Origin of the sequence: Thioalkalivibrio sp. ALMg3 (assembly GCF_000381225.1) — a bacterium.
GTDB classification, from domain to species: domain Bacteria; phylum Pseudomonadota; class Gammaproteobacteria; order Ectothiorhodospirales; family Ectothiorhodospiraceae; genus Thioalkalivibrio; species Thioalkalivibrio versutus.
Genome location: NZ_KB906221.1, coordinates 1 through 57,671 on the forward strand (window position 1 = coordinate 1; position 57,671 = coordinate 57,671).

The following is a 57,671-nucleotide window of genomic DNA, read 5'->3' on the forward strand; positions in this document are numbered from 1 at the left end:
CCTTCCTGGGGTTGGATGTCCGCATACGCGACTCCGGCACGAAACGGGGGCAGCGCAAACTCACCAAACAGGGCGATCCAGAGTTGCGACGGCTGCTCTATCTGGCCGCGATGCAGGCCAAGTCGAAAGCCGCCTGGAGCGACTACTACCAGCGCTGCCTGGACCGTGGCCTGGCGACGACCCAGGCACTGAACGCCTTGGCTCGAAAGCTGGCCCGCGTCGCCTTCGCCCTGATGAAAAATCAGACCGATTACCAACCTAAGATCCCTTGTGGAGAGACATAGAATCTCCTACGGGCCACCCCTGTGCACGAACACCCCCGGTAGGAGCCTGCTTGCAGGCGAACGCCCCTGCCCGGGGCCGGCTCTGGCGGGGGCTTCGCCGCCGAGGCGGCTCCTAACGGGGCGGGGTTCATCAGGTTAGGAGCTGGGCGAGGTCGTCGGGGCCGAGGATGGGGATGTCGAGGGATTCGGCCTTGGTGACCTTGGAGCCGGGGTCGGCGCCAGCGATGACGGCGGTGGTCTTTTTGGAGACGGAGCCGGTGATCTTGGCGCCGCGGGCCTCGAGGGCGGCCTTGGCCTCGTCGCGGGTCATGGCGTCGAAGCTGCCGGTGAGGACGTAGGTGCAGCCGGCCAGCGGGGCGTCGTCGCCGGTTTCCGCGGCCTCGCGCCGGGGCGGGTCGGGCCAGTGCACACCGGCCTCGCGCAGGGCGCGGATCACCTGCAGGTTGTGCGGCTCGGCGAAGAAGTTGGCGATGTGCTCGGCAACGATGGGGCCGACATCCGGTACCTCCTGCAGCGCCTCGGCATCGGCCTGCATCAGCGTGTCGAGGTTGCCGTAGTATTCGGCCAGGTTGCGGGCGGTGACCTCCCCCACCTCGCGGATACCGAGCGCGAAGATGAAGCGCGCCAGCGTGGTCTCGCGCGCCTGTTTCAGGGCGTTGACCAGGTTCTCGGCAAGCTTCGGGCCGACCCGTTCCAGCGCCTCCAGGCGCTCGGCATCCAGTCCGAAGAGATCCGCCGGGCTTTGCACGATGCCGCCGTCGGCCAGCTGCTCGATGATCTTCTCGCCGAAACCCTCGATGTCCATCGCGCGGCGCGAGACGAAGTGCTTGAGGGCCTCGCGGCGCTGCGCGGGGCATACCAGCCCGCCGGTGCAGCGGGCCACGGCCTCGCCTTCCGGGCGCTCGATGTGCGAGTCGCACTCCGGGCACGTCGCGGGCATCTCGATGGCGCGGGTGTCCGCGGGACGCTCGCCGCCGGCGCGGCCGACCACCTCGGGGATCACGTCGCCGGCGCGGCGCACGATGACGCGGTCGCCGATGCGCACGTCCTTGCGTGCGATCTCGTCCATGTTATGCAGCGTGGCGTTGCTGACCATCACCCCACCGACCAGCACCGGCTCCAGGCGCGCCACCGGGGTGAGCGCGCCGGTGCGGCCGACACGGAACTCGACATTGCGCAGCGTAGTGGTGCGCTCCTCCGCCGGGAACTTGTGGGCGATGGCCCAGCGCGGCGCGCGCGAGACGAAGCCCAGCTGCTGTTGATCCGCCAGGGCATCCACCTTGTACACGATGCCGTCGATCTCGTAGTCCAGCCCCGCGCGGCGAGCGGCCAGGCGCTCGTAGTAGTCGAGGCACGCCTCGACGCCCTCCAGCACCTCGCGCTCCGGGCAGGCCGGGAAGCCCAGGCGCTGCAGCCAGTCCAGGGTGCCGGACTGGGTGTCCGGCAGGGTCCCGCCCTCGACGAAGCCGACCGAGTAGGCAAAGAAGCTGAGCGGGCGGCGCGCGGTCACCTTCGAGTCCAGCTGGCGCAGGCTGCCGGCGGCGGCATTGCGCGGGTTCATGAACCCGCGCAGGCCGTCGGCCTCCAGCCCGGCGTTCAGGCGCTCGAAGTCGGCACGGCGCATGAAGACCTCGCCGCGCACCTCCAGCACCCGCGGGGCATCGTCGGTGAAGCGGTCGCCCAGATGCAGCGGGATCGGGCGCACGGTGCGCACGTTGGCGGTTACGTCCTCGCCGGTCTCGCCGTCGCCGCGGGTGGCGGCCTGCACCAGGCGGCCATCCTCGTAAATCAGGCTGATGGCGAGGCCGTCCAGCTTGGGCTCGGCCATGTAGGTGACGGCGCCCTCGCCGCGCGCAGGGTCGCCAGTCTGTTTCGCCAGACGCTCGCGCACGCGGCGGTCGAAGTCGCGGATCGCGTCCGCCTCGAAGCCGTTGGCGAGCGACAGCATCGGCAGGCGATGTCGGACGGTGGCAAAGCCCTCGGCCGGGGTGGCGCCCACGCGCTGGGTGGGCGAATCGGGGGTGACAAGCTCCGGGTGGTCCGCCTCCAGTTGCTCCAGCTCGCGCATCAGGGCGTCGAACTCGGCGTCCGAGATCTCGGGGTCGTCGAGCACGTAGTAGCGGTAGTTGTGATGCTCGATCTGGCGCCGCAGCGCGTCGATGCGCGTCTTCGGAGAATCCGTCGAGCAAGCCTGCGAGGCAGGCGAACCCGACCGGCTCACCGCGTACTCCGCCGGCGCAGCACATCCGGGCGGTGGCGGCGCAGCCAGTCGCTCAGGTCCTCGCGCATGTAGGCCAGCGTCTGGTTGGTCGCGGTGGACTGCTGGGCATCCAGGATGCTGCCGCCGAGATCGCGCGCCAGCACGTGGGCATGCTCCAGCAACGCCTCGAAGGCGCGCTGTGGCTCGGCGCTGCGATGCACCTGGGTAAACAGCGTGACCCCTGGCGTCATCATGTCCGCCAGGTCTTCCTCGCGCAGGGTGCCGGGCGGGACCATGTTGGCGGCGGAAAACAGCGGCACGCCGGCATCCGTCTCCGGTTCAAAGAAATGGTAGATATCCATCTCGCCGGGGGTCATGCCGGCGCGCTGCATCGCCGCACCCAGGGCGACGCCGGTGAACGGCTTGTTGCGCGGCGCAACCACATGCAGCAGCAGGATCTTCTCCTCCGACGGGCGGCGTTCGGCCCTCGGATTGCGCCCCACCACGCGCGGCTCGGACACGTATTCGCCCAGCGTCTCCATATCCGGCGCCGGTTGCTCGATCAGGTCCGGGTTCATCTCGTGGTCCGGATCCAGATGCTCGCCCAGGGTGTCATGGGCGCGCGTTGGCTTGAGCTTGCCCGGACGCAGGCGATCCATGCCGGAGCGCAGACGTGCACCCAGCCCCCCGAACGCCTCGCGGGCCCGCTCGACCGGGGCGCTGGCCGAACCCTTGCGCCGGGCCCGGGCCGGGCGATCCTCGGGCGACGGTTCGAACGCCCCGTGCGGCGGGGGCGGCGTGGGCTCGTCGTCGCTGTCCAGCACGCCGTAGATGTCCTGGGCGCGTTCACCCCGCCGGCCGTAGTCCGGTTCCAGATCTGGCTCGTCGTCGTTGGCGGTCACGCCGAGGTGCGGCTCGTGGCGCTCCTCGTGCGCCGCGCCGGGGATGCGCGGCTCGTCGAACGCGGGTTCGCGCGCGCCGCCGGTGCGAACGCTGCGGCCGGTATCCAGCGGATCGCCCCAACCGGCCTCCGGTTCAGCGGAGTCCCCGGGCTCGGCCGGCGCGTACCAGCGCTTGTCGCCCGGCTCGTCACTGGCACGGATATGTACGGCCTCGTCGCCCCAGTCCGCGGCATCGTCCTCCATATCGCGCTGCTGCGCCCGCGCGCGCAGACGATGGGCGGCCCAGATCCCCGCGATCAGGACAATCCCCAAAATGACCAGGCTGATACGCATCCAATCCACAAAAAACCTCGTTGATCCCGGTACCGACGGTCAGGCCTCGGCCAGTTCCACAGCCTCGTCGATATCCACGCTAACCAGGCGCGACACGCCCGGCTCGTGCATGGTAACGCCGATCAGCTGTTCCGCCATGGCCATCGTTGCCTTGTTGTGAGTAATGAAGATGAACTGGATCTGCTCCGACATCTCGCGCAGCAGGTCACAGAAGCGTCCGACGTTGGCCTCGTCCAGTGGGGCGTCCACCTCGTCCAGCATGCAGAAGGGCGCCGGATTCAGTTCGAAGATCGCGAACACCAGGGCCGAGGCGGTGAGCGCCTTCTCGCCGCCGGACATCAGGTGGATGGTCGACAGGCGCTTGCCCGGCGGGCGCGCCATGATGGTGACGCCGGTATCCAGCAGGTCGTCACCCGTCATCTCCAGGCGCGCCTCGCCGCCGCCGAACAGGCGCTGGAACTTGTGCCCGAGCCCGGCATTCACCTGGTCGAAGGTCTGCTTGAACAGCGCCCGGGTCTCGCGATCAATGCGGTGCATCGCCTGCTCCAGGGTCTCCAGCGCCTCGATCAGGTCGGCGTGCTGCTCCTCCAGGTAGCGCGAACGCTCCTCCAGGCTGCGCGCCTCGTCGATCGCCGCCAGGTTGATCGGCCCGAGCTTCTCGATCTTGCGATCCAGTTCACCGATCGCCTGTTCCCAGGCCGGGACGGTCGCGTCCTCCGGTAGTTCGGGCGCGAGGGCCTCGGCGGCGAAGCCGGATTCCTGGAACTGGGTCTTGAGCTGTTCGATCTGCACCGAGCGTTCGCGCAGGTCCAGGCGCAGCTCCTCGCAGGTGGAACGCTGTGCCTCGACCCGGTTGCCCAGCTCGGTGCTGGTGCTCGCCAGCTCGCGCAGCCGCGCGTCGCAGGCCTCCAGGTCCGCCCGCGCCTGGGTCAGGCGGGCCTCGGCGGCCTGGCGCTGTTCCGCCGCGGTCTGCAAGTCTGCACGCCACTGCTCCAGCGGCCCCTGGCGGTCCCCCAGCCCCTGCGCCAGGCGTTCGCGGCGCTGGGCGTCGTCCTCGCGCTGGCGTTCCAGGCGTTCGCGCTCGTTCTGTTCGCGCTCCAGGCGATGGCGCGCCTCCTGCTCGGCCATGCGCGCCTGATTGGCCGCGTCGCGCGCCGCGCGCACCGCGTCGCGGGCTCCGGTCTGGGCCGTGCGCGCGGCCTCGACCCGCGCCTCCAGAGCGGCGCGGTCGGCCTCCAGGGTCTCGATGCGGGTCAGGGCCTGGTTGCGTTCGGCCTCCGCCGTGGCGAACTGCTCGCGGGCGCGCGCGGCCTCCTCGTCCAGCTCGCCCGCCTCGCGGTCGATGCGTTCCTGCTGCTGCTCCAGCTGCCGCGCCTGGTCGCGCAGGCGTTGCACGCGGCGCTCACGGTCCTCGATCTGCGCCTTTTGTTCGCGGATCTGCCCGTCCAGCGCCTCGCGCCGGGCGCGGGTGGCCGCGATGGTCTCGTTGCGTTCTTCCAGCGCAGCCTGCAGCCGGCTCACCTGGGTGTTCAGGTCTTCCTGGCGTTCCTGCAGCTCGCGCGCCAGGCGGACGCGGGCCACCGCACCGCTGGCCCCACCCTCCAGCGTGCGATGAGCGACCCAGCCCGGGCCCAGCCAGGTGCCGTCCGGCGTAATCACGCTCTCGCCCGGTCCCAGGGTGGCCAGGCGCGTCCGCGCCGCGTCGGCGTCCTCCGCGCAATGCACCAAGGCGAGCCAGGCGGTGACGACCGGGGAGCCCTGTACCTGCCCGGCCAGGCTCCCCGCCGGCACCTCCGGCGTGTGCGACAGGCCCGTGCCGACCAGGCGCAGCATCGCCTCGGGGAGATCCGGCGCGGTCTCCGGCTGATCGGTGACGGCGGCCTCCAGCCAGCTGCCCAGCACCATCTCCACCGCGGTATCCCAGCCCTCGGCGACCTCCAGCTGCTGCACCAGCGGGCGCGACAGGTCCAGCCCGTGCTCGCGCGCCCAGGCCTCGCGGCGGGCGCGGGTCTCCTGCGGGTCGTCCTCGCCGGCGAAGTGCTCCAGTCCCGCGAGGCGCCCGGCGACCTCGCGCGCCTCGCGTTCGGTGGCGTGCAGGGTGTCCTGCTCCTCGCGCTGGGCCTGTTCGAGATCGGCCAGCGCGGCCTGCTGCTGGTCGCGTTCGCCCTGCAGCCCCTGCAAGCGCTCGCGCAGCCCGGTGAGTTCCGCGTCCAGGCGGTCGGCCTCGGTGCCCGGGTGGGTCTGCGGCAGGGCCGCGCGCTCGGCCTCCACGCGTTCCCGGCGCTGGGCGACGCGCTTGAGCAGCTGCTCGGCATTGTCCATGCGCGAGCGCGCGAGCTGGGCGTTCTGGCGCGGCTCGGCGAGCGAGCGCTCCCACTCGGTGAGCGCCTCGCGTGCGCTCTGGTATTCGGTTTCGGCACCTTCGGCGGCAGCCTCCAGGCGTTCGCGCTCGGCCTCGGCGGTCGTGGCGGCCTCCTGACGCTGCGTACTCTCCTGTTCCGCCTGGGTAATGCGCGCCTCCACCGCCTGGTGTTCGCTGGCGGCGGCCTCGATGCGGCTTTCGAGCTGGCGCAGTTCGGCCTGTTCGCGCGCCAGTTCGTCCTCCGCATGGCGGATGGACTGCTCCAGGCGCGAGACCTCGGCGGCGCGGTCGTAATAGGCGCTTTGTGCCTCGGTGGTGGCCGCCTCCAGCTCGACCCGCTCCTGGCGTGCCTGCTCGGTGCCGGTCTGCGCCTTTTGGGCCTCGGCCTGGCTCGCAGCCAACGCGGTCTCGGCGTCGTTCAGGCGGGCGCGGCTGGCCTCCGTCTCCTGCTCCTGGGCCTGCAGGCGCAGCAGGATGGCCTCGGCGCGCTTGCGGCGGCGCTCGGCGGCCAGCGCCTGGTAGCGTTCCGCGGTGGCGGCCTGGCGATTCAGGCGCTCGGCCTGCTTGGACACCTCGTCGCGCACGTCGTCCAGGCGTTCCAGGTTCTCGCGGGTATGGCGTACCCGGTTCTCGGTCTCGCGGCGGCGCTCCTTGTACTTGGAGATACCGGCCGCCTCTTCCAGGTAGACGCGCAGCTCTTCGGGGCGCGCCTCGATCAGCCGCGCGATCATGCCCTGCTCGATGATGGCGTAGCTGCGCGGGCCCAGGCCGGTGCCGAGGAACAGGTCGACCACGTCGCGCTTGCGCGCGCGCTGGCCGTTGAGGAAGTACTTGGACTGGCCGTCACGCGTCAGCGCACGCTTGACGGCGATCTCGCCGTAGCCGCTGTACTCGCCGCCCAGGCGACCGTCGGAGTTGTCGAACACCAGTTCGATGGAGGCCTGCCCCACCGGCTTGCGGCTGGAGGAGCCGTTGAAGATGACGTCCTCGCTGGAGTCCCCGCGCAGGTGCTTGGCCGAGGACTCGCCCATGACCCAGCGCACGGCGTCGATGGTATTGGACTTGCCACAGCCGTTCGGCCCGACCACGCCCACCCGGTTGCCGGGGAGGACGAGTGTGGTCGGGTCCACGAACGACTTGAAGCCGGCCAGCTTGATTCGGGCGAGTCGCACGTTCGGCGCTATCCGCGGTCAGGAAAGTCGGGGTTAGAATGGTACACGCTTAGACGTTTACCGTGACCCACTGCCAGTTCGACAATCCAACCGTTTCACGAAACCACACAAAACCCTGCCGGGCCCGTTTGCAGACAACGCCTTTCCCGCATCCATCTTTGCCGGGGGATTCGCCTGCGAGCCGGCTCCTACAGGAATTCACCAAGGACGCGACCCACCCATGCCCAGCCAGCCGAGCAAGACCCTGGAAACCTTCGACAACCCGGCGCCGGAGAACGATTTCGCGATCTATATCCGCGTCCCGGAGTTCACCTGCCTGTGCCCCGCCACCGGGCAGCCGGACTTCGCCGAGATTCATATCCAGTACGTTGCCGACGGCAAGTGCGTGGAGCTGAAGTCGCTGAAGAACTACATGTGGTCCTACCGCGATGAGGGCGCATTCCACGAGGCGGTCACCAACCGCATCCTGGCGGATCTGGTGGCGGCGACCGACCCGCGCTACATGCGCCTGACCTCTTACTTCAACGTGCGTGGCGGCGTCTATACCACCGTGGTTGCGGAACACCGCAAGCCCGGCTGGACGCCCCCGGAGCCGGTGCACCTGCCGGCGCCGACGCGCAGCCCGCTGGACATGAACGGCTGACCGAGCCTGCCATGCACGCCATCGGCATTGATCTCGGCACCTCCGGGATCCGGCTGGCGCTGCTGGACCCGGAGGGGGCGCGCATCCACGGCGCGCACCGGGCACTGCCGGCGTCGGTCGGGGGCGACGAGCAGCGGGCGGAACAGAACCCGGCCCTGTGGTGGGCCATTGTGCGCGAGCTGCTGCGTGAAGCGGCCGCGCATCTGCACGGCGAGCCCGCCGCCATCGCGGTGGACGGCACCTCCGCCACCCTGCTGCGTCTGGATGCCGACGGACGCCCGACCCATCCGGCCCTGATGTACAACGATGCCCGGGCCACCGACATGCTGTCGGTACTGGCCGGGGTCGCGCCCGCGGACTCCGCCGTGCACAGCCCCAGCTCATCGGCGGCCAAGCTGTTGTGGCTGCGGCGCCACGAAGGGCTCTCCGGCGTGCGCCGCGTCCTGCACCAGGCCGACTGGGTTACCGGACGCCTGCGCGGGCGCTTCGACCGCATGGACGAGAACAACGCCCTGAAGCTCGGCTACGACGCGCTGTGGGGCGGCTGGCCGAACTGGCTGCAGGAGACCCTGGGCAGTGACGCCTCGCTACTGCCGGAGGTGGTCCCGGCCGGGACGGTGCTGGGCCCGCTGGACCCGGAAATGGCGGAATCGCTGCACCTGAACCCGGCCTGCCGGATGGTCGCCGGCACCACCGACAGCATCGCCGGGTTCCTTGCCTCCGGTGTGGGCGACGACACCACGGGCGTGACCAGCCTGGGCTCCACGCTGGTGATCAAGCAGCTGGCCCCGGAACCGATCTACGCCCCGGAACTCGGGATCTACAGCCACCGGCTGCTGGGGCGCTGGCTGGTGGGCGGGGCCTCCAACAGCGGCGGCGCAGTACTGCGCCAGCACTTCGATGATGCGGCCCTGGAGCGGCTGAGCGCCGCGATCGACCCCGAGACCGACAGCGGGCTCGACTATCTCCCCCTGCCCCGCCGCGGCGAACGCTTCCCGGTCAACGACCCCGAGCTGAAGCCCCGCCTCACCCCCCGCCCCGAGGACGACGCGCGTTTCCTGCAGGGGCTGTTCGAGGGGGTTGCCCGGGTGGAGCACGACGGCTATGAGCGCCTGTCCGAGCTGGGCGCCCCGCGCGTGGAGCGTGTCGTGTCCCTGGGTGGCGGCGCCCAGAACCCCGTGTGGACACGCATCCGCAGCCGGATCCTGGGATTGCCGGTGACCACGGCCGAGGACGACGATGCCGCCAGCGGCGCCGCCCGGCTCGCGCGCATCGGCGTGGGGCTGGAGCCGGGTTTCACGGGTTAACCGGCCAGGCCGAGAGGCTCGGCAATCTCCCGCTTTGGCCGGGGCTTCGCCTGCAAGCCGACCGCGATGCCGGCTGGGGGCCACCAATTCCATGAGGGGAATCTTGTGGGAGCGGCCTTGGCCGCGAAGCCCCCGGCAAAGCCGGACTCGGACAACAAACGTAGGATGCGATGAGCGCAGCGAATCGCATCATTGCTCAGCCCCCCGGTGATTGATGCGATTCGCTGCGCTCGTCGCATCCTACGGCGCTGTTTGCCAGAACAAGGCACGGGCAGGCCGCTCCTGCAAAACCCGTCCCACGATGTGCTCTGCCATGACGCCGAGGGCGCGGATCGGTGCTACATTCGGGGGAGGCACCCAACAACAAGGGGATACGACATGCACTGGACGCGAATTCTCGGCATTGCACTGCTGGTGGGCGGCATCATCCTGCTGGTAATGGGCTACACCGCCACCGATAGCCTGGGCGAGGAACTGCACCAGGAGTTCATGGGGCGCTATACGGACGACACGCGCATGTACCTGATCGCCGGCGGGATCATGTCCGTCGTGGGCCTCGTACTCGCGATCTTTGGGGTGCGCCGCTAAGGGCACATCCGTGCCAGCCGGCACCCTCCGCCTGACACCGCTGGTCGCCTTTCTCGCGCCGTTTCGCGGGCTCGCGCGCGTATTCGACCCGGGCCTGCGCGGTCTGGTGATCGGCCCGTTGATCATCAACATTCTGGTCGTAATCGGGCTTGCGACGGCCGCCGGGCTCGGCTTCGAGGCCCTTCTGGCGGCCTGGCTGCCCGGCGGCTGGGACTGGCTCGCCTGGCTACTGTGGCCCCTGTTCGCACTGGCGTTGCTGGTGGCCTTTGGGGTCTCCGCCGTCGCACTGGCGGCGATCATCGCCAGCCCATTCTCCGGGCCGCTGGCCTACCGCACCGCGCGCGGACTGGGCCACGAGCCCCGCCAGCCGGCGCGCTCGTTCCTTGGCGAGATGGGCCACGCGACCGTAACCGCGCTGCGCAAGACCGGCTACTACGCCCTGCTGTTCATCCCCGTGCTGCTGATCACGGTGATCCCCGGACTGAACCTGCTGGCCCCGATCGCCTGGTTCACGTTCGGGAGCTGGGTGCTGGCCGTGGAATTCCTGGAGGCGCCGCTGGCCAACGACGGCCTGGCATTCGCCGAGGTCCGCAAGACCGTGCGCGCCCACCGGCTGGAGACCCTGAGCTTCGGCGCCGGGACCACGCTGCTGGCAATGGTCCCGCTAGTGAACCTGCTGCTGGTACCGGCCGCGGTCATCGGCGCGACCCACCTGCGAGTGCGACTGCCCCGGGCCTGACGTCGGGACACTCCAGATGGACGCGAAAGTCCCCGAACGGTGCGTTGGGCAGGGCTCAACGCACCCTACCTCCACCATAATCCGGGGTACCTCAAGCCCGATACCAGGCGCGTCGTCGTGAAAAGCCCGTACGGCACTCGGCACCAACGCTCTCACCCCGATTCCCTCGCCGTCTCCGGCCCCTCTCGGGTGCCCCCCACCCTTGATCCCTCTTCGTGCCTTCGTGGTGCCAGAGAGGCCTTTGACCTTTGGCGCAAAGGCGCAGGTCAGGCGAGCAGGGCATCCAGCGGGTTGTCGTCGGGGAGCGGACGCATGCGGCCCTCGCGCAGCTCCTGGGCCACACCCTGCAGGGAGTGGCGCCGGCTGGCGCCCAGATCCAGCGACAGGAACAGGTAGCCGCGGGTCGCCTCACCGCGCCAGACCAGGCCCATGCGGTGAAACTGCCCGGTCGCCTTGTCGACCATCTCGAACCACTCGCCGGTGCGGATCCGGCTGGCATCGAAGACCCAGGGATCGTCGAGATCGGTCAACAGGTCGGGGTCGTCATCCTCGAGGCGCACGGCACGCCGCGCCTGGATTCGCGCCTGGGGATCGAAGCGCGGCTCGTCAGCGGAGGCCCGGATGCGCTGCAGATGGGCCTGGCCCAGGTGCTGCACGACCGCCTTGACGCGCGCCTCGTCAGCGCCAAACTCGCGTGCGGTCACCACGATCCGCTGCACCAGCGGATTCGCTTCCTGCGGGGTCGCCTGGTTGCAGATGGCCCGCACCACGTCCTGCACCTCGGCGTCCAGCACCTGCACGGCCGCCTCGTCCACCGCCAGCAGGTCTTCCCAGGCCTCGGCGATCTGCTCGGCGGAGCGCTCCGGAAGCTCGGCCCCGGTCTCCAGCACGCAGACCGTCAGGGTGCGCCGGGCACGGGCCGCGCGTTCTTTCTGACACATCGGCGCCGCGCGCGCGGCGGCCTGTGCCCGCCAGTATTCGTCCTCCGCGGCCACGGCCGCGTCCCAGTTCTCCCGCAACGCCTGCGCCGCCGGGCGATCCAGATCATCGATCGCGCTCCCCAAGTGTTCGATACTCTGGCGCATCGCATCAAGGTAGCGGCTGACCACCTCCGAGTCTTCCGCGCTGACCTCGGGGCTGATCCGCACGCCCGTATTGATCAGACTGCCGACCCATTCGCGCAACGGGTGCCTGGGGTCGTGGAAGAAGTCGAGGTCACGGCTGACCGCGCGCACCAGTAGCGGTTGCAAATCCAGCATCATCGCGCGAAACGCCGCATGGCAATCGAGGTGGCGCGACACCTCGGCGAACACGCCGGCCAGGACACCCTCGATGACGCTCTCGATCGGCGGTTCCGCCATCGCTTCGGCCACCACGGCGGCGCCGGTCGCCGGGCCGCCGCCCCCGCTCACCACAGCTCCATGGCCAGACGGCACCCAGCCGGCCGCCGCCGCCCACTGCAACCAGTCCGCCGGGCCGGCATCCGCGGCCGGCATCACAGCGCCTGCGACCGCAACGCCCCCTGCTCCCCTGACCCCAGGTGTGGCGCCCTCCGCCGCAGCCGGTTCCGACGCCGAGGCGGGGCCCCCTTCCCGGGTGGCCTGGGCCCAGCTCGCACGCCGCGACGTTCCGGGCAAGTCGCCCTCCGGGGCCTCGGACACCGGCTCTCTGACCAGCCCGCAGGCCTCGACTGTCTCGACCACGAAGGCCAGGGTCGGTGCGGCCGTCTGGCCCAGACAACGCACGTAGGCTCGCATCAGGCCCAGCGTCATATCCGTCCGGCCGAACTGTTCCTCGGCCGACTCGATCAGACGCTCGTACCAGTTCAGCGGCGACCACGGCGCCCAGCCGGGGTGCTCGAAGCGATGATCCTCGCGCGCGGCCTGGAGGAATACGAACCAGGAGTAGCGGTTCTGCTCGCGGACCAGCCCTTCGAGCTTGTGACGCAGGGAGCGTCGGGTGGACTGGTAATCGTCCAGGATTTGCAGGCCGGAGTTGTCATCGGCGTAGCTGGAACCGGAGAATTCGTACTCGGGTGGGTAGGTTGTGGAGACAAAGTCACGCTCCAGGGCCTCCTCGAACTGGCGACGCAGCACATACTGATAGCCTTGGAGCTGATTCGCCCACTCCGCGTCGGCAGCCTCATTACCGCCAGCGGACCACTCCTGCGCGACGGATTCCAGGCAGCGGTCAAGGTGATCGGTCACCCGCGGGACGATCCCGCGCACCAGTTGCTGGCGCTGGGCATCCGACAAACCGGACAGACCCGACCAGACCGCGGCCCGTGCTTCTCTGTCTGTATGCTCCCTGCCTGCCATGGTGAGGTGTCCTCGTATTGCCGCGTGGTGGCTCGCGTGAGTTCAACGTGAGCCCGCCCTATAGTGTACAGGCGCGACCAAAGCGGGGCATCCGTCACAGTTTCCGCGCCGGACAGGGAGCTCGTTAAGGAGATGCTGATTTAATCGCGCGTTCGCGTTGGTGCCCCCTGTTTTCCGAGACAAGGCGCGTCGTGCAGCGGGTAATGGTTCTACCCGCAAGCGGCGCAACACAGGATCGGGGAACAGGGGGCACCAACCCCACAAGCCATTGAATGCAGGGGCTCGGCCGCCCGTTGTTGACGAAAACGGGCGCGCGCACGGCGTTGCGGATCCCTTGTGCAGAATGACTGCACGGCAGTCACCGCGCCTTGTCTCGGAAACCAGGGGGCACCACCGGCACCACCGCGAACGCGCGATCCGCGTCTCCTTAAGCGTCCAGCGGCAGCGTTCCCACCTGAACCATTTCGCCCTCGACACGCACGGGGAACCGGGTCAGGGGTTCCTCGGCAGGCGCGGCCATCACCTCGCCGGTTCGCAGGCAGAACTGGGCTTCGTGCATCGGGCACGTGATGCAGTCATCGGCGCCGATCTCACCATCCGCGATGGGCACATCCTCGTGAGTACAGAGGTTCTCCACGGCAAAATATTCACCACCCAGGTTAAAGATCGCCACCTCGGTATCCGCTGTCTCCACCAGGCGATGATCGCCATCCTGGATGGTCCCCACCGGGGCTACGTCAATCCATTCCGTCATCACGACTCCTTATGCTTCTGAAAATTCCCGATATCGCCCCCCTGCGCTGGCAGTTCAGGGAGACGCCCGCAGGGCTGCGGTCGCGGCCGCATCGATCTCGATCCGCCGGCCCTCTTCCGGGTGGTAGGAGAAGCGCCCCACCACCCGCAAGTTCTCGCCCAGGTGATCGCGCACCGCCGAACTGGGCTTGACCGCCACGCGGTTGATGGCGTCGTCTTCCAGCCAGTAGTGCTCCGGATCATCAAAACGATTCACGACACCCTCGGTTTCCACCAGTTCGCCATTGAAGGCCGGCGCGGATGCAGCCAGCTGTTCCAGGGTCACCGGCGATACGCGCTCGCCCCCGCAAGCCACCAGCACGGCGGTCATGGCCAGCCCCAGCCACACGGCATTGATCCCTTTCAGCACGATCTTCTCTCCCAGTTGCACTCGCGGCGACTGCCGACGCTTATCCGGCTCCAGCCTACCGAAGCTGCGCCATGTCACGCCCATTCACCCCTGAATGACGGGCCTAAGGAAACCCGGATGCATTCGCGCGACGTCGGCCCCGTCGAACTTCACGAGCGTTATCGTTCGGAGGTGCGCGCTCAAGCTGATGGCATCGCCGCCGTTACCCTGGGCAGGTAAATCGCACACCCACCCGCGATCAAGGACGGCCCCACCAGTGAACGCTTCACGCCACCATCGCCAGGCCCCGCGGACCTGGAACAGCGCCCCATCCTCGCCGAAGGAATGCCGACAAGGGACTGTCAGCCCCGGCCGGGACCATCCAATCACCGTTGCGCAGGAATCCCGGAGGACCGCGCAGGATGATGACTGGGTACAGCTCGCCAACGAAACCCTGAAACTGATCCGCCAGCTACGCATCTAGGGAGACCGAGGACGCTATTTCAGGTTCTGAGCAAGCCAGCGATCCAGGGCATTGCCGAAGGCCTGGCGGTCGCGCGGGCCCAGCGCCGCCGGGCCGCCGGTCTCGACCCCACTGGAGCGCAGCGTGTCCATGAAGTCGCGCATGCTGAGGCGCTCGCGGATGTTGTCGGGAGTATAGAGCTCGCCCCGGGGATTCAGCGCCTGCCCGCCGTTCTCGATCACATCCGCGGCCAGCGGGATGTCCGCGGTGATGACCAGGTCCCCGGCGCCAAGGCGCCGGACAATCTCATTGTCGGCCACGTCGAACCCGGCGCCGACCTGGATCGAGTCGATCAGCTTCGACGGCGGCGTGCGCATCGGCTGATTGGCCACCAGCGTGACCGGAACCCCCGTCCGCTTCGCCGCACGAAACAGAATCTCCTTGATGACCGCGGGGCAGGCATCCGCGTCGACCCAGATCTTCATGGTGCTCCTTCCCGAAAGCTCGCTGATGATCGCGGTGCAGGGTAGTCGTTTGCGGCGCCCGGCACATTTCGCCACCGTTCGGATTGGCGCCGGGGCGGCACACGTGCTATCAGCTTGGGAGACGTCAACCGACACGCTTGGACTTTCTAGGCCAAGCCTCGCAAGGAGCATTACATGGGCATTGAAGTCACCGGCATTCTGGGCCTGATCTGGCTGCTGATCGTGATCTGGGCGATCGTGCGGACCGCACAAAGCCCCGCGACCCCCATAGTGAAAGTACTGTGGATCCTGATCCTGCTGTTTCTTCCCCTGGTAGGCCTGATCGCCTGGTTGCTGCTCGGACCCAAGTAGGCCGCACCCAGGCACCGGGCGCTCACATCCGGCGCAGGAACTCCGCGAGGGTCGGCGCGTCATCGTCCCCCTGACGCAGTCGCTCGAGTAGCGCCTCCTGGGGACCAAAACGGGCTGCGTCGTAGGCGGTTGCCTGCACACGAGATGCGGAGCCCGCCCGAGCGGGCCTGGCGGCCGACTCGTCCCGACCCTTCCAGCCGAAATCGGGCGGAGGACGGTCAGCCCCGGGTCGTCGACCGTCCTCGGCTTGCACGGTCGCCGGAGCCGCTACGTCCCTGGGTTCGTCCATCGCGGGCGCAAGCCGCGCACGCAAACGGCCCAGCAACTCGGCATGGCCCTCCGGATCCGCCTGTAGCGCGTCCACCAGTGCCATCAGATCGATCGCAGCGCAGCCCGTTCGCGCCCGGTACTGTTCGTGCATGGCGTCCAATTCAACCGCCAGGGCCTCGGGCTCGGAGGCCTCCAGGGCCGCGTCGAACGCCGCGCGCAAGCGCCCGAGCACACCCTCTTCGCTGCCCAAGCCGTCCGAGCCGTCCGAGCCGTCCGAGGCTTCCGAGGCTTCCGAGGCTTCCGAGGCATGGTCGACCGGGGGCGGCTCCGTAGCGAGCGCCGGGGCTTGTGGACGGGCATCCTCCAACGGCGTATGCGCAGCCGGACTCTCCAGCTGCAGACGACGCCACCAGAAAAGGCTGAATGCTGGCGCGTCTTCATGCGGAAGGCTGTCTTCCAGGGCATTCGCCAGGCGCTGGAACGGACGCGCCGAGGGGTCATTCTCGGCGAACAGGGCGACCGGGTGCTGCAATGTGACGGCCGAGCGGAGGCTTTCGTCGCGCTGGACGAAGCCGAGAAATTCGACCCGGGTATGCAGGTATTTCTCGACGGCATTGGCAAACCGCTGGAAGACGCTGCGGGCCTCGGCGACATCCGCCACCATGTTCACGATCACGCGGACGTCCAGGGCCTGACGCCGCAACGCCAGCTTGAGCAGGGAGAACGCATCGGTCAGCGAGGTCGGTTCCGGCGTCAGCACCAGCAGGACCTGGTGCCCCGCCGCGAGGAAATCGAGCGTGGTATCACCGATGCCCGCGGCGGTATCCAGCAGCAGGTCGTCGAAATCCGCCTCGATGTTCGCCAGTTCCTCCACCAGCCGCTGCTGATGCGCCCCGGAGAGCTCCGCATATTCGCGAATACCACTGGCACCGGGGATGATCTTCAGGCCATGCGCCCCTTCCAGCAGGATATCGCGGATTCCACATTCGCCCGCCAGGACCTCCGCCAAGCCCTGTTCCGGGCGCAACCCCAGCAGTATGTTCACATTGGCGAGGCCGGTATCCCCATCCAGGATGCCGACCCGCCGCCCGCGCCGCGCCAGCGTGATCCCCAGGTTCACCGCGATGCTGGACTTGCCCACCCCGCCCTTGCCGCTGGCCACGACAAGGACCCGCGGGCGCGCGGCGACCCCGGAACGGGTATCCGTCAAAGCGCTGTGACCGGACATCGCGGCTTCCTGCATGGCACTCATCGGCATGGGGAAAGAATGACGGCGAACTCACGGTCGGTCTACCCCATTCGGTGGCGCGGGGCAATACCACTCAGTATAGTCAGGAACCAGTGGTGATCCGGCAGACTGCATCAGACTTTCGGTTCCGGACACGCACACAGGGCAAAAGGCGCGGCAGGCCGACTGCACGCGACCGGGGAGCAGCATGACGAGCGTCAATACGGCAACGGACGGTCTACCGAGCCTGCCCCAGGCGCTCATCCCGGTGCTCGACGCCACCCAGGCCAACGAGGCCGATTTCCAGTCCCTGGCTCGGGCGATCATGCAGGACGCGGGCATGTCCAGCCGCCTGCTGCAGGCGGCCAACTCGCCCTTCTACTATCGCGGCTCCACCTGCCGCACCATCGACCGCGCCCTGTTCAGCCTGGGCCTGGATACCGTGCGCAGCCTGGCCCTGACCGCGTCGATCCAGCAGTTGTTCGGCGAGTTCGGCCCACGCCATCGCGGCTACCTGCGCACCATCTGGCAACGGGCGCTGACCACCGCCAACCTGGCACAGGTCCTCGCAACCCTCACCCGCTATCCGCGGCCCGAGGAGGCCTATCTCGCCGGGCTGCTGATCGACATCGGGCGCCTGGTCCGGCTGGTCAATGACGAGGGGCATTACTGGCCCATCCTGCAGACCGCCGAAGACGACCCCCACCTGATCGAGACCGAGCGCACAACCTACAGTCAACACTACGGGGAACTGGGCGGCGAATGCCTCGAGGCCTGGGGGCTGGGCCCGTTCATGGCCGATGCCGTGCGCTACCACCTGGAACCGGCCGAGCGAGTGCGCGACGCCCATCACCTGGTCAAGCTGGTCAACCTGTCGCATGCAATGGGCTGTCTGCCGGGCTCCGGCGCACAGGATTCCGCCGCCGGGTGCAACGAGATCGCCCTGGCCGCGGCGGATACCCTTTTCGGCCTCAACGAGGGATTGACCCGCGAATTGCGCGGGCGCGTGGCCGAGGATGTGCGGCGAATTGCCGGATCACTGGAAATCGATCTGGGCCCGACCCGGACCACGGCGGATCAAAACCCGGAGGAGATCGATCACGCGGCGGAGCGCGCACTGGCCGCCCGCGTCCGTGATCTGACCGAGCTGGAACGAATGAATGGCGAGCTGGCCAGGGCGACCGACCTGCAGGAGCGTTGCACCGCCGCGCGCCGCACCCTGTACCTGACGCTGGGCATAGACCACAGCCTGCTGTTTCTGATCGACCCGGATCACCAGTCCGTCGCCGCCTGGGTGGAGGACGACGAGACCCCCGATTTCACCCTGCCGCTGCTACCCGGGCGCAGCCTGGTGACCGATACGCTGCTGGATCGCGAGATTCAGCTCCACGAGGAAGAGAACGCCGCCGGCTTGCCCGTGATCGACCAGCAACTGTTCCGGCTCTGCGAAGCCGAAATCCTGTGGAGCTTTCCGCTGCTCGCCGACGGCCAGGAACCCGCGGGGGTGCTGATCCTGGGCCTTGCGCGCAGTCAGGCGCAGGCCCTGGAGGCCCGCTCGGACTTTATCGGCTCCCTCGCACGCGAGATCGCCCGGGCGCTGGTCGCCACACCCGAGCCGGCGGATGCCCTCGACGGCGCCACCGAGCAGCGCATCCGCGACACGGTGCACGAGGCCGGAAACCCGCTCAGCATCATCCAGAACTACCTGGGCGTGTTGAACCACAAGCTCGGCGAAGAACACGAAGCGCGCCACGAGCTGGGCCTCATCAAGGAGGAAATCGACCGGGTCGGGCGCATCCTGCTGCGCCTGCGCGATCCGCAGGCTGACGGGAACGAGGAGACCGGACCGGCCTCGCTGAATGCACTGGTCCGCCAGGTCGCCGATATCGTGGACGGCTCACTCTGTCGGACACGGGGGGTCCGCCTGCACCTGGATCTGACTCCCTCCGATCCGCCGCTGTCGGCCCCCGCGGATCACCTGCGGCAAATCCTCATCAATCTTCTGAAGAACGCGGCCGAGGCCCAGGCATCCGGCGGGGAGATCACCATCGCCACCCGTGCCCCAACCACCGTGAACGGCCGCAGGGTCGTGCCTCTGTCGGTAGATGACAAAGGACCCGGGCTCCCTGCCGAGGTCCAGGCAGCGGCATTCGCGCCTGTGACATCGACCAAGGGCACAGGCCATGCCGGGCTCGGGCTCAGCATCGTCAAACGCCTGACCGAGGAGATCGGTGCGGGACTCTCATTCACCAGCGGGAGCGCAGGGACGCGCTTCGAAATCGCACTGCCCCACGCATCACGGGGGTTGGCGAGCGCATCAGGGACGACGCGACAATGATTCGCTACTGACCACGAGACCCCGATGCCCGAACGCGACGCGCCGATCGACCCGCAATCCGTCAAAATCCTCATTGCCGATGACGATCCCGGCCTACTCGAGAGCCTGCGCGGACTCCTGACCATTCAGGGCTACCCCGTGCGGACAGCCGCGGGGGGTGGCGCGGCCATCGAGGCCCTGCGCGAAAAGCACTACGACCTGCTGCTGCTCGACCTCACCATGCCGGAACTCAACGGACTGGACGTGCTGCGCTTCATGCAGGCCGCCGGGCTCGAGACCCTCACCGTGGTCGTCAGTGGCAACAGCACGGTGGAGGATGTCGCCGGAGCGCTGCGCGAGGGCGCCCACGACTATCTGAAAAAGCCCTACGAACCCGCCGAGTTACTGGCCACCGTCCGCAATGCCCTGCACCACAAGGCGCTGGAGGACGCCAATCGCACCATGCGGGCCCGTCTGGAGAAGTCCGAGCGCCTGCACCGGGTGATCGTCAATAACTCCCCGGATATTGTCTTCGTTCTCGGCGCCGACCATCGCTTCCGTTTCGTCAATTCACGTGTACACGAGTTACTGGGCTATGCCCGCCGCGACTTGATCGACCGCTCGGTGTTCGACCTCGTCGAACCCGAGGATCGCGACAAGGCGGAATACTTCTTCGAACAGGCCGCCAGCCCGCACGCCCACATCCGCTCGGTGGAACTGGCCCTGCAGCCCGGCACGCCTTCGCGCAGCCGCCGCTTCTTCGAGGTCGCGGTATGGCCGTCCAGCAACAGCGACGACGCGGACAACGGCGAAACGCTGATCTACGGCACGGCACGGGATATCACCGACCGCAAGGAATCCGAGGCCTTCATCAACTTCCAGGCCTATCACGACCTCCTGACCCGACTGCCCAACCGGGCCCTGTTCCGCGACCGGGTGGATGTGGCCATCTCGCATGCGCAGCGCTCGGGCACCCAGCTGGCGGTGCTGTTCATCGACCTGAACCGCTTCAAGGTGATCAACGATTCCCTCGGTCACACCATGGGCGACCGCCTGCTGCAGGAGGTCGCCCAGCGGCTGCAAGCCTGCATCCGCAAGGGCGACACGCTGTCACGCTTCGGCGGCGACGAATTCACCCTGCTGATCCCGGGACTGGCCAGCAACGAGGCGGCCATCCAGGTAGCCGACAAGATCCTGGAAAGCCTGCAGGCCCCTTTCAAGATCGGCGACCAGGAGCTGTTCGTCGGGGCCAGCATCGGCATCGCGATCTACCCGGATGCCGGCGACAACCTCGAGGCCCTGATCAAGAATGCGGATATCGCAATGTACCGCGAGAAGAGCAGCGGCAAGACGGGGGTGCGCGTGTACAGCCCGGACATGGGCGGCCATCCGCCGCGACGACTGCAACTGGAACAAGACATGCGCCGCGCACTCGAGCGCGACGAGTTTCATATCCTCTACCAGCCGCAGGTGGATACGGAAACCGGGCATATGGTGGGCGTCGAGGCCCTGATCCGCTGGGATCACCCCACGCTCGGGCTGCTGGGCCCGGCCGAGTTCATCCCGGTCGCCGAGGAGACCCGCCTGATTGTGGACCTCGACCGTCTGACCCTGCGCACCGCCATCCGCGAAATGCAGCGCCACAGCCGCGACGGCTACCCGGAACTGCGCCTGGCGGTGAACCTGTCGCCCGTGCTGGTCGAGCGTGACGACTTCGTCGAGGACTTCCTCGGCATTCTGGGCGAGACGGGCTTCCCCCCCGACCTGCTGGAGGTCGAGATCACCGAGAACCTGCTGATGAGCGACACCCCGGACACGGTGCACAAGCTGAACCGTCTAGGGGCCGCCGGCGTGCAGATCGCGGTGGATGACTTCGGCACCGGCTATTCGTCGCTAAGCTACCTGCAGAAGCTGCCGATTCACACGCTCAAGATCGACCGCAGCTTTACCCATACGATCTGCCGCGAGGACGAGGCCTGCATCGTCAACGCGATCATCTCCATGGCCCGCGGGCTGCACATGAACATCGTGGCCGAGGGGGTCGAGACCGAGGCTCACCGCGACTATCTGCGCGACCTGGAGTGCCCGATGATTCAGGGCTTCCTGTTCGGCCAGCCGGCGCCACTGCATACCCTGCTGGAGAACGAGGCCCTCTTCGCCGCACCCACTACCTGCCAGTAGCCTCTCCGGCAACCCGGGAGACGCTGCGACTCCATTGCGTGTCCCTACGAATCGGCCGCGACCACCTCAGGCGCCGCATCGGCCAGGAAGCGGTGTCCCTGGCGCAGGCAGTAGCGCAGCCACTTGTACAGGAACCGGTTATGCCTCCAGCGGCAGACCAGGCCCGGGTGACCGGTCAGCATCTCCGGCGCGCGACCGTCGCCCATCGTGCGGCAGTGCAGTTCCAGCACCTCCGCCTGCCGCGCATCATGGAACATGCGTACGCGCATGTCCGGCTGTTGCCGACGCTCGCCCTGGTGGTCGAACCGGTAGGTCAGGTGCAGCGTGGTCGTGTAGCGGGTGCGCTCCAGCACCTCCAGGTACAGATCCAGCGCACCCTCCACCCGCGAGACCGACCGCAACGGCTGCCGCTCGAGCTCGGGGCACAAACGCCGCAGTGCGAGATAGTTCTCCTCGTACATCTCCATCAGCGCCGCAAAGCTCTCGGGCCTGGGCTCCAGATGGGACGGGGTCTTACGCTCCAGCAACATGTCGCGCAGTCTAACAGCACCGTTTCGCGGGACACCGATTGTCCGCATCCAGAGCAGGACACCCCCAGGGCTTTTTGGTAACGTCGACAGGGGAGGTGCCGAGCAATGTTGTACTCGCACGCGTTGGTGTCCATGTTCTCCGAGACCCGGCCCGGCACGCAGTCCGGTGGTGGTGCTACCGGCCCGTTCCTGTCCTCATCAAGGCGCAACACAGGATTGCGGAACACGGGGCACCATCCTCACCAGCCATCGAAAAACGGGACTCGGCCGCCCGTGCTGGATGAAAACGGGCCCGTTGCCCGCAGAACGGCTCCCTTGTGCCGAGCGACTACACGCCAGTCACCACGCCATGTCAGTACACAGAATCGACTCGAGCGCGAGCGTCCGCATTGCTCAGCGTCTCCCTGGACAACAAGGATGAGCGACCCATGGACATAAGTGTCGTCACGACCCAACCCTTTCCCGACCAGAAACCCGGCACCTCCGGTCTGCGCAAGCGCGTCCGGCAGTTCCGCCAGCCGCACTATCTGGAGAATTACATCCAGAGCGTCTTCGATGCCTGCCCGGACCTGAAGAACGGCGAACTGCTGGTCGGCGGCGACGGGCGCTTCCACAATCGCGAGGCGATCCAGGTCATCCTGCGCATGGCCGCAGCCAACGGGGTGCAGAAGGTCGCCATCGGGTATGGCGGACTGCTGTCCACGCCGGCCGCCTCGTACCTGATCCGGTCTCGGGGGGCCACGGGCGCCCTGATCCTGTCCGCCTCCCACAACCCGGGCGGGCCGGAGGGGGATTTCGGCGTCAAGCTCAACACCGCCAACGGTGGCCCGGCCCCGCACTCGGTGACCGACGCAATCTTCGAGCAGAGCACCCGCATCAGCCATTACCGCATCGCCAACGGCACAGAGCATGTCGACATCGATCATCTACACGCAGTACAGATGGGCGACATGGACATCGAGGTCGTCGACCCCGTGGGCACCTACGCCGACTACATGGCCACGCTGTTCGACTTTGACCGCATCGGCGAACTGCTGCGATCCGACCATTTCCGCATGCGCTTCGATTCCATGCACGCGGTCACCGGCCCGTACGCCGAAGAGATCCTGATCAACCGCCTCGGCGCCCCGGCCGACACCATCCTGCGCGCGGAACCGCTGGCCGACTTTGGCGGCCGTCACCCGGACCCGAATCTGTCCCACACGCGTGAACTGAGCGAGGCCCTGTTCGGTCGGGATGCCCCGGATTTCGGGGCCGCGTCGGACGGCGACGGCGACCGCAACATGATCCTCGGGCGCCGGTTCTTCGTCACGCCGTCGGACAGCCTCGCCATCATGGCCGCCAACGCCCATCACATCCCGGCGTTCGCCGACGGCCTGAAGGGCGTGGCCCGCAGCATGCCCACCAGCCAGGCCGTGGACGTGGTCGCCGAGAAGCTGGCCCTCCCCTGCTTCGAGACCCCCACCGGCTGGAAATTCTTCGGCAACCTGCTAGACGACGGGCGCATCCGCCTGTGCGGCGAAGAGAGCTTTGGCACCAGTTCCGATCACGTACGCGAGAAAGACGGCCTGTGGGCCGTGCTGTTCTGGCTGAACCTGCTGGCCGTGCGCCGCCAGTCGGTCGAGGAGATCGTGCGTGATCACTGGCGCCAGTACGGCCGCCACTACTACACGCGCCACGACTACGAAGCGGTGGAGAGCGAACGGGCCGAACAGGTGATGGCGCGCATCCGCGAGCAGCTCTCGGTGCTGCCGGGCCAGTCCCTGGCCGGCATGCGCGTCGCCCAAGCGGACGACTTCGCCTATCGCGATCCTGTGGACAACAGCCTGACCGAGCACCAGGGCCTGCGGGTACTGTTCGAGAGCGGTGCCCGCATCGTCTTCCGCCTGTCCGGCACCGGCACCGAGGGCGCCACCCTGCGCCTGTATATCGAGCAGCACGAGACCCATCCCGAACACCTCGATGCCGACCCCCAGGAACTGCTGGGACCGCTTATCGACGCCGCGTCGCGCCTGGGCGACATCCCCGGCCTGACCCGCCGCGAGAAGCCCGACGTCATCACCTGACGGATGACGATCACTGCCACTGCGCAGCGCTGGAGCCACGGCTATGCCTTCTTCCTCGCAGCCACGGCGTCGGCGGTGGGGCTGGGGAACGTGTGGAAGTTTCCCTACATCCTTGGGCAGAACGGGGGTGGCGCCTTTCTCGCGGTCTACCTTGGCTGCATCGTCCTGATCGGCATACCGATCATGATGGCGGAGGTCATGATCGGTCGCCGGGGCCGCCGCTCGCCTGGATACGCGGCCCGCGAAGTGGCTCGCGAGAGCGGCGCCCACGACCTGTGGCAGCTGGTCGGCTGGCTGGGCCTGTTCTCCGCCTTCCTGATCATGAGCTTCTACGTGGTGATCACCGGCTGGGCCTTCTCCTACGTCCACAAGGCCGCCACCGGCGCCTTTGTCGGCGCCGACGGCGGCCAGGTGGCGGGAGTGTTCGCCGCCATGACGGCCTCCCCCGCCGAGATGCTCGCCTGGAGCACCCTCGCCGTCACCCTGGCCTTCGGCATCGTCGCCCTGGGCCTGCGCCAGGGGCTGGAACGCTGGCTGCATGTGCTGATGCCGGTGCTGCTGGTCCTGCTGCTGACCGCACTGGCCAGCGCCTGGTGGATTGGGGATGTCCGCCAGGCGCTGGACTTCCTGCTGCGGCCGGACTTCTCCGCGCTGACCTCGCACGGTGTATTGATCGCGGTGGGCCATGCGTTCTTCACCATGACGCTGGCCTCCGGGGTGCTGATGATGTTCGGCGCCTACCTGCCGCAGCACACGTCTATCGGCCGCACCGCCATTGGCGTGGCACTGGCGGATACTGCGGTCGCCCTGATCGCGGGGCTGGCGATCTTCCCCATCGTGTTCGGTTTCGGGCTCGACCCGGCCGAAGGCCCCGGGCTGATGTTTCAGACCCTTCCGCTGGCACTGGCGGCCGTGCCCGTCAGCGGCCTGCTGACGACCCTGTTCTTCGCCACCCTGAGCCTGGCCGCTTTCAGCACCATGATCACCAACGTTCAGGCCTTCGTGCACCTATTCCACGAGCGCCTGCATGCGTCACGCGTGCTCGCGGTCCTGGTGTGTGGCGGCGCGGTCTGGCTGCTGAGCCTGGCCAGTGTGTTCTCGTTCAGCGGCGCGGCCTGGACACGCCTGGACATCACCCTGCTGGGCCGCGAGATCCCGACCCTCTACCACGCCATCGAACACGTGGCCATCAACCTGCTGCTCCCGTTGGGGGGCCTGCTGATCGCGGTATTTGCCGGCTGGGTTGTGCATACCCGCGTGGCCCGCGCCGAACTCGCCCTGGCCCCCTTCGCGTTCACTATCTGGCGTTTCGTGCTCCGCTATGTCGCGCCGATCGGACTGGGTGCACTCCTGTTGAATCTGGCCGGTTGGATATAGCCCGACCCGGCCAGGGGATCACAGCAAGCCCCGCAGGCGCTCGACGGCCTCGCGCAGGCGGGCCTCGGACTGGGTATAGGCGATACGCAGGTAGTCCCGCCCCCGGCTGGGGCTGAAATCCGTCCCCGGCGTCAGGGCGACACCGACCGTGTCCAAGATGCGCGCACAAAGGACCTCGGAGTCCGGGGCGTGGGCCGTACAGTCGGCATAGATGTAGAACGCGCCCTCCGGCCGCGCCTGGACCTCCAACCCGAGTCCCGGCAGCGCCTCCAGCAGCACGTCCCGACGGCGTTTCAGCTCCCGCACCCGAGATTGCAGCAACGCCTCGGTCTCGGGCGCGAAGGCCGCCAGCGCCGCGGTCTGGGCCATGCTGGCCGGGGCCACAAACAGGTTCTGTGCCAGGCGCCGCACCGGGTTCACCCAGGTCTCCGGCACCACCATCCAGCCCAGGCGCCATCCGGTCATGGCGAAGTACTTGGAGAACGAGTTGATCACCACCACATCAGGGAAGCCGGCCGCGGCACTGGGCTCCGGGGTATCGAAGACGATCTGGGCGTAAATCTCGTCCATGATCACCAGGCCTCCCCGCTCGCGCACGACCTCGACGATCGCAGCCAGCCGATCACGCGACAGGCAGGTCCCGGTCGGGTTCGCCGGCGACCCCAGCAGCACCGCCCGGGTATGGGCGCTCCACGCGGCGGCAATCGACTCGGCGGTCGGCTGGAAGGCATGTTCTGCCTGGACGGGCAAGCCCACGGGGGTCGCCCCACGCGCGGCGACAAACTGGCGGTTGCAGGCATAGCCGGGGTCCGGCAGCAGGACTTCCTCGCCCGGATTCACCCCCGCCGCCAGCGCCAGCAGGATGGCTGCGGAGGCGCCCGCGGTGATCACGATGCGTTCCGGGTCGACCTCGGCCCCATGGCGTCGCCGGTAGTCGGCGGACAGCGCCTCGCGCAGGGCCTGGGTCCCGTGCGCGGGGGTGTAGCGGGTATCCCCCTCCGCCAGCGCGGCGCGACCGGCCGCGATTACCAGGGGCGGCGTCGGGAAGTCCGGCTCCCCTACCTCCAGGTGGATGATGTCGCGCCCGGTGCGCTCGGCCGCCTGGGCTCGTGCCAGGATGTCCATCACCCGAAACGGCTCCACCACCTCGGCGAAGCCGGACAGCGCCGGGTCACGCATCGGATTGGCGGGATGCCCCGGGACCACCGTCGCGATCAGCGGCGCACGTGCCGCATCAGACGCTTACGCTTGTACTGCTGTCTCGGCGTGAGCTTGTTGCGCCGGCCCGCGTAGGGGTTGCGCCCGGAGCGGAATTCGAGCCGCAACGGTGTCCCGACCAGCTTGAGCTGCTTGCGGAAGAAGTTTTCCAGGTAACGCTTGTAGCTCCCGGCAAGCGCGTCGGTCTGATTGCCGTGGATCACGATCACCGGCGGGTTCTGGCCCCCCTGGTGCGCGTAGCGCAGTTTGATGCGCCGGCCGCTGATCATCGGCGGCGCATGCTCCGCCACCGCGGCCTCCAGCAGACGCGTGAGCTCCGGCGTGGACATTTTGCGGAAGGCACTGGCGTGGGCCTCGCACACGTCGTCCAGAAGATGCCCGACATTGGTGCCGTGCAAGGCCGAGATCAGGCGCATGCGGGCAAAATCGACAAACCCCAGGCGCCGATCCAGCTCGTCGCGGATGCGCTCGCGCGCGTGGTCGTCCAGCCCGTCCCACTTGTTCACGGCCAGCACCAGCGAGCGCCCGGCCTCGATGACCATCCCCAGCAGGTGGGAATCCTGATCCGACAGGCCGGCATGGGCGTCCACCACCAGGACCACCACGTGGGCGGACTCGATCGCCTGCAGCGTCTTGATGACGCTGAATTTCTCGATCACCTCGTGGACCCGGCCACGGCGGCGTACCCCGGCGGTATCGATCAGGGTGTACTCCTGACCGTCGCGCTCGAACGGGACAAAGATGCTGTCGCGGGTCGTACCGGCCACTTCCGTGGCCACCACGCGCTCGTCGCCCAGGATACGATTCACCAGGGTCGACTTGCCGACGTTGGGGCGTCCGACGATCGCGACGCGAATGCCCGGCCAGTCATCCAGCGCCGCCTGCTGCGAGGCTTCGTCGAGGCCGTCACTGGCGGCCTCGTCGTCTCCGGCATCTTCACTGGCCGCCCGGCGCGCGGCCGCCACGTCCTTGCGCACCGCCTGCATCAGGCCCTGTACGCCGCGCCCGTGTGCTGCGGCAATGGAGGTCACCTGCCCCAGCCCGAGGGCGTAGAACTCGGCACTGACGGAATCGGCATCCAGGCCATCGGTCTTGTTCACCACGACCCGCGCCTTTACCCCGGCGCCGCGCAGCTGATCGGCAATCGCCTGGTCCTGCGGCGTCAGGCCGTCACGAGCATCCACCAGGAACAGCACATGATCCGCTTCGGCCACCGCGCGCTGGGTCTGTTCGGCCATCGCGCGGTCCATCTCCGCGCCCTCGCCCGAGAGCCCGCCGGTGTCCACGACCAGATAGGGAAAGTCGCCGACCTTGCCAATGCCGTACTGGCGATCACGCGTCAGTCCGGCGACGTCCGCCACCAGGGCATCGCGCGAGCGCGTGAGCTGATTGAACAACGTGGACTTGCCGACATTCGGCCGACCGATCAGGGCGATAACCGGAATCATCTGCGGCTGCGCCCTGCGCGGAGAACCCGGCGCCCTGAAACCTTGTGGCTCACTCGTCACCCCGGATTGAGGGATTCACGGCCGTCAGCTGCCCGTTGTCGGTGACGACATACAGCGTGCCGTTCACCAGGGTGGGACGCGTAACCACGGAACCGGAACCGGCGCGCAGCCGGGCGACAATGCGCCCGTCCTCGACGTCGATCCAGTGCAGGTAGCCCTCGTAATCACCGACGATGGCGTGCTGGCCGACCACCACCGGCGCAGTCACACCGCGCAGGCGCAGGCCATCCATCTGCCACAGGTCACCACCACTGCGGGGTTCCAGGCCCCACAGGTGGCTCTCGGCATCGGTCACAACCAGGACATCGGAACGCGTATCCACATCCCCGCCTTGATAGGAAGAAAAATCACGGACCCAGAAGATCTCGCCGGAGTTGAGATCCAGCGCCGCGAGCCTTCCCTGGTAGGTGGCCGCAATGGCAGCGCCGCGATACATCGGGATATGCCCGTCCAGGTCCACCATGCGCTCGACCTCCGTGCGCCCGGTGGGAACCCCCAGGGTGGTCTCCCACAGCACGTTGCCGCGGTTCAGCCCCAGCATCAGCAGGCGGCCGTTGTCGAACCCGGCCAGCACACGGCCGGAGGTGATCTGCGGGCGCTGGGCCCCGCGCAGGCTCAGCGAGGGTGTGGTGCGCAGCGCGGTCCACTGGGTGGCGCCGGAGTCGGCGTCCAGGGCATGGATGCGGCCGTCGTTGGTACGCACGATGACCAGGCCGCCGGACACATCCGAGACTGCCAGCACCTCGCTGGAGAGCGCAGCACGCCAGCGTTCGCCATCGCCATCCAGATCCACGCCGATGGCGTAGCCGTCCAGCGTGCCGACCACGGCGAGGCCGCCACCGACGCCGACCCCCGCGGAGACCCGGGCATCATCCAGGCGCACCTGCCAGCGCTGGCTGCCACTGTCGGGATTCAGACCGGAAACCCGCCCGGCGGCGTCGCTCATCACGACCAGGTCGTCGGTGATTCCGGGATAGATCTGCCACAGAAAGCGCTCGCCACCGCTGCCCACCGAGCGCGACCACAGCCGCTCCGGCTGACCTTCGGCCTCGAACTCCGGCAGGTCCGCCGGTGGCTCGGTGGTATCGCGCGACCACAGACCGCAGGCGCTCAGGGACAGGATCAGCGCGCTGGCAATCAGCAGGCGCACGACCGGACTCGCAAGGGAAGGCACAGACATCAGGCGACGGGTCCTCTAGACGGAAAGTTCTTCATATTTCAGACGCAGGTACTCGGGGCTGTGCCCCGCGTCCAGTGCAGCCTCGTAATGCTCGCGGGCCCGCTCGCGATCGCCACGGGCGCGGGCCAGATCCCCTTCGAGCTCGCGCTTCAGCCCCGTGAAGGCATCGCTGCGAACGTCGGCCAGGGTCGCCTCGGCATCATCCAGGCGCTCGGCCAGGATCATCTGGCGCGCAAGACGCAGCGTTAGCACCTCGCGATACCCACGATCGGGGGCCGCGTCGCGCGCAGCCTGCAGCGCGTCGATCGCGGTGTCGGTGTCATCCTGCGCGATCGCCACATCGGCCCGGTAGACCCAGGCAAGCGCGCGGTAGGGCGTACCCCGTCCCTGTTCGATCACCGCATCGGCCAGTTCCAGCGCGCGATCGGTCTGGCCGGTCTGACCGGCGACCTGCAGGGCCTGATACATCTCGGAGGACACCTGGGCGCGCGATTCCTCGCGATCGCTCCACCAGTTCCAGCCGAACAGGCCGCCGACCCCGAGAACCAGGCCGGCCACAATCGCCATGCCGTTGTTCGCCCACCACTGCTTGATGCGTTCCGCTTTTTCTTCGTCGGTGAGATAACTCATCGTGTTCTCTATCCTTGCGTTGACTACGAGCGCTTTTGCAGAGCCGTGCGCAGATGGTCGGTGAGGGCGGCACGGTCGACGGCCACCTGCTCGCCGCCCTGCGATCTTAACGGCTTCACCGTGACGGTGCCCGCGGCATGCTCGTCACTACCAAGCACCAGGGCATAGTGCGCCCCCAGACGATCGGCACGTTTCATCTGCGACTTGAAGCTGCCGCCACCACAGTGCTGGACCAGTCGCAGCCCCGGCAATTCGCCACGCAGCTGGTCCGCCAGTTGCAGTGCCGGGCCGACCAGTTCGTCGCCGCCGACGATCAGGTAGGCATCCGGACCCGGCGCTGCCGGGGCGTCTTCGCGCGCCTCCAGCAGCGCAACCAGCCGCTCCAGGCCCATTGCCATCCCGATCGCCGGGGTGCCACGGCCACCGAGCTGTTCGACCAGGCCGTCGTAGCGCCCGCCGGCGCAGACCGTACCCTGGGCACCGAGATCCTCGGTGATCCACTCGAATACCGTATGCGTATAGTAATCGAGCCCGCGCACCAGGCGCGGGTTGTGCTCGTACGCGATACCCAGCGCATCCAGATGCGCGCACAAGCCGTCGAAATGGGCGCGCGACTCAGCGTCCAGATCATCCATCAGGCTGGGGGCCTGCGCGACCACCTCGCGGGTATCGGGATGCTTGCTGTCGAGGATGCGCATCGGGTTGTCGTACAGCCGGCGCTGCGCCTCCTCGTCGAGGGCGTCACGATGCTGCTCGAAATAGGCGATCAGGTGGTCGCGATAACGCTGCCGGCTTTCCGGGGTTCCCAGCGTGTTCAGCTCCAGGCGCACGTTCGAGAGCCCGAGCATGCGCCACAGCCGTGCGGTCATCGCGAGCATCTCGGCGTCGACATCCGGCCCCGGCAGGCCGAACACCTCGACCCCAACCTGGTGGAACTGGCGATAGCGCCCCTTCTGCGGGCGCTCATGGCGGAACATCGGCCCCAGGTACCATAGTCGCTGCACCTGGTTGTGCAGCAGCCCGTGCTGGATCCCCGCGCGCACGCAACTCGCGGTGCCTTCCGGGCGCAGGCTCAGGCTGTCGCCATTGCGGTCGTCGAAGGTGTACATCTCCTTCTCGACGATATCCGTGACATCACCGATGGAGCGCTTGAACAGCTCGGTCGACTCCACGATCGGCATGCGGACCTCGTGGTAGCCGTAGGCCTCCACAACCTCGCGCAGGGTGGCTTCCAGATGCTGCCAGACATGAATGGACTCGGGCAGGATGTCATGCATCCCGCGGATCGACTTGATCGCTTTCATGGTGTCTTTTTGTTTGTACGTGATGGCCTGCCGGGAAGACCCGGGCTCAGCCTTCCAGATCGAAGCGCGCGGTGCGGTCGCTCCGGATATGCGTCTCGACGTCCACCGGCTCGCCATCCAGCGTCAGCGAGACCCCGGACGCGTTGCCCAGGATCACCCGGCCAGGCAGATCCAGGCGAATCTCCTCGCGGTCACCCGAGCTGAGCACGCCGGTCAAAACCACCTCGTCGGCGGCATCGCGGATCTCCACCCAGGAGGTCTCGCCAAATTCCAGCACCAGTTGCGCGCCCTCACCCGCCGCCGGAGCTTCACCGGAAGTCTCGATCACCGGGGAAGCATCCCGTGGGGCTTCGCTTTCGGCCCGCACGGGGGCCTCTGGCGTGACCGGCTCTTCCGGCACGGCCAGGCGTTCGGTCAGGGCCTCCCCCGGTGCGGTGGATTCCGAGGATGCTTCCGGGGCGCCGACCGATCCCTCGGCACCCGCCGGCTCCGGCTGGGCGCCCTCCGGGAGGGCCTCCGGCGCGGGCGTAGCGGGCTCCGGATCGGTACTTTCGGCGATCGACGGGCTGAGCCCTTCGGCGTCCGGGGTCTGGGTATCGGCGAGGCTCGGGACGGCATCCCGCGCCTCGCCCAGGTTCAGTGACGGCCACCCGGGCGTGTCCGTGCGCTCGCTCCAGGCATAGACCCCAAGCCCAAGCAGGATCACGGCCAGCAGCAAGGCGAGCCAGTAAATACCGCGGCCGCGCCGACGCTGACGGTCGCGCGCGGAGGGCGTTGCGACGGCCCGGAGTTCGGGGTCGACCATCCCGTGGCTCTCGAAGGACTGAATCCACGGGTCCGCGGCCACGCCCAGTTCGCGTGCGCAGGAGCGCAGATAGCCGCGCACGTACGCCGGCGGCATGTGATGAAAGCGATTGGCCTCCAGGTCTTCCAGGGTGCCGCGCCCGAGGTGGATGCGGCTGGCCAGGGTCGCGGTGTCCAGACCGGCCGCCTCACGCGCCCGCCGCAGACTGGCGCCGGGCTCGTCCTCACCGCGGGGCGCCTCCGGTCCGGATGCCTCCGGGTGGTCCCGGGTGGTCAGGCCATGCGCGGCGGAGAAGGACGGCTCCGGATCGGGGTCCGAACCCTCGGTGCGCAGGGAGGCGACGTTGTTCGTTGAATCATCGACATCTTCGACTCGCCCGAGGCCCGGTTCCTTGTCGCGTGGATCGCTCACCCTTCACGCTCCAGCCAGCGCAGCTCGGCCATCTCGTCGCTGTCCGGGTGATGGCGGCTCAGGCGCTCGGCACACGCGTTGGCCGCGCGGCTGTTGCCCAGCGCGCTTTCGGCCTGATAGCACAGCAGCAGCGTCTCGGCATTCTCGACCCCCTGGCTGTCCAATCGCTGCAGGAAGGCCCGCGTCTGCATCGGCCGGTCGTCCTGATAAGTCAGCCGCGCCATTTCCAGAAGCGCGCGGGGATACTGCGGATTGAGTTCCAGCGCCCGGCGCAACTGCCGCTCGGCCTCCTCGGCATCGCCCGCGTCCGCGTGACAGACGCCGGAGTTCATGTGGGCGATGTCGCGGCGATCGTAATCCGGATTCCTAATCGCCTTGGCGAACAGCTCCTGAGCCTCGTCGAAGTCCTCGCGGGCGCAAAGCAATGCGCCCAGATTGGTCTGCGCAAAGGGGTTGTCCTCGTCGCGGCGCAGGGCGCGGCGATAGTGTTCCTCGGCACGGTCCAGCTGGTCCTTGCGCTCGTAGATCGCTGCCATACCGATATTGGCGAGGACATAGCCGGGGTCATAGTCCAGCGCCCGCCGCAGGTTGCGCTCGGCCTGCTCGAACTCGCCCTCGCGCAGATAGCCGATGCCCAGTTCGGCATGCACCTCGGCGGCATCCTCGCGTTCGCCGGAGACCGGTCGGTCGGCCGTGGCGGCACAGCCACCCAGCAGCAGCGCCAGGGTCAGAACCCCGGCGATGCGCAAACCCGCGCGTCCAGTCATGAAGCCCTCCGATCCGTCTGTGGCAACTCGGCATGCAGGCGGAACATGCGCATGCCACGATTGGTTCGATCCTCGACCTGCCCCACCAACTGCCCGCAGGCGGCATCGATGTCGTCGCCCCGGGTGCGCCGGACGGTGGTCACGTAGCCGGCCTTCTGCAGGCGCCGCTCAAAGGCCAGGACGGTGGCCTCCGACGGGCGTTCGAACGGAGCCCCCGGGAACGGGTTGAACGGGATCAGGTTGATCTTGCCGGGAATACCCCGCAACAGCCCGGCGAGCTCGTTGGCGTGCTCGGGCTGGTCGTTGACGCCGGCCAGCAGGACGTATTCGAACGTCACGCCACTGTGGGCATCGGTTGCCTCCACGTAGCGGCGGCAACTGTCCAGTAGCTCGGCGAGCGGGTACTTGCGGTTGATCGGCACCAGACGGTCGCGCAACGCGTCATTGGGCGCATGCAGGCTGACGGCCAAGGCGACATCGGTATGTGCGCTCAGACGATCGAGGGCTGGAACCAGGCCGGAGGTCGAAAGGGTCACACGGCGCCGGCTGAGACCGTAGGCATTGTCGTCGGTCATCAACTGACAGGACGGGACCACCGCATCGAAATTGGCCAGCGGCTCGCCCATACCCATCAGGACCACGTTGCTGACTGCCCGCTTGCGACCATCCGGCGCCGGGAGCCGCTGCATGGCCAGCCACACCTGACCGATGATCTCGGCACTGGTGAGATTGCGGTTGAAGCCCTGCTGGGCCGTGGAGCAGAAGGTGCAGTCGAGCGCACAGCCGACCTGGGAGGAGATGCACAGCGTCCCGCGCCCGCCCTCGGGGATGAAGACGGTCTCGATGGCATTGCCGTCGGGGAGCCGCAGCACCCACTTGACGGTACCGTCGGAGGAGGCCTTTTCCAGACCGATCTCGGGCACGCGGATCTCGGTCTCGCGCTCCAGACGATCGCGCAGCTTGCGCGACACGTCGGTCATCTGTTCGAAGTCGGTGACCCCGCGCTGATGGATCCACTTGATCAGCTGGGTGGCACGAAAACGCGGTTCACCCCACTGCGCCAGCAGCTCGACGAGCTGTTGGTGGCTGTAGCCCAGGAGATTCAGGGGGGTGGAGGATGTGTGTGCCATAACAGGGACCGGTTCGCTCAAGTCCCCTAGTGTACTGTGCCGAAGGGATGCCTGCCTACGGGGCCCGGTGTGCGGTGCAACCGGGCCCCGTAGCGCATGCGGGCCCGCTTTATCGGGTACGCGGGCAGACGCCGTCGTCGCCAAAGAAGAAAGCGATCTCGCGCTCCGCGGTCTCCGGGGCGTCAGAGCCGTGTACGGCGTTCTCGTCGATGGACACGGCGAAGTCGGCACGGATGGTGCCCGGAGCGGCTTCCTTCGGGTTGGTCGCACCCATGATGTCGCGGTTCTTGGCAATGGCGTCCTCGCCTTCCAGGACCTGCACCAGCGCCGGGCCGGAGATCATGAACTCGACCAGATCGTTGAAGAACGGGCGTTCCTTGTGCACGTCGTAGAAGCCTTCGGCCTGCTCGCGGCTCAGGTGCATCATGCGCGCGCCAACGACCTTCAGGCCGGCCTTTTCGAAACGGCTGATGATGTCGCCGATGGCATTCTTGGCAACGGCGTCAGGCTTGATGATGGAAAGGGTGCGTTCAACGGCCATGGGGCGGCTCTCCTGGTACTTGGATTGAAATTCGGTCGCTGGGCCCGGCTGCAAACGCGAGAACCCGCCGTTCGGCGGGTTCCCAACGCAAAAAAGACGCGGACGCAACGTGCGGCGCGTAGTCTAGCGACCTGACGCCCCTGCAGCAACGTCACCGGCCTTGATTCATAACTCAGCACACTACTGCGCACGCAGACACGCAGAAGGTCGAGGGACGGCACAGAAATACAGGCCGGGATACCGCTTCGCATCGGTGAGCTAGCCTGGCAGCGGGTAGGCGTTTCACCCTCCTGCCCGTCCCGGTGTCCTCTGTGCCCTCTGTGGAGAAAAAGGGTCTGGCCCTTCTTCGTGTGCTTCGTGGTCGATCCAAAAACCCGTCAGTCGTCGACGTCGGCCTCGTCCATCCAGGCAAGCTGGATCGCCTCAAGGACGCGCTCGCCCGAGCGTTCGGGGTCGTCATCGAATTCCGGCAGGTTCATCACCCACTGACGCAGATCCACGAAGTTGATGTTGCGCGGGTCCACATCCGGGTGTTCGTCGGCTAACTGGATCGCAATTTCCTGGGTTTCGGTCCACTTCATCGCTTGGTCCTTGATCAGTGGTTCTCGGAGACCTGGTTAATGGTGTACTTCGGCAGTTCCACCACGAGATCGTTGTCGGTCACGATCGCCTGACAGGACAGGCGCGAGTCCGGCTCCAGGCCCCAGGCCTTGTCGAGCATGTCTTCCTCGTCCTCGGTCGGCTCGTCCAGGCTGTCGAATCCCTCGCGCACGTAGACATGGCAGGTCGTACAGGCGCAGGACTTTTCGCAGGCGTGCTCGATCTCGATGCCGTTTTGCAGTGCAAGATCACAGATGCTAATGCCCGACGGGGCCTCGAGGGAGGCGCCTTCGGGGCAGATTTCCTCGTGGGGTAGAAAGATTACCTGGGGCATGTTCTCAGTTCCCTGCGTCGTATTCGCTAACGTTGTGACCGGCGAGTGCCCGCCGGATGCTGTCATTCATGCGCCGCGCGACGAAGGCCTCGGAGGCCTGCTCGACGCGCTTGCGCGCGGCCTCGATCGCGTCCGGGTCGTCGCCCTTCTCGCGTTCGGCGCGCAGGGCATCGCGCGCCTGTTCGATCGTCTGGCGCTCCTCCGGCTCCAGGTAGCGATCACCATCGGTCTGCAGCGCGGCGTCGATCGCCTCCAGCACGCGGTCGGCCTCCACCTGTTCTTCGCGCAGGCGGCGGGCCTCCATATCCTCGCGCGCGGACGAGGCCGAGTCGCGCAGCATCTGCTCGATCTCGGAATCGGTCAGCCCATAGCTCGGCTTGACCTCGATATGCGCCTCCACGCCCTGGGTCTGTTCGCGCGCGGTCACGTTGAGCAGCCCGTCGGCGTCCACCTGGAAGGTCACGCGGATGCGCGCGGCCCCGGCCACCATCGGCGGGATGCCGGACAGGGTGAACTGGGCCAGCGAGCGGTTGGCATCCACCACGTCGCGCTCGCCCTGCACCACATGCAGGGACATCGCCGTCTGACCATCCTTGAAGGTGGTGAACTCCTGGGCCCGCGAGACCGGGATGGTGGTGTTGCGCGGGACGATGAACTCGACCAACCCGCCCATCGTTTCCAGGCCCAATGACAGTGGGATCACGTCCAGCAGCAGCAGTTCGGTATCGGGCTTGTTGCCGGCCAGGATGTCGGCCTGCTGCGCGGCGCCAATCGCCACCACGCGGTCCGGATCGATCCCGGCATGCGGGACCCGACCGAAGAACCCCTCCACCGCCTCGCGGACCGCAGGCATGCGGGTGGAGCCGCCCACCAGCACGACCTCGTCAATCGCATCCGTCTCCAGGCCGGCATCCGCGAGGACCTGCTGGCAGGCCTTCATGGTGCGATCCAGCAATGGACGAGCCAGCCCCACGAGGGTTTCGCGATCCAACGCGCCGGACCAAGTGGAGCCGTCCGCGCGCACGACCTCGACCGGGGTGCTCGCAGCGTCAGTCAGGGCTTCCTTCGCCTGACGCGCGGCCAGCAACACACGACGCAGGCGCTGCGGGTCGTTCTCGCCGCCCATCCCGGCCTGGTTCAACAGCCAGTCGGCGATGGTGCGGTCGATGTCATCGCCGCCCAGGGCCGAGTCGCCACCGGTCGCCAGCACCTCGAACACGCCGCGGCGCAACTGCAATATGGAGATGTCGAAGGTCCCACCGCCCAGGTCGTAAACCGCGATGGTGCTCTCCTCGCCCTGATCCAGCCCGTAAGCCACCGCTGCGGCAGTCGGTTCGCTGATCAGGCGAAAAACGTTCAGCCCCGCCAATTGCGCGGCATCGCGCGTGGCCTGGCGCTGGGCATCATCAAAGTACGCGGGCACGGTGATCACCACGCCCTCGAGTTCGTCGCCCAGGGTCGCTTCGGCCCGCTGGCGCAGGGTGTGAAGGATATCGGCGGACACCTCGACGGCGGTCTTGTCACCCGCGGCCGTCTCGATCCGCGGCACGCTGGACTCGCCGGTCTTGAGGCGGAACGGCAGCTCGCCGGACAGGCGCGCGACATCCGCCGCGCCGCGCCCGATCAGGCGTTTAACCGAGGCGATGGTGTTGTGCGGATCATCCGCCGCGTGCTCCGCGGCCGCATACCCCACGCTCACCCCATCCGCGGCGTAGTGGACCACCGACGGCAGGATATGCCGGCCCTGCTCGTCTGGCAGGGTATCCGCCTCGCCACTACGCACCGTGGCGACCAGCGAATGGGTCGTGCCGAGGTCGATCCCGGCCGCGAGGTGGCGCTGATGCGGCGCGGACTCGGCTCCGGGTTCGGTGATCTGCAATAACGCCATCGGGTGTTCGGCTCCTTCACATGGCCGCGGATCAACCGCGCGCCAGGTTCTGTCGGGTTCGTTTCAATTCGTCCAGCAAGCGGTCGAAAAAGCGCAATTCCAGCACTCGGTCCTTGGCCTCCGGTGCCGGGGCCACTGGATCCTTCAGGGCATCCGCGACCTTTGCCCGCGCCTCGGCCCGGGCCTGCTCCAGCTCCTCGCCGGCGGCCTCCAGCGCGGCACCATCCCTGGCCGCCGCGGCCTCTTCCATGCGTTCGCGCCACTCGATCTGCGCCTCGATGAACTCGATGTTCTGGCTGGTATCGCGTTCCGGGTCGAACGCCACGCCCGTGCGCTCCAGCAGGTGCAGCGCACGGCGGTAGTCATCCCCGAGGATCGCGTAGGCCTCGTTCACGTCGGCCGCCACCGCCGCCGCCATGCGCCGGGCCTGGTCGCCCTGGCGCACGAAGCGGTCCGGATGCAACTCTGCCTGCAGGCGGCGAAAGCGCTCGTCCAGCTGTTGCCGGTCCACCTCGAAGGCGACCGGCAGATCGAACTGCTCGAATGGGTCGTTCATCAACTCTCGGCCTCAAGAAGCACTGGCGACGCACTGACAAAAGAAAAGGGGTGGGACGACGACCAGCAATCGGCCGCCATGCACCACCCCGGATGCGATCATCAGTCAGATACTGAAGCTTTCACCACAGCCACATCGGGCCTTCTCGTTCGGATTATTGAACTTGAACCCTTCGTTCAGACCTTCCTTGCCGAAATCCAGCTCGGTGCCATCGAGGTACACGAGGGACTTCGGATTCACCACCAGCTTCACGCCGCGATCCTCGAACACCGTATCGGTGTCCTCGATATCGTCGGCAAACTCCACCACGTAGGCCATGCCGGAGCAGCCGGTCGTCCTGACAGCCAGCCGCACGCCCACGCCCTTGCCTCTCTTGTCGAGGAAGTTGTGGATCCTTTCGGCTGCGGGTTCGGTCACTGTAATCGACATAGCACCCTCAGGCAGACTTCTTCTCGGCTTCCGCGGCCTCGCCGTGGCGCTCCTGGTAGTTGGACACGGCCGCCTTGATTGCGTCCTCGGCCAGCACCGAGCAGTGGATCTTCACCGGCGGCAGCGCCAGTTCCTCGGCGATCTGGGTGTTCTTGATCTGGCTGGCTTCTTCCAGGGTCTTGCCACGCACCCATTCGGTGAGCAGCGAGCTGGAAGCGATCGCCGAACCGCAACCGTAGGTCTTGAACTTGGCGTCCTCGATGATGCCGTCGTCGTTGACCTTGATCTGCAGCTTCATCACGTCGCCGCAGGCCGGGGCACCGACCATGCCGGTGCCGACCGTGTCGTCGTTCTTGTCGAAGCTGCCGACGTTGCGCGGATTTTCGTAGTGGTCCAGAACCTTGTCACTGTAAGCCATGACCGTTCTCCTGTTGCGTGTGTACGCGTTGCGTTAGTGGTGTCGAGCGGACCCCTAGTGGGCCGCCCACTCGACGGTGCTCAGATCGACGCCGTCCTGGTACATCTCCCACAGTGGCGAGAGTTCGCGCAGCTTGGCGACCGCGGCGCGCACAATCTTGACCGTGTGGTCGACCTCTTCCACCGTCGTATAGCGACCGATGGAAAAGCGGATGGAGCTGTGGGCCAGCTCGTCGTTGCGGCCCAGGGCACGCAGGACGTAGGACGGTTCCAGACTCGCCGAGGTACAGGCCGAGCCGGAGGACACGGCGATGTCGCGCAGCGCCATGATCAGGCTCTCGCCCTCGACGAAGTTGAAGGAGACGTTCAGGTTGTGCGCCACGCGCTGTTCCTGATCGCCGTTCAGATAGACCTCTTCCATGCCGTCGAGACCCGTCCACAGACGGTCGCGCAGCATGCGGATGCGCTCCAGCTCGGGGCCCATCTCGGCACCGGCAAGCGCAAAGGCCTCACCCATGCCGACAATCTGGTGCGGTGCCAGCGTGCCGGAGCGCATGCCACGCTCGTGGCCGCCGCCGTGCATCTGCGCCTCGATCCGCACGCGCGGCTTGCGGCGCACGAACAGCGCACCGATGCCCTTCGGACCGTAGGTCTTGTGCGCAGAGAAGCTCATCAGGTCCACCGGCAGGCTGGACAGGTCGACTGCGACCTTCCCGGTCGACTGGGCCGCGTCCACATGGAACACGATCCCGCGCTCACGGCAAAGGTTGCCGATCGCCTCGATGTCCTGGATGACGCCGATCTCGTTGTTCACGTGCATCACCGAGACCACGATGGTGTCGTCACGCATCGCGTCTTGCAGCTCCTGCAGGTCGATCAGGCCGTTTTCCTTCACACCCAGGTACGTGACCTCGAAGCCCTCGCGCTCCAGCTGACGCGTGGTGTCGAGCACGGCCTTGTGCTCGGTCTTCACGGTGATGATGTGCTTGCCCTTGCGCTGGTAGAAGTGCGCGGCACCCTTGATCGCCAGGTTATCGGCCTCGGTCGCACCGGAGGTCCAGATGATTTCCTTGGGATCGGCGCCCACCAGCTCGGCGACCTGGCCGCGAGCGTTCTCCACCGCCTTCTCCGCGCTCCAGCCAAAGCTGTGGCTGCGCGAGGCGGGATTGCCGAACAGGCCGTCCTTGGTCAGGCAGCCGGCCATCTTTTCGGCCACGCGCTCGTCAACCGGCGTGGTCGAGGAATAATCGAGGTAGATCGGCAGTTTCAGGTCACTCATTGCGCGTTAGCTCCTTTCCGCGGCCGCTTTGGCGGTCGCATGGCTTTTTCCGGTCGAGGCTTGCAGAGGGGCGCCGTGCATCACGACCTCCTGCACGCCGTCTTTTTCCATTTGTTCCCGATGGCGCTGCAGTACATCCGCCAGCGAGCGGGTGCTGAGGAAGTCATAGACCTGCTGACTCAGATCGGTCCACAGGTCGTGCGTCAGGCAGCGCGAATCCGAATTGCAGTTGGCCTTGCCGCCGCAGCGGGTGACGTCCACCGGCTCGTCCACCGCCACCACGATATCGGCCACGCTGATCCCCTCCGGTTCACGGCTGAGGGCATAGCCCCCGCCCGGCCCGCGACTGCTGTTCACCAGCCCCTTGCGGCGCAGCCTGGAAAAAAGCTGCTCCAGATAGGACAGCGAAAGCTTCTGCCGCCGCGCCACTTCGGCCAGGGATACCGGCCCGTTGCGGGTGTGCATCGCCACATCGAGCATGGCGGTGACGGCGTACCGGCCTTTGGTCGTCAGTTTCATGGTTGAGTGCACTTGTCAGTCATTTGCCGGCAAGCTTAGCAATACCCGAGCAAAACGATCAAGTATTCCCTTGCTGTTTACGTTCTTGTTGGGTCGCCACGTTCGGCGGAACCTCGCACTCGTCCGGCTCCAGACCTTCCAGATCGCAGGCCTCCAGCGGGCCCGAATCGTCCTCGCCCAGGGCCTCGCCCGGATCGATACCGGCGCGCTTGAGCGCCTGGCAGGCCCGTTCCATGCGCTCGTCCAGGTCGTGTACGCGCTGCACGATGCGGTGGATCGCGTTGGCCACCGGATCTGGCATGTCCCGCGAGAGGCCGTAGGCATCGAAGCCCATGCGGTCCGCCATCTGCTGGAAGCGCGGATCGGGCTCGGGCCGCGGGCCGAGCACCCGGGCGGGAATGCCGACCGCGGTCGCCTCCGCCGGAACATCCTTCAGCACCACTGCGTTGGAGCCAATGCGCGCGTGGTCGCCCACGTGGATCGGGCCCAGCAATTTGGCACCCGCACCGATCACCACCTCGTTGCCGAGCGTCGGGTGGCGCTTGCCGCCTTCCCAGGTGGTGCCGCCCAGGGTCACCTGGTGGTAGATCGTGCAGTCGTCGCCGACCTCGGCGGTCTCGCCGATCACCACCCCCATGCCATGATCGATAAAGAACCGTCGGCCGAGGGTCGCCCCCGGATGGATCTCGATGCCGGTCACCCAGCGGCTGAAGTTCGCGATCACGCGCCCCAGCCAGCGCATCCGGTGGTTCCACAACCAGTGCGCGAGGCGGTGATACCACAGCGCATGCAGGCCGGGGTATGCGGTCAGCACCTCGAAGGCGTTGCGTGCCGCCGGGTCACGGTCAAACACGCAGCGAATGTCCTCGCGCATCCTGTCAAACATGGGCCGGCCTCAATTCCCGAGTCATCCGCTAGGTTATCACGCCGGTTTCCGGCGCCCTCAGCGGCCCTTTTCCGTGTGCGTCAATATACCGCGCAGCATGCGCACCTCGCTGCCGGTCAGTCCGGCGCGCATATAGAGGTGCCGCAAGCGCCGCATCAGATTGCGCGGATTGTCCGGGTCGAGCACCTCGATGGTCGTCAGGGCCTGCTCGAAATGACGGAACAGACCCTCCATCTCGTCTTGGGTCGCGAGCGGGTCGCGTGCCTCCCCTGCCGCACTCGCCTGCCCGGGATCCATTCCGGTCAGGGCCGCCATGCGGAGCGCGTAGGTCATTACCTGCACGCTGCCGGCCAGGTTCAGGGAGCTGAAATCCGGCACCGTCGGGATCTGCACAAACGCGTTGCAGTAATCCAGCTCGGTGTTGGTCAGACCACTGTGTTCACGTCCGAAAACCAGGGCCACCGGTCCCAGGGCCGCGTTCTCCAGCGCCTGCCCGGCCGCCACGTCCGGGCCCAGCACCGGTACCGAGTGGGTGCGCAGCCGGGCACTGGTACCCACCACCCACACGCAGTCGGAGACCGCGGCCGCCACGTCATCCACCACGCGCGCCCGCGCCAGCACGTCATCCGCCCCGGACGCCAGCGCAGTCGCATCGGCATGCGGAAACCGCTCCGGCGCCACCAGCACCAGATCCGTCACTCCCATGGCCTTCATCGCACGTGCGGCGGACCCAATGTTGCCCGGATGCGTCGTACCCACCAGCACGACGCGCACCCGGTTCAGGCGTTCTTCCATTCGTGGAGTCTCCGTTGCCATGCCCGCATCAAAGCTCGCGGATTGTACACAGGGGGGCTCTCGACTTCCCAAAAAAGAGCGGCTTGTGTATTGTTCGCGGCCTTCCCGCGGCGCGTGCGCGCGCCCGCCGGACACCCCGAAGAACACCAGGAGACACCCCATGCACCCCATGCTGAACACGGCGGTATCGGCGGCCCGCGAGGCCGGACGCATCACCACCCGCGCCTGGGGCCGGCCGGATCGCATGAACACCCGCGAAAAGGCCCGTAACGACTGGGTGTCGGATGTCGACCTGTCCGCCGAACAGGCCATCGTGCACACCCTGCGCCGCGCCTATCCCGACCACTCGATCATGGCCGAGGAAGGCGGTGAACAAAGCGGCAGCGGCAGCGATGCCGACTTCGTCTGGATCATCGATCCGCTGGACGGCACCACCAACTACCTGCGCGAGATCCCGCAGTACGGCATCTCCATCGCCCTGAAGCACAAGGGCCGACTGGAGCAGGCGGTGGTCTACGACCCGCTGAAGGAAGAGCTGTTTACCGCCACGCGCGGCGCCGGCGCCTTCCTCAACAGTCGCCGTATCCGCGTCTCCGAACGCAAGGACCTGAACGGCGCGCTGCTGGGCACCGGCATCCCGTTCCGCGAGGGCCAGGACCTGGAGCGCTACCTGAGCAGCCTGCGCCACCTGATCCCGGGCACCGCCGGCATCCGCCGGCCCGGGTCCGCCGCACTGGACCTGGCCTGGGTCGCCTGCGGGCGCTTTGACGGCTTCTGGGAAATGGGCCTGCAGCCCTGGGACATGGCCGCGGGCCTGCTCCTCGTACAGGAAGCCGGCGGCGTGGTCAGCGACTGGCAGGGCAACCCGGACGTGATGCGCCGCGGCGACGTCGTCGCCGGCAACCCGAAGGTCCTCAAGGCCATGCTCCAGCGCCTGCACAAGGCCGAAAAGGACACCACCGCCCGCTCTGACGCCTGAAGGGCCCGCGCCCCACCGGGTGCCGGGGGTCAGGCCCCGCGCCCGGCCTTCCGCTCGATTCGCGCGCGCATCCGCCTCAGGGAAAACCACACCCCGGCGACCACCACCGGCACCGTCATCCCGATGGCAATGTTCACCGGCAGCGGCAACGCGACCGCCTCGTCCACCCCGCGTAACAGGTAGGCCACCAGGCTGGTCAGGTAGTAGCTGATCACCACCACCGAAAGCCCCTCCACTGTCCGCTGCAGACGCAACTGCAGGTCGGCGCGCCGGTTCATCGAGCTCAGCAGGTCACGGTTCTGCCGTTCCAGCGCCACGTCCACCCGGGTGCGCAACAGCGATCCGGTGCGGTGGATGCGCGTGGACAGCACCTCCAGCCGCTCCGCCTGCGACGCGCAGGTACCCATGGCCGGATCCATGCGCCAGCCCAGGTATTCGCACAGGGTCTGCAGCCCCGGCATGCGCTTGGTTCTCAGTTCCTCAGCGCCCCTGCTCACCAGCGAGGCATAAGCGCGGGATGCGTGGAAACGGCTGCCGGCATAGCTGCTCAGGCGCTCGACGTCGGATGCAAGGTCGGAGAGCACCGCCAGCAACTGCTGCTCGCGGTCCGATGCGGCGAACTGCTCGGTGATCCCCGCCATCTCGTCGTTAATGTCGTTCAGCCGGCCCTCGAGTTCGTCGAGTTCCGGCATCAGCTCGCGGACCAGCGGCAGCGCCAGCAGGGCCAGCAACCGGTAGGTCTCCAGTTCGAACAGGCGCTGGGCGATACGCCCGGCCTCACGCCGGGTGAGATCGACATCGCGCACCAGGAAGCGGGAGAAACCGTCGTCGTGGACCCGAAAATCGGTCCACACCAGGCCATCCCCGCCAGCAACGCCGTTGCCGACGATGGGGTGCGGAGCAAATACGGCTTCCAGCTGCTCGAAGGACCGCTCCGGCATGTCACGCGACTCCAGCGCCAGATGGATCGCAGCGATGGTGCTCCCTGGCAGCTTGCTCAGCCAGTCGGCCGGCACGCGGTTGATCGCCGGGTTGGCGAACGGGTCGCTGAAGGCGTCTCCGGTCACGAAGAATGACCAGGTGGAGAACTCGTTGTGGCGTTCCCAGCGCAAGCGAAACGGCCCCAGATCGCAGGCGACGAAGTTCTTCTGCGGGACCGGCTCGTTCACGCCGAAACGACGGCAGAGCTCCGCTACCAGTTCGCGTTCGCGCTCGGTGGAGTCGCGCGGCGACAAAAGCGCCAGCCACGAGGCAGTCGCAGGGGCGTCCAGCGGTTCGTAGAAACGCGCATGGACTTCATCGTGAATCGACTCCCGCAGGGGGTGACTCGGGGGCAGGGACGGACTCTCTTTCATCGCGGATTCAACCTGAAGACGGCTTCCAGAAGCCCGGGCAGGCCACGCTGACGGAAGTGGATATGGACGGCAAGGACAGCGTGCTGGCCCAGACGCCGCACCGATCAACTTCACTTTAGAGCGCCCGAACCTCGATTGCAGTTACCACGAAGGGCGGACCACGCCTCTCGCCGGGCGAGCCGCCCGCAGCCTGTCGGCCTGCACGACCAGGATGGCCCTGGGGAGCCCAGCGTAGTTCGCGCCCACCTGCGGCGGCAACGCGAACAACCCCGATTCAGACGGCACCCGTTAGTCGCGCTCCTGCAGCCAAAGGATCAGGCGGGCATGCTGCTCCGGGTCGGCATCGATGGCGCGGCCCGGACGCAGGTCGTAGTCCGCGAAGGCGGCATCCACCGTCTCGCTGTCCTCGGCCCATTCCTCGCTGAGACGGAAGATCAGGGTCGTCGGGGACGGCCGGTGCACCGCCGGGTGGAAACGCTGGGAGATCATCCCCGGCAGCGGCGGCTCCGGCTCCGAACGGAAGCCGTCACCATCGCGGAAGCGCCCCCAGGCCGCCTCCAGCAGTGCCAGGGCCGGGCCATGCTCACCCTCGCCGGTTGCCGCTTCCCAGTCGCGCAGGCCGCGCGCGACGTAGGCGTAATCGTTGAGCGTAGCGGTTCCCGCCTGCTCGGCGGGCAGCCCCATCAGCGCCGGCAGCTCCGCCGGGTCGACGGCGACCTCCAGCAACCAGGCTTGAACCGCCGCGCCCGCGTCAAGGAAGCGCGCATCGTGCGCCGACGCCTCCGCCAGGGCGGACAGCAACAGCCCGTGCGCCCCGGTCAGCACCTTCTCGTCGCGCGGCAGGCCGCGCGCCTCGCGCGCCTGGATCAGGGCCTCGCGGCCGGACTCCACCTGCTCGCGAACCTCGTCCCCTGCCAGGTCGAAACGCTCCGCAAGCTGCTCGATCCCCGCGCCACTGCGCGGCAGGTAGCCAAGATCAAAGACCGAGCTGCCCTCCATGCCGAACCAGGCACGCACCAACTCCGGGTACTCGTGGTCCGCGAGTGCGGCTTCCAGATCTTCTTCCGGCCACAGGTAGGCCCCGCCCTCGCGGCCCTGATCGTCCACGGCCGACAGGCTGGAGGCGAACCCGCGGAAACCGCCCTCCGCAGCCGCCGCCTGGTCACCCGTCTCGTCCTCGCGCAGGGCCATGTCCCGCTTGACGAAATCGAGGTTCTCGAGCCCCAGATCCACCCAGTCCTCGCGGCCGAAATATTCACCGGCACGCAGATAAACCAGTGCGAGCTGTGCCTGATCCTCCAGCATTACCTCGAAGTGAGGCTCGTTCCAGTCCGGTGATTCGGAGTAGCGGAAGAAGCCGCCCCCCAGCACGTCACGCAGACCGGAGTGGGCCATCTCGTCCAGGGTGATCTCGAGAAACTCGGCAACCCAGCCTGGGGCCGTGCCGGCCTGCTCGGCCTCCAGCATCGCGTGCAGGTAGGGCGAATGGGGGAACTTTGTGGAACTACCGAAACCACCCTGAAGGTCGTCGGCCTCGCGCTCCAGGCGGCTCCACAGGACCTGCGGCAGTCGGCCCGCGCGGCCCTCGGAAAGCGGTTCCTCTCCCTTGCGCAGTTGCTGGGTGAGTTCCTCGCTCCCACGCCGGGCCAGATCCACCAGCCGGTCGTAATCTGACTCCAGGCGCTGGGTGATGCCATCGAGGAACTCGGCGAACTGGTCACGCGGGGCATACACCACGCCCGTCAGGGCATGACCGTCGGGAGTCACCACCACATTCAGCGGCCAACCCGCGCTCCCGGCGGTGGCACGCTGGAACTCCAGCAGGTAGCTGTCCAGTGCCCCATTGACCTCGCGATCCACCTTCACCGGAATGAAGTTCGCGTTCATCCGTTCGGCAATACCGTCGTCCTTGAAGCTCTCCTCCTGCATCACGTGACAGTAGAAGCAGGAGTAGTAGCCACTGGAGATCAGCAGCGGGCGCTGTTCTTCCCTGGCCTTTTCCAGCAACGCCGGATCCCAGGCGCGCCACTGAACCGGGTCGTCCACATGCAGACGCAGGTACGGTGACACACTGTCGGCCATCTCCGGGTTGGCTTGAACCGCACCGGGTGCAGCCAGTGCCACAAGCAGCAACGGGATATACATCCCGATCCAGCGGTTTCCGTTGGTTGCAAACATGCGAGTCTCCAGCAGCATCAAGAAAAGGTTGCTACCCTTTTGGGACGCGCAGGCAGGGAAGGTTCATTCCGTTCCCCGGAATCACGCGGATCGCATCGTGCATCACGCCCCTTGTACATGCGATGTACAAATGTCGTACAATTATTTCATGGCGAGCGCGACGCACATCGAACTTCAAGACGAAGAAGGGTTGTACCCGATCCGCCACGTGTGCGCGGAGACAGGTATCAACGACGTCACCCTGCGAGCCTGGGAGCGCCGCTACGGGCTGATCCGGCCGATGCGCACACCCAAGGGACACAGGCTCTACAGCCTGAGTGACATCGCCCGCATCAAACGGATCATGGAACTGCTCGAACAGGGCATCCCGGTCTCGCAAGTCCATCGCGTGCTGAATGACGAGTCCGCACACAGCACCGCCAGGGCCGAATCACCCGAAGCCGAAGGCACCCGGACCCAGGCCACCGGCGAGCGCGAACGCCGCGCCAGCCCCGGCCCCGGGATCGCCCCCCACACCACGGATCCGATCGCCGAGGCTCTGTATGCCTCGGTGGCCAACCTGGATGCCGACCAGCTGGATCGAATCTACACCCGGCTGGTCATGCGGCACGGCTGGGACGGCGTACATGAGAGCGCCTTTCCCGAGGTCTATCGCCGCCTGCGCGAGGAATCCCGCCACAGTGCCGAGGGCGAGGTTCGCCTGGCCATCTTCGCCGCCTGGGCCACCGCGGCCTTCGCCGATCAGTTGCGCTCGGCCACACGGGCCTGCGACGAGCCGTCCTACCCCTGCCTGGTGCTGGGCGGCGGCCACCAGCAGGTTGGCGGCATGCTGCTGCAGCTCGCCTGCGCACGCCGCGGCATGAAGACCCTGCCCCTGTTCGATGCCACCAGTCCCGAGGGCCTTGATACGCTGATCCGTCGCCTGCGCGCGCCGGCAATGATCATCCATGGCTCCTCGCAGCTGATGCGCAGCCCCGAGCTTCCGCGGGTGGAGGCGATCCTCAAGCAGGCTGGCCCGCCCTGCTATCTCGCCGGCTCGGCCGCCCTCGAGCTGTCGCAGATGGAACACGGTCGCGAGATCGAGGTCCTGCCCGGGCCTCCGCTGGAGGCCGCCGCGCGCCTCTCGCGCCACCTGCCCGAATAACCTCGCTCCACCCGCGCCGGCCCCGTGCCCGATTCCGCCTTGCCCGTGGCCGTGCGCACCCTTCTGGTCGTGCTCGGCGACCAGCTGGCCCCGGACCACCCGGGTCTGCAGGGACTGGACCCGACGCGGGATCGCCTGTGGATGGCCGAAGTGGCCGAAGAATCCCGACATGCCCCGTCGCATATCGCGCGGACCGCGCTGTTCCTGTCGGCGATGCGTCACTTCGCCAAGGAGCGCCGGGATGACGGCTTTTCCGTCCACTATCGCCACCTCGGCGAACGCCCCGAGCAGACCCTGAACGACGCCCTGCGCGCCGACCTCGAACACCTCCAACCGCAAAACGTGCGCGTATTGCAGCCGGGCGAACACCGCGTGCTGCGCCAGCTGCAGGCCGCCTGCGCCGACCAGGCGATCCCGCTCGAGGTCCTGGACGATCTGCATTTCCTGGTCCCGCTGGACGCTTTTCACCAATGGGCCAAGGGCCGCAAGCAATTGCGCATGGAGTACTTCTACCGCGCGCAGCGCACAGCCCTGGGCGTGCTGATGAACGGCGACGAGCCCGCCGGTGGACAGTGGAATTTCGACGCCGACAACCGCGGGCATTTCGGGCGTGACGGCCCCGGCCTGCTGCCGCCACCCCTGTCCTTTCCGCCGGACGCGCTCACCCGTGAGTGCCTGGGCGACATCGCCCGGCATCTCCCGGACCTGCCAGGACAGGCCGACGACTTCGACTGGCCAGTCACCGCGCAGCAGGCACAACAGGCGCTGGACGACTTCATCCAGCACCGCCTGCCCGCCTTCGGCACCTATCAGGACGCGATGTGGACTGACCAGCCCTGGCTCTACCACGCCCGCCTGTCCACCGCCCTCAACCTGCACCTGATCCATCCGCGCACGGTGATCGACGCCGCGGAACGGGCCTGGCGCGATGGCCATGCCCCGCTGGCCGCGGTCGAGGGCTTCATCCGCCAGATTCTCGGCTGGCGCGAATACGTGCGCGGGCTGTACTTCCATTTTGGCGAGGCCTGGCATGAGTGGAATGCCCTGGAGGCCGACCAGCCGCTCCCCGCCCTCTACTGGGACGCCAAGACCTCCATGCAGTGCCTGCACCAGGCCGTCGGCCAGACCCTGCAACTGGGCTACGCCCACCACATCCAGCGGCTGATGGTCACCGGCTTGTTCGCCCAGCTGCTTGGCGTGCGCCCTGCCGCGATCCATGCCTGGTACCTGGGCATCTACGTCGATGCCGTGGAATGGGTGGAGCTCCCCAACGTGGTCGGCATGTCGCAGTACGCCGACGATGGGCGCATGGCCTCCAAGCCCTACGTGGCCACCGGGCGCTACATCCAGCGCATGAGCAACTACTGCGCGCACTGCCCGTTCGACCCGGCCGAGGCCCTGGGCGACAAGGCCTGTCCGTTTACCACGCTGTACTGGGACTTCCTCGACCGCCACCGCGACCGCTTCGCCCGGCATCCGCGCACCGCGCTGCAGTGGAAGCACGTCGAAAAGATGGACCCCGAACGCCTGCAAGCCATCCGCGACCGGGCCGGAGAACTCCGCAAGACTCTCGCCCAGGGAGACCGCATCTGATGCAAAGCCCCGGCCCCACCCTCGTCTGGCTGCGCCGCGACCTGCGCCTGACCGATCAGCCCGCGCTGCATGCCGCCTGCGAACGCGGCGGCCCGGTGATTCCCGTGTTCATCCACGCCCCGGAGGAAGAGGCCCCATGGCAGCCAGGGGCCGCATCCAACTGGTGGCTGCACCACAGCATCAACGCGCTGGACCACGACCTGCGTGCGCAGGGCTCGCGCCTGACCCTGCGAGCTGGTCCCAGCCTCGACACCCTGCGGGCCCTAGTGCGCGAGACCGGCGCCACCGCGGTCTACTGGAACCGGCTGTACGATCCCGCCATCGTTCTGCGCGATCCGGACATCAAGGCCGGGCTGCGCGCCGACGGCATCGAAGTACACAGCTTCAATGCCCACCTGCTGATCGAGCCCTGGGAGGTCGCGACCGGCCAGGGCCGCCCCTACAAGGTCTTCAGCCCGTTCTGGAAGGCCTGCCTGCAACGCGGTATCGACCGCGACCCGCTGCCCGCACCCGCCGAGCTCCCGCGACCCGAGGCCTGGCCCGACTCGCTCAATCCCGAACAGCTGGGGCTCCTGCCCGCGATCGACTGGGCCGGCGGCCTGCGCGCCACCTGGACCCCGGGCGAGGCCACGGCCCGTGAGCGCCTGGAAGAATTCCTCGACAACGCCGTGCGCGCCTACGCCGAGGGCCGCGACCGCCCGGATCAGGACGGCACCTCGCGCCTGTCGCCGCATCTGCACTTCGGCGAGATCTCGCCGCGCCAGATCCTGCGCGCCCTGCGCGCGGCCGGCCTGCACCCGGACAGCGGCGGACCCGAGGCCTTCGTGCGCGAACTCGGCTGGCGCGACTTCGCCCATCACGTGCTCTACCACTTCCCGCACACCCCGGAGCAACCGCTCAACCCACGCTTCGAGGCCTTCCCCTGGCGCCAAGCCGATCGCGACCTGCGGGCCTGGCAGCGCGGCGAGACCGGGCTTCCGATCATCGACGCCGCGATGCAGCAGTTGTGGGAGACCGGCTGGATGCACAACCGCCTGCGCATGGTGGTCGCGTCCTTCCTGACCAAGAACCTGCGCCTGCACTGGCAGCATGGGGCCCACTGGTTCTGGGACACCCTGGTGGACGCCGATCTCGCCGCCAACACCCTGGGCTGGCAATGGGCCGGCGGCTGCGGTGCCGATGCCGCGCCCTACTTCCGCGTCTTCAACCCGCAAACCCAGGGCGAACGCCACGACCCCGACGGCACCTTCGTGCGCTGCTTCGTCCCCGTGCTCCAGGATGTCGAAACGCGGTATATTCACGCGCCAGGCGCCGGCGGTGCGCGCGGCTATCCGGCCCCGATCGTGGACCTGAAAGCCAGCCGCCAGGCCGCACTCGAGGCCTTCGAGGCCGTAAAAAACCACTGACCCAGAAAGGCCCAACCATGACCTTTTCCGAACAGAATCTGTACTACCCGAAGAATGTCAGCTACAACTTCAGCCGCTACGACGAGACCACTCCCGTGCGTGTGACCCACGACGGCAAGCGCTTTGTTGGCCAGTTGCTGAACTGCGTGGCCCCCTTCCGCATCCGTGTCACCGAGGAAATCACGGGCCCGGGCGCCTCGCGCTTTACCCCGGTCCGAGAAATCGAAATCCAGAGCCTCGACGGCGTGGAATACCTGCACAAGGGCCACCACGGCCACTGAGCGGCATGTAAAGGCCGGACCGCTTTCCCGATCCGGCCTTCCATCACTCCCCTGACGTTCGCACCCGGAGCCCTGCATCACAGAATCGGGGAAAACACCGATGCATGTCATTCATGCAGTGTTTCCCTGGCCTGCTACCCTTGAGACAGGACATTCGCAAAAGGGACGAACGCCATGCAACGCCTTCTCGCCTCCTTCCTGGTGTGCACCCTGCTGATCCCCGGCCTGGCACTCGCTGACAAGCCCGGCGACCAGCGCGCCATCGCCGGCATGGACACGGGACGCATCCTCTGGGACATCACCATTGCCGAACCGGAACGCCTGATTGCCCGCCTCAGCGTGATCCGCGAGACCTATGACGACATGCAGCGCCAGGGCCTGGAGCCGGAAATGGTCTTCGCCTTCCGTGGCGGAGCGGCCGGCCTGATCGCCCGCTCCACCGATCACCTGGATCTCGAGGACGTCTCCGCGGTGCGCCATATCCATGAGCGCCTGGAGGGCTTGCTGGAACTGGATGGCATTCACATGGAGGCCTGCAACATCGCCACGCGGCGCTTCGAGCTCGAACCAGACGACCTATTGCCCGGCATCCACATGGTCGGCAATACTTTCCTGTCGATTATGGGTTACGGGCATCAGGGCTACGCGACCATACGCATCGACTAACCCCGACCGCGGAATGCCGTTACAATCGAGTCGGGCGGACATTCGGTCGGCCCCGGGACCGCGCCGCAGGCACGGTCACCGGGTCATTTGACCGGGTCACGAATGGCAGCGAAAGACTGCCGAAGAAGACGAGGGGAGGCCTCTTTGGCGCATATGGAAATCACGACCTTCGGGACCGTTGGTGTACGCGTGGAGGACCGTGACATACCCGCACTTTCCGGGACCAAGCTCGGCCTGCTCCTGACCTATGTGGCCGCCGAGAGCCCCCGGCGCATCCCGCGCGAGGAACTGGCCCGCCTGTTCTGGCCGGATCTGGACGCCGACAGTGCCCGGGTCAACCTGCGTCAGGGGCTGTTTCAGCTGCGGCGCCAGCTCCCCGCCGGGGACCCGCCCCTGCTCGACACTACGCCCCGCTATGTGCGTTTCCAGCCACAACCGGGATCGTGCATCGACTTCCTCACCCTGCATCGCGCCCGCGCCGAACGCCGCACCGTCGAGGGCCGCGAGACGACCGCCCCACCTGCCGAGCGTGCCCGCGCCGAGCGACGCACCGCCGAAAGCCGCGCAGCCACCGCCGCACATCCGAACCTGGCGATCGTCTGCGACTACCGCGGGCACTTCCTCGAGGGCCTGCGCGCCCTGCAGGACCTCCCGGAACTGTCCGCCTGGGCCCAGGCCCAGCGCGACCATCACTGGCAAAATCTGCTCGTCTTCATCACCCACAACGTCGTCGCACTGGCCAAGCCCAACGAGGGCGAACCGCTGCTCGCCGAGCTGCACCGCCTGCTCGCGATGGAGCCACACGACGAGACCCTGCACCACCTCTTGATGAAGGCCCTTGCAGCCAGTGGTCATCCGAAGCGCGCGCTCGATCACTATGCCCATCTCGAGGCCGAGGCCGGCAAGGCGCCCGGCGAACTCCTGGCGCGCACGCGCGAGGAAATCCTCGGCGCCGAACGCGCCGAGGCCAGCAGCCAGCACGTCAACACCGAGGAGGCCGAACCGGCCATCCTGCGCCCCGAACGTCGGCGGGTCACCGTCGTGGCCTGCGATGTCCAGCCCGACGCGGAAGCCGACATCGAGATCCAGCAGCAGCAGGTGAACCGCATCCTGGAACACGTCGACTTCGTCCTGCTGAGGCATCATGGCCATGTGGTGCCCTCCCCCGGACACGGCCTGCTGGCTTATTTCGGCTACCCGGCCGGTCGCGAAGAGGCCACGGTCGACGCCGTGCACGCCGCCTGGCAAGCGCTGGAGACCGCCCCCGCCGACTGTCAGCTGCGTCTGGCCGTGGATACCGACCTGATCGTCACCGGTGCCGACCCTGACCTGCCCGATCCGACCGGCCAGCTCACCGCCCGCGTCCACGACTGCGCGCAGCACGCCGATCCCGGGACCCTGCGCGTCAGCGCACCGACCTATGCCCGTGTCTCGGGGTACTTCAGCTTCCGCGAGGCAGAGGACGCCACCGGTGCCTACCTCGTCACCGGCGACCCCGGCCCGCTGGACCGGGTGGATGCACAGAGCCTGCGCGACCTGACGCCCCTGACCGGGCGGGGTCAAGAACTGCAACAGCTTCGGGGACACTGGGACCAGGTCCTGGAGAGCGGCGAGGTCCGCTTCGTGCTGGTCCAGGGTGAGGCCGGGCTGGGCAAGAGCCGGCTTGCCCGGGGTCTCGACCAGCAAGTCCGCGGGCAGGCTCGATCACGCTACCTGCTCAAGTGCCGCGAGGATCGTACCCGGCAGCTCCTGGCGCCCGTACGCCAGGCCTTCGCCACCTGGATGGGACACGATAGCCTGCGCGAGGCCCGCCAGCGCCGCCTCGAAGGCGCCCTCAAGACCGTGGGCACACCTCCCGAACTTGCACCACGCCTCGCCCATTGGCTGACCCACCCGGAAGCCGACGGCCCCGAGAGCCTGGCCCACGAGGGGCTGGACCGCGACCGCATTATCGACACCCTGGTCGAACTGGTCCACCGACGGGCGGCCCATGGTCCGACACTGCTCATCTGCGACGACCTGCACTGGATGGACTCGGGTACATCGGAGTTCCTGCGGCGGCTGTACCAGCGCCTGCATCACCGACCGATCATGGCCATCCTGACGGCGCGCATGAGCTTCCGCTCGTCGTGGCGCGACCTTTCCCTTGAGCACGTCCGCCTGCTTGGCCTGGACGCGGCCGCCGCGCACGATCTGGTGGACCGCCTGGACCCCAACGGACGCTTGGCGAGCGGTCTGCGCGAGCAGCTGATCGAACGCGGCGAAGGCGTCCCCCTGTTTCTCGAGGAACTGACGCGTTACGCCCTCGAGGCCGCCCGCACCGGCCAGCTGCCGGACACCCTGCCGCCAGGGCTCTCCAATCTTCTGGTCGCGCGTCTGGAACAGCTCGGCAGTGCCCGCGAACTGGCCCATTCCGCCGCAGTCATCGGGCGCGACTTCGATACCCGAATCCTCAGCCGCCTGCGCGGCCAGCCCGCCGATACCATCCGCCGCCAGCTGACGCGCCTGACCGGGAAGGGTTTCATCGAACCCGCCGGCATGGTGGATGGTGTGCGCTATCGCTTCCGCCACGTCCTGTTCCGCCAGGCAGCCTACGAATCGATGCTGCTGAGCGACCGCACCCGTCTGCACGGCCAGCTGGCCGACTTGATGCAGGAAGACGGCGAGCATGGGATGCAGACCGCCGACTGGGGCCGCATCGCCAACCACCTTTACCACGCCGGTCGCTATCCGGAAGCCGTAAACGCCTGGCTGCAGGCCGGCGAAGCCGCCTTCGCCCGCGGCATCCTGCCCGAGGCCTCGCACTACTTCGAGGACGCGCTGGACTGCCTGGAGCGCCACCCAGAGGCCCACGCGAGCGGCGATCCGGCGACCCACGAACATGACACCCTGCGCGCCCTGGGCGGCCTGGGGGCCTCCAACCTGGCCCTGCTGGGCTACGGTTCGCGCACGGTCAACGACATCTTCGAACGCGCCATGCGCCTGACCGCCCCGGAACAGGACCCGGTGCAGTACTTCCGCGTCCTCTGGGGCCTGTGGCACGGCGCCGGCTCCTGGCATGGATTCCAGGAGGCCCATCGCCTCGCCGCGGAGATGGAGCAACTGGCCGAGCGCTCCGGCGACCGCCTGCTGCGGATCGCGGCCCATTATGTCCAGGGCAACACCCACTTCTGGACCGGCCGCTTCGGCGAGGCGCTGGAACACCAGACGCGGGCGGTCAAGCTCTATCGCGACGCCGACCACGCAACCCTGGTGGCGCGCCATACTGAAAACCCGGCCATCAGCGCCCGGGGCTTCATGGCCTGGACGTTGCTCCATCTGGGAAATCACGCGCGCGCCTGGACCGAAATGGATGCCGCGTGCAAACAGGCAGACCAGCTCGGCCATCGGCCTACCGAGGCCTTCGTGCATGCCTTCCGCTCGGTACTCGGTTTCTACTCCAGCGATCCGGAATCCGCGCTGCCCGCAGCGCGCCACGCGCTCTCCATCGCCCGCGAGTACGACTACCCACTGTGGCGCGCCGCCGGCATCACCCTCGAGAGTTGGGCCCTGGCCCGGCAGGGCCAAGCCGATGCCTACCAGGCCATCGAACAGCAGGTCGAGGCGATGCGCCACATCATGGATGGCGTCAACACCATCTTCCAGCTCATCCTGCTGGACGCCCTGGAAGCCAGCGACATCGCGCCCGAACAGCGCCTGGCGATGGCCGACGAGGCGCTTGCAGGCTGTCGCAAGCGAGGCGACCTCGCCTTCGAACCGGCCATCCGCCGGTTGCGCGCCGTCGCCCTGCTCGCCAACAGCGACGGGAAAGACGACAACGGCTGGCAGGAACTGGAAAGCGCGCGCCGCATCGCCCACGAACAGGGCAATCCCAACATCGAACGCCAGGCCCTGCTCGATTACGCCCGATTCGCCAGCGACCCCCAAGTGCAATCCTGGGCCGAACGCGAACTCTTGCGCATCAACCACTGCATCATCCCGCGCCCGCACCCCGACGAACCCCGCCAGCGCGATCCCCGCCTCGCCTGACATCAGCCGCCGGGACAAGCGCCCGGCGGCCAAGGCGCTACCGGTGTGATCCCAACACCACAAAAGAAAAGGCCCGAACCTTGCGGTTCGGGCCTTTTCGGGATATGGCGTCCCCACGGGGATTCGAACCCCGGTCGCCGCCGTGAAAGGGCGGTGTCCTAGGCCTCTAGACGATGGGGACGTAGAGGCAACGTCTTCTTCTTACTTCCGTCTTACTCGGGTGGGCCCTTGGGCCGGTCTTCCTCGCTACCTGGTGCGCGATGCAGAAGCGTCGTCACCAGACCGTTGAACACCAGCAAAAACCCGACCGGTACCAGCGCGATGAGGGGCTTCGACCAGGTCTGTTCCCCGGTGAGCATCAGCCCGAATCCGCCGATCAATCCGATCACTGCCAGCACCAATCCAACGTAGAGCGATATGACTCCAAAACGATGCATTAATGAACTCGCAGTACCCCTGAGTGGTGGAGCCAGGCGGGATCGAACCGCCGACCTCCTGCATGCCATGCAGGCGCTCTCCCAGCTGAGCTATGGCCCCGTGTCAGGCGAGCGCGTACTGTAGCCAGCACCCCCAAATGTGTCAACCCGCTGCGGCGGAAATTTTCTGCAACGCACGGTCGATACGGGCCAGAACGCGCTCGCGACCAATGAGCACCAACGTGTCATCGATAGGCGGGGACACCGTACCACCGGTAAGGGCGACACGCAGGGGCTGCGCCACCTTGCCGAGCTTGAGCTCCAGACGCTCGCCGGTGTGCACCACCACCTCGTGCAGCGCCTCCTTTTCCCACGCCCCGAGAGCGCTGAAGCCATCGTGCAGGGTTTGCAGCACGGGCTGCGCCTCGGCGGTCAGCTGCTTGCGCGCCGCCTTCTCGTCGTAGTCCTCGAACTCGCGATAGAAATACACGCTGTTCTCGGCCATCTCGCGCAGGGTGCGCGCCCGTTCGCGCTGCGCGATGACCACATCGCGCAGTTCCGGCCCTTCGGAGGGATCGATCCCCAGCTGCCCCAGGTGCCAGCCCAGTTCCAGCGCGACGTGGTCCGGGTCCAGCGTCTTGATGTAGTGCTGGTTCAGCCACAGGAGCTTGTCCGGGTTGATGGCGGAGGCGGACTGGTTCACGTCCTTGATATCGAACAGCCGAACCAGTTCGTCCAGTCCGAAGATCTCCTGGTCGCCATGCGCCCAGCCCAGGCGCACCAGATAGTTGAGCAGGGCCTCCGGCAGGTAGCCCTCGTCGCGGTACTGCATGACCGACACCGCGCCGTGGCGTTTGGACAGCTTGGCGCCGTCGGGCCCCATGATCATCGGCAGGTGGCCATAGCGCGGCGGCTCCACCCCCAGCGCCTTGAGGATGTTGATCTGGCGCGGCGTGTTGTTCAGGTGATCGTCGCCGCGCACCACGTGGGTGATGCCCATGTCCATGTCGTCGACCACCACCGTCAGGTTGTAGGTCGGCGAGCCATCCGAGCGGGCGATGATGAGGTCATCCAGCTCGTGATTCTGGAACGCGACCTTCCCGCGCACCATGTCGTCAACAACCGTCACGCCCTCGTCCGGCGTACGAAAGCGAATGACCGGCTCCACGC

General features: G+C 67.4%; 49 protein-coding genes and 2 tRNA genes (1 of these 51 running past the window's edge). 17 read left to right on the plus strand and 34 right to left on the minus strand.

What is annotated here, in order from left to right; genetic code table 11:
* Positions 1–284: IS110 family transposase (locus F622_RS13365; RefSeq protein ID WP_019571371.1), on the plus strand; the 284-nt coding region annotated here is incomplete at its 5' end.
* Between the two features lie 130 nt (positions 285–414).
* Here the strand turns inward: F622_RS13365 and ligA are convergent.
* Genes ligA through smc form a run of 3 tightly spaced genes read right to left on the minus strand, consistent with a single transcriptional unit; the run spans position 415 to position 7,253 of the window.
* Positions 415–2,505 (minus strand): NAD-dependent DNA ligase LigA, encoded by a 2,091-nt coding sequence (gene ligA / locus F622_RS0103865; RefSeq protein ID WP_019571372.1) that lies wholly within the window; start codon positions 2,503–2,505, stop codon positions 415–417.
* Positions 2,502–3,719: a cell division protein ZipA C-terminal FtsZ-binding domain-containing protein gene (locus F622_RS0103870; RefSeq protein WP_019571373.1), complete on the minus strand. Its 1,218-nt coding sequence runs from the start codon at positions 3,717–3,719 to the stop codon at positions 2,502–2,504. Before F622_RS0103870 ends, ligA begins: the two co-directional genes overlap by 4 nt.
* A gap of 39 nt (positions 3,720–3,758) precedes the next feature.
* Entirely contained in the window at positions 3,759–7,253 is a 3,495-nt protein-coding gene (smc, locus tag F622_RS0103875) for a chromosome segregation protein SMC (RefSeq protein ID WP_019571374.1), read from the minus strand.
* 220 nt (positions 7,254–7,473) lie between these two features.
* On the opposite strand from smc, the gene queF reads away from it, so the two are divergent.
* The 4 genes from queF to cysZ all read left to right on the plus strand — a co-directional run bounded on the left by queF (position 7,474) and on the right by cysZ (position 10,530).
* Positions 7,474–7,896 carry a preQ(1) synthase gene (queF, locus tag F622_RS0103880; RefSeq protein WP_018145957.1) on the plus strand — a complete coding sequence of 141 codons (423 nt, stop codon included), beginning with the start codon at positions 7,474–7,476 and terminating at the stop codon, positions 7,894–7,896.
* 11 nt (positions 7,897–7,907) lie between these two features.
* The gene (locus F622_RS0103885) at positions 7,908–9,203 is read left to right on the plus strand and encodes an FGGY-family carbohydrate kinase (RefSeq protein WP_019571375.1); all 1,296 of its coding nucleotides are present in this window, start codon (positions 7,908–7,910) and stop codon (positions 9,201–9,203) included.
* 378 nt (positions 9,204–9,581) lie between these two features.
* A complete protein-coding gene (locus F622_RS0103890; protein ID WP_019571376.1) occupies positions 9,582–9,791 on the plus strand; it encodes a DUF3185 family protein in 210 nt (69 codons plus the stop codon).
* Positions 9,792–9,801: 10 nt separating this feature from the next.
* Positions 9,802–10,530, plus strand: a complete 729-nt coding sequence (cysZ, locus tag F622_RS0103895) for a sulfate transporter CysZ (RefSeq protein ID WP_018650313.1) — start codon at positions 9,802–9,804, stop codon at positions 10,528–10,530.
* Positions 10,531–10,796: 266 nt separating this feature from the next.
* Here cysZ and F622_RS0103900 read toward each other — a convergent pair whose 3' ends face one another.
* The 4 genes from F622_RS0103900 to F622_RS0103920 form a co-directional block, all read right to left on the minus strand.
* Positions 10,797–12,785, minus strand: a complete 1,989-nt coding sequence (locus F622_RS0103900; protein WP_019571377.1) for a DUF1631 family protein — start codon at positions 12,783–12,785, stop codon at positions 10,797–10,799.
* Between the two features lie 490 nt (positions 12,786–13,275).
* Entirely contained in the window at positions 13,276–13,602 is a 327-nt protein-coding gene (locus F622_RS0103905; protein WP_019571378.1) for a non-heme iron oxygenase ferredoxin subunit, read from the minus strand.
* 54 nt (positions 13,603–13,656) lie between these two features.
* Complete coding sequence (locus F622_RS0103910) at positions 13,657–14,031, minus strand: hypothetical protein (RefSeq protein WP_019571379.1); 375 nt, start codon at positions 14,029–14,031, stop codon at positions 13,657–13,659.
* A 456-nt stretch (positions 14,032–14,487) separates the two neighbouring features.
* Complete coding sequence (locus F622_RS0103920; RefSeq protein ID WP_019571381.1) at positions 14,488–14,937, minus strand: YaiI/YqxD family protein; 450 nt, start codon at positions 14,935–14,937, stop codon at positions 14,488–14,490.
* Positions 14,938–15,111: 174 nt separating this feature from the next.
* Between F622_RS0103920 and F622_RS13695 the strand changes: the two genes are divergently transcribed.
* Positions 15,112–15,288, plus strand: a complete 177-nt coding sequence (locus tag F622_RS13695) for a PLDc N-terminal domain-containing protein (protein WP_018145966.1) — start codon at positions 15,112–15,114, stop codon at positions 15,286–15,288.
* Positions 15,289–15,310: 22 nt separating this feature from the next.
* On the opposite strand, the gene F622_RS0103930 is transcribed toward F622_RS13695, so the two are convergent.
* Positions 15,311–16,786, minus strand: a complete 1,476-nt coding sequence (locus tag F622_RS0103930; RefSeq protein WP_019571382.1) for a MinD/ParA family protein — start codon at positions 16,784–16,786, stop codon at positions 15,311–15,313.
* Positions 16,787–16,994: 208 nt separating this feature from the next.
* Here F622_RS0103930 and F622_RS0103935 point away from each other — a divergent pair, with 208 nt between their 5' ends.
* Positions 16,995–19,124 (plus strand): HDOD domain-containing protein, encoded by a 2,130-nt coding sequence (locus F622_RS0103935; RefSeq protein ID WP_019571383.1) that lies wholly within the window; start codon positions 16,995–16,997, stop codon positions 19,122–19,124.
* Positions 19,125–19,148: 24 nt separating this feature from the next.
* Positions 19,149–21,284: an EAL domain-containing protein gene (locus tag F622_RS0103940; protein ID WP_019571384.1), complete on the plus strand. Its 2,136-nt coding sequence runs from the start codon at positions 19,149–19,151 to the stop codon at positions 21,282–21,284.
* A 44-nt stretch (positions 21,285–21,328) separates the two neighbouring features.
* On the opposite strand, the gene F622_RS0103945 is transcribed toward F622_RS0103940, so the two are convergent.
* Positions 21,329–21,814 (minus strand): DUF1249 domain-containing protein, encoded by a 486-nt coding sequence (locus tag F622_RS0103945; protein WP_018145970.1) that lies wholly within the window; start codon positions 21,812–21,814, stop codon positions 21,329–21,331.
* A gap of 428 nt (positions 21,815–22,242) precedes the next feature.
* Here F622_RS0103945 and F622_RS0103950 point away from each other — a divergent pair, with 428 nt between their 5' ends.
* Entirely contained in the window at positions 22,243–23,880 is a 1,638-nt protein-coding gene (locus tag F622_RS0103950; RefSeq protein WP_019571385.1) for an alpha-D-glucose phosphate-specific phosphoglucomutase, read from the plus strand.
* Between the two features lie 3 nt (positions 23,881–23,883).
* Entirely contained in the window at positions 23,884–25,257 is a 1,374-nt protein-coding gene (locus F622_RS0103955; RefSeq protein WP_019571386.1) for a sodium-dependent transporter, read from the plus strand.
* Positions 25,258–25,275: 18 nt separating this feature from the next.
* Here F622_RS0103955 and F622_RS0103960 read toward each other — a convergent pair whose 3' ends face one another.
* The 19 genes from F622_RS0103960 to F622_RS0104050 form a co-directional block, all read right to left on the minus strand.
* Entirely contained in the window at positions 25,276–26,436 is a 1,161-nt protein-coding gene (locus tag F622_RS0103960) for an aminotransferase class I/II-fold pyridoxal phosphate-dependent enzyme (RefSeq protein ID WP_019571387.1), read from the minus strand.
* 35 nt (positions 26,437–26,471) lie between these two features.
* Positions 26,472–27,923, minus strand: coding sequence for a ribosome biogenesis GTPase Der (gene der, locus F622_RS0103965; protein WP_018176999.1), 1,452 nt, complete (start codon positions 27,921–27,923; stop codon positions 26,472–26,474).
* A gap of 49 nt (positions 27,924–27,972) precedes the next feature.
* Positions 27,973–29,133 carry an outer membrane protein assembly factor BamB gene (gene bamB / locus F622_RS0103970; RefSeq protein ID WP_018939087.1) on the minus strand — a complete coding sequence of 387 codons (1,161 nt, stop codon included), beginning with the start codon at positions 29,131–29,133 and terminating at the stop codon, positions 27,973–27,975.
* Positions 29,134–29,178: 45 nt separating this feature from the next.
* Complete coding sequence (locus F622_RS0103975) at positions 29,179–29,793, minus strand: tetratricopeptide repeat protein (RefSeq protein ID WP_018145976.1); 615 nt, start codon at positions 29,791–29,793, stop codon at positions 29,179–29,181.
* A 23-nt stretch (positions 29,794–29,816) separates the two neighbouring features.
* A complete protein-coding gene (gene hisS, locus F622_RS0103980) occupies positions 29,817–31,097 on the minus strand; it encodes a histidine--tRNA ligase (protein WP_019571388.1) in 1,281 nt (426 codons plus the stop codon).
* Between the two features lie 46 nt (positions 31,098–31,143).
* Positions 31,144–32,313, minus strand: coding sequence for a helix-turn-helix domain-containing protein (locus F622_RS0103985; protein ID WP_019571389.1), 1,170 nt, complete (start codon positions 32,311–32,313; stop codon positions 31,144–31,146).
* Entirely contained in the window at positions 32,310–33,080 is a 771-nt protein-coding gene (gene pilW, locus F622_RS0103990; RefSeq protein WP_019571390.1) for a type IV pilus biogenesis/stability protein PilW, read from the minus strand. The genes F622_RS0103985 and pilW overlap by 4 nt, the downstream gene beginning before the upstream one ends.
* Positions 33,077–34,210, minus strand: coding sequence for a bifunctional tRNA (adenosine(37)-C2)-methyltransferase TrmG/ribosomal RNA large subunit methyltransferase RlmN (locus F622_RS0103995; protein WP_018145980.1), 1,134 nt, complete (start codon positions 34,208–34,210; stop codon positions 33,077–33,079). Before F622_RS0103995 ends, pilW begins: the two co-directional genes overlap by 4 nt.
* A 109-nt stretch (positions 34,211–34,319) precedes the next feature.
* Entirely contained in the window at positions 34,320–34,751 is a 432-nt protein-coding gene (gene ndk, locus F622_RS0104000; RefSeq protein ID WP_018145981.1) for a nucleoside-diphosphate kinase, read from the minus strand.
* A gap of 377 nt (positions 34,752–35,128) precedes the next feature.
* Positions 35,129–35,332 (minus strand): Fe-S cluster assembly protein IscX, encoded by a 204-nt coding sequence (gene iscX, locus F622_RS0104005; RefSeq protein WP_018169506.1) that lies wholly within the window; start codon positions 35,330–35,332, stop codon positions 35,129–35,131.
* Between the two features lie 14 nt (positions 35,333–35,346).
* Complete coding sequence (gene fdx / locus F622_RS0104010) at positions 35,347–35,685, minus strand: ISC system 2Fe-2S type ferredoxin (RefSeq protein WP_018169505.1); 339 nt, start codon at positions 35,683–35,685, stop codon at positions 35,347–35,349.
* A 4-nt stretch (positions 35,686–35,689) separates the two neighbouring features.
* Entirely contained in the window at positions 35,690–37,573 is a 1,884-nt protein-coding gene (gene hscA / locus F622_RS0104015) for a Fe-S protein assembly chaperone HscA (protein ID WP_019571391.1), read from the minus strand.
* Positions 37,574–37,604: 31 nt separating this feature from the next.
* A complete protein-coding gene (gene hscB, locus F622_RS0104020) occupies positions 37,605–38,129 on the minus strand; it encodes a Fe-S protein assembly co-chaperone HscB (protein ID WP_018169503.1) in 525 nt (174 codons plus the stop codon).
* Between the two features lie 105 nt (positions 38,130–38,234).
* Positions 38,235–38,558 (minus strand): iron-sulfur cluster assembly protein IscA, encoded by a 324-nt coding sequence (gene iscA / locus F622_RS0104025; protein ID WP_018939093.1) that lies wholly within the window; start codon positions 38,556–38,558, stop codon positions 38,235–38,237.
* A 7-nt stretch (positions 38,559–38,565) separates the two neighbouring features.
* Positions 38,566–38,976: a Fe-S cluster assembly scaffold IscU gene (gene iscU, locus F622_RS0104030; protein WP_018145987.1), complete on the minus strand. Its 411-nt coding sequence runs from the start codon at positions 38,974–38,976 to the stop codon at positions 38,566–38,568.
* 54 nt (positions 38,977–39,030) lie between these two features.
* Entirely contained in the window at positions 39,031–40,254 is a 1,224-nt protein-coding gene (locus F622_RS0104035) for an IscS subfamily cysteine desulfurase (protein WP_018145988.1), read from the minus strand.
* A gap of 6 nt (positions 40,255–40,260) precedes the next feature.
* Complete coding sequence (locus tag F622_RS0104040; RefSeq protein ID WP_018145989.1) at positions 40,261–40,773, minus strand: Rrf2 family transcriptional regulator; 513 nt, start codon at positions 40,771–40,773, stop codon at positions 40,261–40,263.
* A 58-nt stretch (positions 40,774–40,831) separates the two neighbouring features.
* Complete coding sequence (cysE, locus tag F622_RS0104045; RefSeq protein WP_196799420.1) at positions 40,832–41,659, minus strand: serine O-acetyltransferase; 828 nt, start codon at positions 41,657–41,659, stop codon at positions 40,832–40,834.
* A gap of 57 nt (positions 41,660–41,716) precedes the next feature.
* The gene (locus F622_RS0104050) at positions 41,717–42,454 is read right to left on the minus strand and encodes an RNA methyltransferase (RefSeq protein ID WP_019571392.1); all 738 of its coding nucleotides are present in this window, start codon (positions 42,452–42,454) and stop codon (positions 41,717–41,719) included.
* A gap of 160 nt (positions 42,455–42,614) precedes the next feature.
* Here F622_RS0104050 and F622_RS0104055 point away from each other — a divergent pair, with 160 nt between their 5' ends.
* Positions 42,615–43,433 (plus strand): inositol monophosphatase family protein, encoded by an 819-nt coding sequence (locus F622_RS0104055; protein WP_018650325.1) that lies wholly within the window; start codon positions 42,615–42,617, stop codon positions 43,431–43,433.
* A gap of 29 nt (positions 43,434–43,462) precedes the next feature.
* On the opposite strand, the gene F622_RS0104060 is transcribed toward F622_RS0104055, so the two are convergent.
* On the minus strand, positions 43,463–44,788 hold the full coding sequence (locus F622_RS0104060) for a DUF3422 family protein (RefSeq protein ID WP_019571393.1): 1,326 nt from the start codon (positions 44,786–44,788) through the stop codon (positions 43,463–43,465).
* A 288-nt stretch (positions 44,789–45,076) separates the two neighbouring features.
* A complete protein-coding gene (locus tag F622_RS0104070; RefSeq protein WP_019571395.1) occupies positions 45,077–46,966 on the minus strand; it encodes a thioredoxin domain-containing protein in 1,890 nt (629 codons plus the stop codon).
* 130 nt (positions 46,967–47,096) lie between these two features.
* Between F622_RS0104070 and F622_RS0104075 the strand changes: the two genes are divergently transcribed.
* The 6 genes from F622_RS0104075 to F622_RS0104100 all read left to right on the plus strand — a co-directional run bounded on the left by F622_RS0104075 (position 47,097) and on the right by F622_RS0104100 (position 56,085).
* A complete protein-coding gene (locus F622_RS0104075; RefSeq protein WP_019571396.1) occupies positions 47,097–48,110 on the plus strand; it encodes a MerR family transcriptional regulator in 1,014 nt (337 codons plus the stop codon).
* Between the two features lie 39 nt (positions 48,111–48,149).
* Positions 48,150–49,703, plus strand: a complete 1,554-nt coding sequence (locus F622_RS0104080; RefSeq protein WP_019571397.1) for a cryptochrome/photolyase family protein — start codon at positions 48,150–48,152, stop codon at positions 49,701–49,703.
* Complete coding sequence (locus tag F622_RS0104085; protein WP_019571398.1) at positions 49,703–51,109, plus strand: deoxyribodipyrimidine photo-lyase; 1,407 nt, start codon at positions 49,703–49,705, stop codon at positions 51,107–51,109. Before F622_RS0104080 ends, F622_RS0104085 begins: the two co-directional genes overlap by 1 nt.
* 17 nt (positions 51,110–51,126) lie before the next feature.
* The gene (locus F622_RS0104090; RefSeq protein WP_018145998.1) at positions 51,127–51,390 is read left to right on the plus strand and encodes a hypothetical protein; all 264 of its coding nucleotides are present in this window, start codon (positions 51,127–51,129) and stop codon (positions 51,388–51,390) included.
* Between the two features lie 174 nt (positions 51,391–51,564).
* On the plus strand, positions 51,565–52,056 hold the full coding sequence (locus tag F622_RS0104095) for a hypothetical protein (protein ID WP_019571399.1): 492 nt from the start codon (positions 51,565–51,567) through the stop codon (positions 52,054–52,056).
* Positions 52,057–52,209: 153 nt separating this feature from the next.
* A complete protein-coding gene (locus F622_RS0104100; RefSeq protein WP_019571400.1) occupies positions 52,210–56,085 on the plus strand; it encodes an AAA family ATPase in 3,876 nt (1,291 codons plus the stop codon).
* Positions 56,086–56,190: 105 nt separating this feature from the next.
* Here the strand turns inward: F622_RS0104100 and F622_RS0104105 are convergent.
* The 4 genes from F622_RS0104105 to gltX form a co-directional block, all read right to left on the minus strand.
* Positions 56,191–56,266 (minus strand) — tRNA-Glu (locus F622_RS0104105).
* Positions 56,267–56,297: 31 nt separating this feature from the next.
* Positions 56,298–56,522 (minus strand): hypothetical protein, encoded by a 225-nt coding sequence (locus F622_RS0104110; RefSeq protein WP_019568239.1) that lies wholly within the window; start codon positions 56,520–56,522, stop codon positions 56,298–56,300.
* Positions 56,523–56,546: 24 nt separating this feature from the next.
* Positions 56,547–56,622, minus strand: a tRNA-Ala gene (locus F622_RS0104115).
* Between the two features lie 42 nt (positions 56,623–56,664).
* On the minus strand, positions 56,665–57,671 hold the 3' portion of the coding sequence (gene gltX, locus F622_RS0104120; RefSeq protein ID WP_018169491.1) for a glutamate--tRNA ligase. Its footprint extends 400 nt past the window's final position; 1,007 of the gene's 1,407 nt are visible here — the last part of the coding sequence; its start codon lies off the right edge, out of view; it ends in the stop codon at positions 56,665–56,667.

What these genes read in the sequence shown, in the direction of transcription:
- F622_RS0103870 (WP_019571373.1), bottom strand. Translation starts at nt 3,719, where the DNA reads ATGCGTATCAGCCTGGTCATTTTGGGGATTGTCCTGATCGCGGGGATC.
- queF (WP_018145957.1), top strand. Translation starts at nt 7,474, where the DNA reads ATGCCCAGCCAGCCGAGCAAGACCCTGGAAACCTTCGACAACCCGGCG.
- F622_RS0103885 (WP_019571375.1), top strand. Translation starts at nt 7,908, where the DNA reads ATGCACGCCATCGGCATTGATCTCGGCACCTCCGGGATCCGGCTGGCG.
- F622_RS0103890 (WP_019571376.1), top strand. Translation starts at nt 9,582, where the DNA reads ATGCACTGGACGCGAATTCTCGGCATTGCACTGCTGGTGGGCGGCATC.
- F622_RS0103905 (WP_019571378.1), bottom strand. Translation starts at nt 13,602, where the DNA reads ATGACGGAATGGATTGACGTAGCCCCGGTGGGGACCATCCAGGATGGC.
- F622_RS0103920 (WP_019571381.1), bottom strand. Translation starts at nt 14,937, where the DNA reads ATGAAGATCTGGGTCGACGCGGATGCCTGCCCCGCGGTCATCAAGGAG.
- F622_RS13695 (WP_018145966.1), top strand. Translation starts at nt 15,112, where the DNA reads ATGGGCATTGAAGTCACCGGCATTCTGGGCCTGATCTGGCTGCTGATC.
- F622_RS0103930 (WP_019571382.1), bottom strand. Translation starts at nt 16,786, where the DNA reads ATGTCCGGTCACAGCGCTTTGACGGATACCCGTTCCGGGGTCGCCGCG.
- F622_RS0103935 (WP_019571383.1), top strand. Translation starts at nt 16,995, where the DNA reads ATGACGAGCGTCAATACGGCAACGGACGGTCTACCGAGCCTGCCCCAG.
- F622_RS0103940 (WP_019571384.1), top strand. Translation starts at nt 19,149, where the DNA reads ATGCCCGAACGCGACGCGCCGATCGACCCGCAATCCGTCAAAATCCTC.
- F622_RS0103945 (WP_018145970.1), bottom strand. Translation starts at nt 21,814, where the DNA reads ATGTTGCTGGAGCGTAAGACCCCGTCCCATCTGGAGCCCAGGCCCGAG.
- F622_RS0103950 (WP_019571385.1), top strand. Translation starts at nt 22,243, where the DNA reads ATGGACATAAGTGTCGTCACGACCCAACCCTTTCCCGACCAGAAACCC.
- F622_RS0103955 (WP_019571386.1), top strand. Translation starts at nt 23,884, where the DNA reads ATGACGATCACTGCCACTGCGCAGCGCTGGAGCCACGGCTATGCCTTC.
- F622_RS0103960 (WP_019571387.1), bottom strand. Translation starts at nt 26,436, where the DNA reads ATGCGTGACCCGGCGCTGTCCGGCTTCGCCGAGGTGGTGGAGCCGTTT.
- der (WP_018176999.1), bottom strand. Translation starts at nt 27,923, where the DNA reads ATGATTCCGGTTATCGCCCTGATCGGTCGGCCGAATGTCGGCAAGTCC.
- F622_RS0103975 (WP_018145976.1), bottom strand. Translation starts at nt 29,793, where the DNA reads ATGAGTTATCTCACCGACGAAGAAAAAGCGGAACGCATCAAGCAGTGG.
- hisS (WP_019571388.1), bottom strand. Translation starts at nt 31,097, where the DNA reads ATGAAAGCGATCAAGTCGATCCGCGGGATGCATGACATCCTGCCCGAG.
- pilW (WP_019571390.1), bottom strand. Translation starts at nt 33,080, where the DNA reads ATGACTGGACGCGCGGGTTTGCGCATCGCCGGGGTTCTGACCCTGGCG.
- F622_RS0103995 (WP_018145980.1), bottom strand. Translation starts at nt 34,210, where the DNA reads ATGGCACACACATCCTCCACCCCCCTGAATCTCCTGGGCTACAGCCAC.
- ndk (WP_018145981.1), bottom strand. Translation starts at nt 34,751, where the DNA reads ATGGCCGTTGAACGCACCCTTTCCATCATCAAGCCTGACGCCGTTGCC.
- iscX (WP_018169506.1), bottom strand. Translation starts at nt 35,332, where the DNA reads ATGAAGTGGACCGAAACCCAGGAAATTGCGATCCAGTTAGCCGACGAA.
- fdx (WP_018169505.1), bottom strand. Translation starts at nt 35,685, where the DNA reads ATGCCCCAGGTAATCTTTCTACCCCACGAGGAAATCTGCCCCGAAGGC.
- hscA (WP_019571391.1), bottom strand. Translation starts at nt 37,573, where the DNA reads ATGGCGTTATTGCAGATCACCGAACCCGGAGCCGAGTCCGCGCCGCAT.
- hscB (WP_018169503.1), bottom strand. Translation starts at nt 38,129, where the DNA reads ATGAACGACCCATTCGAGCAGTTCGATCTGCCGGTCGCCTTCGAGGTG.
- iscA (WP_018939093.1), bottom strand. Translation starts at nt 38,558, where the DNA reads ATGTCGATTACAGTGACCGAACCCGCAGCCGAAAGGATCCACAACTTC.
- iscU (WP_018145987.1), bottom strand. Translation starts at nt 38,976, where the DNA reads ATGGCTTACAGTGACAAGGTTCTGGACCACTACGAAAATCCGCGCAAC.
- F622_RS0104035 (WP_018145988.1), bottom strand. Translation starts at nt 40,254, where the DNA reads ATGAGTGACCTGAAACTGCCGATCTACCTCGATTATTCCTCGACCACG.
- F622_RS0104040 (WP_018145989.1), bottom strand. Translation starts at nt 40,773, where the DNA reads ATGAAACTGACGACCAAAGGCCGGTACGCCGTCACCGCCATGCTCGAT.
- cysE (WP_196799420.1), bottom strand. Translation starts at nt 41,659, where the DNA reads ATGTTTGACAGGATGCGCGAGGACATTCGCTGCGTGTTTGACCGTGAC.
- F622_RS0104050 (WP_019571392.1), bottom strand. Translation starts at nt 42,454, where the DNA reads ATGGAAGAACGCCTGAACCGGGTGCGCGTCGTGCTGGTGGGTACGACG.
- F622_RS0104055 (WP_018650325.1), top strand. Translation starts at nt 42,615, where the DNA reads ATGCACCCCATGCTGAACACGGCGGTATCGGCGGCCCGCGAGGCCGGA.
- F622_RS0104060 (WP_019571393.1), bottom strand. Translation starts at nt 44,788, where the DNA reads ATGAAAGAGAGTCCGTCCCTGCCCCCGAGTCACCCCCTGCGGGAGTCG.
- F622_RS0104070 (WP_019571395.1), bottom strand. Translation starts at nt 46,966, where the DNA reads ATGTTTGCAACCAACGGAAACCGCTGGATCGGGATGTATATCCCGTTG.
- F622_RS0104075 (WP_019571396.1), top strand. Translation starts at nt 47,097, where the DNA reads ATGTCGTACAATTATTTCATGGCGAGCGCGACGCACATCGAACTTCAA.
- F622_RS0104085 (WP_019571398.1), top strand. Translation starts at nt 49,703, where the DNA reads ATGCAAAGCCCCGGCCCCACCCTCGTCTGGCTGCGCCGCGACCTGCGC.
- F622_RS0104090 (WP_018145998.1), top strand. Translation starts at nt 51,127, where the DNA reads ATGACCTTTTCCGAACAGAATCTGTACTACCCGAAGAATGTCAGCTAC.
- F622_RS0104095 (WP_019571399.1), top strand. Translation starts at nt 51,565, where the DNA reads ATGCAACGCCTTCTCGCCTCCTTCCTGGTGTGCACCCTGCTGATCCCC.
- F622_RS0104100 (WP_019571400.1), top strand. Translation starts at nt 52,210, where the DNA reads ATGGAAATCACGACCTTCGGGACCGTTGGTGTACGCGTGGAGGACCGT.
- F622_RS0104110 (WP_019568239.1), bottom strand. Translation starts at nt 56,522, where the DNA reads ATGCATCGTTTTGGAGTCATATCGCTCTACGTTGGATTGGTGCTGGCA.